General features: G+C 36.2%; 31 protein-coding genes. 11 read left to right on the top strand and 20 right to left on the bottom strand.

Annotated features, from left to right (window positions below):
• Positions 1–436 precede the first annotated feature (436 nt).
• A complete protein-coding gene (locus NF418_RS08510; protein ID WP_256779225.1) occupies positions 437–9,892 on the top strand; it encodes a MucBP domain-containing protein in 9,456 nt (3,151 codons plus the stop codon).
• 154 nt (positions 9,893–10,046) lie between these two features.
• Here the strand turns inward: NF418_RS08510 and xerS are convergent, their stop codons facing one another.
• The gene (gene xerS / locus NF418_RS08505; RefSeq protein WP_256779224.1) at positions 10,047–11,117 is read right to left on the bottom strand and encodes a tyrosine recombinase XerS; all 1,071 of its coding nucleotides are present in this window, start codon (positions 11,115–11,117) and stop codon (positions 10,047–10,049) included.
• 243 nt (positions 11,118–11,360) lie between these two features.
• Between xerS and NF418_RS08500 the strand changes: the two genes are divergently transcribed.
• Positions 11,361–11,795, top strand: coding sequence for a GNAT family N-acetyltransferase (locus tag NF418_RS08500; RefSeq protein WP_256779223.1), 435 nt, complete (start codon positions 11,361–11,363; stop codon positions 11,793–11,795).
• Between the two features lie 35 nt (positions 11,796–11,830).
• Here the strand turns inward: NF418_RS08500 and NF418_RS08495 are convergent, their stop codons facing one another.
• The 4 genes from NF418_RS08495 to NF418_RS08480 all read right to left on the bottom strand — a co-directional run bounded on the left by NF418_RS08495 (position 11,831) and on the right by NF418_RS08480 (position 15,424).
• Entirely contained in the window at positions 11,831–12,496 is a 666-nt protein-coding gene (locus tag NF418_RS08495) for a SatD family protein (protein ID WP_256779222.1), read from the bottom strand.
• Positions 12,497–12,689: 193 nt separating this feature from the next.
• Positions 12,690–14,264: a signal recognition particle protein gene (gene ffh, locus NF418_RS08490; protein ID WP_256779221.1), complete on the bottom strand. Its 1,575-nt coding sequence runs from the start codon at positions 14,262–14,264 to the stop codon at positions 12,690–12,692.
• 12 nt (positions 14,265–14,276) lie between these two features.
• Positions 14,277–14,609: a putative DNA-binding protein gene (locus NF418_RS08485; protein ID WP_014735854.1), complete on the bottom strand. Its 333-nt coding sequence runs from the start codon at positions 14,607–14,609 to the stop codon at positions 14,277–14,279.
• A gap of 116 nt (positions 14,610–14,725) precedes the next feature.
• Entirely contained in the window at positions 14,726–15,424 is a 699-nt protein-coding gene (locus tag NF418_RS08480; RefSeq protein WP_256779219.1) for a GntR family transcriptional regulator, read from the bottom strand.
• Positions 15,425–15,697: 273 nt separating this feature from the next.
• Here NF418_RS08480 and guaA point away from each other — a divergent pair, with 273 nt between their 5' ends.
• Positions 15,698–17,248, top strand: coding sequence for a glutamine-hydrolyzing GMP synthase (guaA, locus tag NF418_RS08475; RefSeq protein WP_256779217.1), 1,551 nt, complete (start codon positions 15,698–15,700; stop codon positions 17,246–17,248).
• A gap of 158 nt (positions 17,249–17,406) precedes the next feature.
• Positions 17,407–18,618 carry an MspI family type II restriction endonuclease gene (locus tag NF418_RS08470; protein ID WP_256779216.1) on the top strand — a complete coding sequence of 404 codons (1,212 nt, stop codon included), beginning with the start codon at positions 17,407–17,409 and terminating at the stop codon, positions 18,616–18,618.
• A gap of 29 nt (positions 18,619–18,647) precedes the next feature.
• Here NF418_RS08470 and NF418_RS08465 read toward each other — a convergent pair whose 3' ends face one another.
• Positions 18,648–19,763, bottom strand: coding sequence for a DNA cytosine methyltransferase (locus tag NF418_RS08465; protein WP_256779215.1), 1,116 nt, complete (start codon positions 19,761–19,763; stop codon positions 18,648–18,650).
• Positions 19,764–19,940: 177 nt separating this feature from the next.
• On the bottom strand, positions 19,941–21,113 hold the full coding sequence (locus tag NF418_RS08460) for a hypothetical protein (protein ID WP_256779214.1): 1,173 nt from the start codon (positions 21,111–21,113) through the stop codon (positions 19,941–19,943).
• A gap of 173 nt (positions 21,114–21,286) precedes the next feature.
• Here NF418_RS08460 and NF418_RS08455 point away from each other — a divergent pair, with 173 nt between their 5' ends.
• From NF418_RS08455 to NF418_RS08430, 6 genes are all read left to right on the top strand, one after another.
• A complete protein-coding gene (locus NF418_RS08455) occupies positions 21,287–21,598 on the top strand; it encodes a hypothetical protein (RefSeq protein WP_256779213.1) in 312 nt (103 codons plus the stop codon).
• Positions 21,591–21,932 carry a hypothetical protein gene (locus tag NF418_RS08450; protein ID WP_256779212.1) on the top strand — a complete coding sequence of 114 codons (342 nt, stop codon included), beginning with the start codon at positions 21,591–21,593 and terminating at the stop codon, positions 21,930–21,932. Before NF418_RS08455 ends, NF418_RS08450 begins: the two co-directional genes overlap by 8 nt.
• Before the next feature lie 250 nt (positions 21,933–22,182).
• Positions 22,183–23,283: a cell division protein FtsK gene (locus tag NF418_RS08445; protein WP_373325955.1), complete on the top strand. Its 1,101-nt coding sequence runs from the start codon at positions 22,183–22,185 to the stop codon at positions 23,281–23,283.
• 271 nt (positions 23,284–23,554) lie between these two features.
• Positions 23,555–24,922: a Rep family protein gene (locus NF418_RS08440; RefSeq protein ID WP_256779210.1), complete on the top strand. Its 1,368-nt coding sequence runs from the start codon at positions 23,555–23,557 to the stop codon at positions 24,920–24,922.
• Positions 24,923–24,986: 64 nt separating this feature from the next.
• Entirely contained in the window at positions 24,987–25,178 is a 192-nt protein-coding gene (locus NF418_RS08435) for a DUF3173 domain-containing protein (protein WP_208564783.1), read from the top strand.
• 12 nt (positions 25,179–25,190) lie between these two features.
• Positions 25,191–26,423, top strand: a complete 1,233-nt coding sequence (locus NF418_RS08430) for a tyrosine-type recombinase/integrase (protein ID WP_256779209.1) — start codon at positions 25,191–25,193, stop codon at positions 26,421–26,423.
• Positions 26,424–26,672: 249 nt separating this feature from the next.
• Here NF418_RS08430 and NF418_RS08425 read toward each other — a convergent pair whose 3' ends face one another.
• Both NF418_RS08425 and NF418_RS08420 read right to left on the bottom strand, forming a co-directional pair.
• Positions 26,673–27,224, bottom strand: coding sequence for a hypothetical protein (locus tag NF418_RS08425; RefSeq protein ID WP_256779208.1), 552 nt, complete (start codon positions 27,222–27,224; stop codon positions 26,673–26,675).
• A gap of 6 nt (positions 27,225–27,230) precedes the next feature.
• Positions 27,231–28,112 carry a hypothetical protein gene (locus tag NF418_RS08420; RefSeq protein ID WP_256779207.1) on the bottom strand — a complete coding sequence of 294 codons (882 nt, stop codon included), beginning with the start codon at positions 28,110–28,112 and terminating at the stop codon, positions 27,231–27,233.
• Positions 28,113–28,272: 160 nt separating this feature from the next.
• On the opposite strand from NF418_RS08420, the gene NF418_RS08415 reads away from it, so the two are divergent.
• Positions 28,273–28,443, top strand: coding sequence for a helix-turn-helix domain-containing protein (locus tag NF418_RS08415; protein ID WP_172023124.1), 171 nt, complete (start codon positions 28,273–28,275; stop codon positions 28,441–28,443).
• Between the two features lie 590 nt (positions 28,444–29,033).
• Here the strand turns inward: NF418_RS08415 and trmFO are convergent.
• From trmFO to optrA, 11 genes are all read right to left on the bottom strand, one after another.
• On the bottom strand, positions 29,034–30,368 hold the full coding sequence (trmFO, locus tag NF418_RS08410; protein WP_044764720.1) for a methylenetetrahydrofolate--tRNA-(uracil(54)-C(5))-methyltransferase (FADH(2)-oxidizing) TrmFO: 1,335 nt from the start codon (positions 30,366–30,368) through the stop codon (positions 29,034–29,036).
• 248 nt (positions 30,369–30,616) lie between these two features.
• Positions 30,617–30,820 (bottom strand): HAD hydrolase-like protein, encoded by a 204-nt coding sequence (locus tag NF418_RS08405; protein ID WP_256779206.1) that lies wholly within the window; start codon positions 30,818–30,820, stop codon positions 30,617–30,619.
• A gap of 228 nt (positions 30,821–31,048) precedes the next feature.
• Positions 31,049–31,255, bottom strand: a complete 207-nt coding sequence (locus tag NF418_RS08400; protein ID WP_256779205.1) for a CPCC family cysteine-rich protein — start codon at positions 31,253–31,255, stop codon at positions 31,049–31,051.
• A gap of 669 nt (positions 31,256–31,924) precedes the next feature.
• Complete coding sequence (locus tag NF418_RS08395) at positions 31,925–33,127, bottom strand: tyrosine-type recombinase/integrase (RefSeq protein WP_256779204.1); 1,203 nt, start codon at positions 33,125–33,127, stop codon at positions 31,925–31,927.
• Positions 33,128–33,149: 22 nt separating this feature from the next.
• The gene (locus NF418_RS08390; protein WP_001258320.1) at positions 33,150–33,377 is read right to left on the bottom strand and encodes a DUF3173 family protein; all 228 of its coding nucleotides are present in this window, start codon (positions 33,375–33,377) and stop codon (positions 33,150–33,152) included.
• Between the two features lie 278 nt (positions 33,378–33,655).
• Positions 33,656–33,880 (bottom strand): helix-turn-helix domain-containing protein, encoded by a 225-nt coding sequence (locus NF418_RS08385; RefSeq protein ID WP_014636930.1) that lies wholly within the window; start codon positions 33,878–33,880, stop codon positions 33,656–33,658.
• Positions 33,881–34,061: 181 nt separating this feature from the next.
• Complete coding sequence (locus NF418_RS08380; RefSeq protein ID WP_256779203.1) at positions 34,062–35,927, bottom strand: SAG1250 family conjugative relaxase; 1,866 nt, start codon at positions 35,925–35,927, stop codon at positions 34,062–34,064.
• Positions 35,914–36,279 carry a MobC family plasmid mobilization relaxosome protein gene (locus NF418_RS08375; protein ID WP_256779202.1) on the bottom strand — a complete coding sequence of 122 codons (366 nt, stop codon included), beginning with the start codon at positions 36,277–36,279 and terminating at the stop codon, positions 35,914–35,916. The genes NF418_RS08380 and NF418_RS08375 overlap by 14 nt, the downstream gene beginning before the upstream one ends.
• Positions 36,280–36,285: 6 nt before the next feature.
• The gene (locus NF418_RS08370; protein WP_256779201.1) at positions 36,286–36,648 is read right to left on the bottom strand and encodes an SAG1252 family conjugative relaxosome accessory protein; all 363 of its coding nucleotides are present in this window, start codon (positions 36,646–36,648) and stop codon (positions 36,286–36,288) included.
• A 321-nt stretch (positions 36,649–36,969) separates the two neighbouring features.
• Positions 36,970–38,565, bottom strand: coding sequence for a GmrSD restriction endonuclease domain-containing protein (locus tag NF418_RS08365; RefSeq protein ID WP_256779200.1), 1,596 nt, complete (start codon positions 38,563–38,565; stop codon positions 36,970–36,972).
• 461 nt (positions 38,566–39,026) lie between these two features.
• A complete protein-coding gene (gene optrA / locus NF418_RS08360) occupies positions 39,027–41,009 on the bottom strand; it encodes an ABC-F type ribosomal protection protein OptrA (protein ID WP_256779199.1) in 1,983 nt (660 codons plus the stop codon).
• Positions 41,010–41,311: the final 302 nt, after the last annotated feature.

Genomic DNA, 41,311 nt, shown 5'->3' with positions numbered 1-41,311 from the left:
CGGCGAGATTGGGGAATAGTCAATGGGACGATGGGCTGAGACATAATAAATCCTCCAGTTTGTTTTTTATAACAGTATACCGGAGGAAGGAGTGAGTGGATAGATACCTTGTTATTGGGCGGTTACTATATTTTCAAAAGATATTCAAAAATATATTGAAAATAATGCGAAATTCTTGAAAATATAGGGGGAGAATGCTATACTATTCTTGATATAATTAATATCATATAGTATCTAGAACGAATGCATTATCAATTAATTTGTCATCAAAATTATTTTTTAAAAAATTTGCAATATAAGAAAAAATTCTCCCCTATGAAGATTTTTCGAATTTGTTACAAATTAATTATGATTTTATTTTTAAAATTATACATTTTGATTTCACAGATAGTTGGAATGTTATTTGAACTAGATTTTTATTTTTGTGGAGGTATACATGCAAAAAACAAAGAAAAAGTCTTTCGATTGGTACGGTATGAGACAACATTTCTCAATCCGTAAATATCACTTTGGTGCAGCCAGCGTCTTGCTTGGTATGTCACTTGCTCTAGGTGCAGGGGCACAAGTAGCACAGGCCGAAGCAACAGTAGCTTCATCAGAAGCGACAACAGCAACAATCGCTTCATCTACAGATTCGTCTGCAAGTTCAGAAGCAGTTGTCACTGAAGCAACAGTAGCGTCAACGACTGAAACATTAGTTTCAGCTGCTGAAACTGCAACAAGCTCATCTACAGAAACAGTAGTGAGCACAGAACGTACTGCTACAATCAACTACATCGTTCAGTACGTATTGGAAGATGGTACAGTAGTAAAAGCAGATGTGAAGACAACAACTGTAACTACAACTGAAGCAACAGCTACATCAACTGTAGAAGTAGCTACAGAATTGCCATTAGGTTACGAATTGGCAACTGGCCAAGCAGCAAAAGTTTCTCAAGTAGTAACTGAAAATGGTGAAAACATTGTCACTGTTAAAGTTGTGAAGAAAGCTGAAGAAAAAGCAGCAACAACATCTGAGCCAACTACAACAGCGACTGAAGAAGCAACTACACCTGCAACTGCAACAGTTACTGAAACAGTAAAAACACCTGCTACTGTAGAAGAAGCAAAAGTAGTTCTTGAGCAAGTAACTTCAGAAGCAGAAGTATTGGCAAACGAAGCTGAGCGACTTGTAGCAGCATCGGATAGTGACAACACTGCATTGAAAGCAGCTGCTGCAGCGACTAAATTAACTGCAACAGAAGCGACTGCAGTCTTGAACGATTCAGCAGCAACACTTGAATCTGTTAATGCTCAGATCGATGCTGTCCGTACAAACGTTGAAGCACTTGTACTTGAATTGCGTAAGTTCTTGGGAACAGATGCTATTGAGATTGCTTTGACAACTGTTACTGATCTGAACGATGCAACTAACAGACCTGGTTACTGGACAGAGAATGAAGAAGTTCTCAACAAAGATGCGGCAACGATAACAGCCTCGACAAAAGCTCAAGAGCAACGTATTCCTGCTGGATACGCTGTTGACCCTACAGATGGTCGTATTACGTTCTTGATTTATAGTTTGTCATCCGAAGAAGGAGATGGAGATGACGGAGCTAAAGGTGTAGCTGGAACAAATGATGGTTCTTATAATCTTCGTTACGGGACGGATTACTATATTACCCTTTCAATGGATCGTACTGCCTCTGATGGCGTAATATACGCACGTTTGGTAAGTAAACAAAATGGATTTATTGAAGAAGTAGCAATTCCTGAAAATACTGCTCGTCATCGATTCCAGACTATTGCAAATGGACCGAAAAACCTAGGAACTTTCACTTTCCAGATGTCGTTAACTACGATGCCATTTACGGATTCGACTGGCCAACAAACAAGTGTTAGATATGTGAATATCAGATCTGGCCAAGGTGGTAACGGGATGGGTCAAGTTGCCTATTCACTTTTAACATCTGATACCTCTTCATACAATAGTTATACTGGCTTGGCTCCCTCAATATTACCAGCCCAGGTTACTGACTATCTTGTTAAAAAAACTGAACGACGTCCAGAAGAATTACTTGCAAGTTATACCCATCTAGCTTTGGTTTCTGGTGATTCCTTTACAATTTCTGATGCAGCAGAGTTTGCAAATTATGAATTGATTGAGGCACCAGTAATTAAAGATACGCCAGTTTCAACGAACTATACTGTTGGTACGCCCCTAATTCAATACTTCCCTGGACCTAAGACAGTAAGGGTTATTTATATTACAAAAGAAGATGGTACCGCTCGATTTGTAAACTTTATGATAAACCCTGATCATCCAGATTTTATTGAGAACTTTAAAAACTACGATTCAATGTCAGCTGTAGATTTTGTTACAAATGGTGGGGCAGAGGCATTAGATTTCTCAAGTCGTATTGCGATTATTGATAAATATCTTGCTGAAATTGATGCGGTCAAGGCCGATACTAGTTTATCAAGTGACCAACAAGCTAGTCGTTTGGCAGAACTTCGAGCAAATTATGCTACAGAGATCAACACAGATGATAATAAGTTCTTATTGACATTTGTATCTACTGAGGCAGAGCCGCTTAGTGCCAATGATGGACCAGATGCAGTTACTGGCTTGACAACATGGAATCATACCGTAAAAAATTACTATACAAACAGTAAGCGTGCTACAACAATCGCATATAAAATTAGTCCCAACTTGAATGATCCAATGGTTGACTGGTATCCAGCTGAACCAACTCCATTAGGTACATGGCTTTATAGTAAGACGGAGGTAGATGCTAAAGGAAATCCTATAGTATTTAAAATTCCAGGTATAGATGGAGAAGTTAGAGTTCAAACTAACATCATCGCTATGTTCAACATGTTGGTTGCGAATGAGAACAATCAGCATTACTACTACGCAGAAAAAGGTGGTGTTGATGTTTACTATATCACATCAGATGGCACTGCTCTCACTAACTTCACAGCAGCAGATGGTTCTACGGTTGCAGATAAGAACGTTGTTGTAGATCATGGGGATACAGATGATGCGTATGATACAAAACCTGTTCGCTATGAAAGTCTCAAAGCAGAAGATGGTACTGTTTACTACTATAAAGAAATCGATACAACAACAGCCAATCTTAAACCTGCTTCAAGCAATACTGATACAGAGAAGCGTTTGATTGAAAAGATTGACGCTGAAACAGGTGTTGTAGCACAAGATACACTAAAAGAGTTAACTTACGTTTACGAAAAAGCTGGTAGTGTTATTGTTAAATATGTTGATGAAAATGGGGACCCAATTTCAGGTGTAACTGATGCAGGTACAACAACTGAAAGTGAAGTTGACGATACGAAGAACGGCAAACCAGGTACAACTTATGACACAACAGATTTGAAACCTGAAACAATTACAAAAGCAGACGGTAAAATCTATAAACTCGTTCCAGCAGCGACACAAGGTAACGAAACTGGTAAAGTTGTTGCGGGTGAAACACAAGAAATTACTTATGTTTACAAGTTGGTTGAAGGTGATGTTATCGTACATTACGTCGATACAGAAGGCAACACAATTGCAGACGATGTAACAGACCAAGTTATCACTAAAACAGGTACAGCCTACGACACAACAGATACCAAGCCAAACAAAATCGTTAATGACGAAACAGGTAAAACTTACTATATCTTACCTGAAAATGAAGTTAAAGATGGTTCAGCACCAGAAGTAGGTAAAGTTGTCGAAGGGACAAGTCACGTCACTTATGTCTACCAAGAAGCTGGTAACGTTGTCGTGAACTACATCACTGAAGATGGTAAACCACTCTCAGGTACAACAAATACTGGTGCTACAACAGCAAGCACAGTTGATGATACTAAAGATGGTAAACCAGGTTCAACATACGATACAACTGACTTGAAACCAACTAAAATTACTACTGATGAAGGTAAAACTTATGAGTTGGTTCCAGCATCTACAGTTGGTGATGAAACTGGAACTGTAGAAGCAGGTAAAACAAAAGAAGTCACTTATGTCTACAAAGAAGTGAAAGGTAACGTTGTTGTTAACTATGTAAACACTGATGGCAAAGTTATTGCTTCACAAGTAGATGATACTAAGACAACTTCAACAGGTACAGACTACAACACAACTGACAACAAGCCAGAGAAAATCGTTGAAGATGCTACTGGTGATGTATACTACATCTTACCACAAGACGAAGTACAAGCAGGTTCAGCTCCTGAGACTGGTAAGGTTGTAGAAGGTACAACAGAAGTTACTTATGTTTACCAAAAAGCTGGTAACGTTGTTGTTAACTACATCACCGAAGATGGTACAGTTATCAAAGATCCTGTGAACGATGAAACAAATCAAAAACCAGGTACTGAGTACAACACAACTGATAACAAGCCAACAACTATCACAACTAAAGATGGTAAGACTTACGAGTTGATCCCAGCAGCAACAATCGGTACTGAAGAAGGTACAGTTGAAGCAGGTAAGACAACAGAAGTAACTTATGTCTACAAAGAAGTGAAAGGTTCAGTTGTTGTTAACTACGTAACGACTGACGGAACTGTTATCAAAGATCCTGAGACAGATACACCAGGAACTTCAACAGGTACTCCATACGACACAACTGATAACAAGCCAGAAACAATCACAACTAAAGATGGCAAGACATACAAACTTGTTCCTAAACTTACTCAAGGTTCTGAAACAGGCGATGTTGTTCCAGGTGTGACTCAAGTAACATATGTATACGAAGAAGTGAAAGGTGATGTTGTTGTTAACTACGTAAATACTGATGGTAAAGTAATTGCTACCCAAGTAGTAGATACAAAGACAACATCAACAGGAACAGACTACGATACAAAAGACAACAAACCAGAGAAAATCGTTGAAGATGCGACTGGTGATGTGTACTACTACAAAGAAGTTCAGGCTGGCTCAAACGAAACAGGTAAGGTTGTAGAAGGTACAACAGAAGTTACTTATGTTTACGAAAAAGCTGGTAATGTTGTTGTTAACTACACATTGGCAGATGGTACAGTCATCAAAGATCCAGTTAAGGATGAAACAAATCAAAAACCAGGTAGTCCATACGATACAAAAGATAACAAACCAGAAACGATTACTACTACAGATGGCAAAGTTTACAAACTTGTTCCAACTGCGACTAAAGGTAACGAAACTGGTGACGTTGAAGCAGGTAAGACTATCGAAGTAACGTACATCTACGAAGAAGTTAAATCTGACGTTGTTGTAGAATACTACAACACAGATGGTGAAGTTATTGCTAAGACTGTTGTGGATGAAGATGACAAGTCTGTTGGTACTGTCTACAACACAGATGAAGACCACAAACCAGAGAAAATTACTACTGAAGATGGTACAGTTTACTACTACAAAGAAGTGAAAGATTCTTCTGCACCAACAACTGGTAAAGTAGCAGAAACTACAACAACTGTTCAGTATGTTTACGAAAAAGCTGGTAACGTTGTTGTTAACTACATCACTGAAGATGGTACTGTAATCAAATCTCCAGTTAAGGACGAAGAGAACGCTGAACCAGGTAAGACATACTCAACTGAAGATAACAAACCAACAACTATCACAACTGAAGATGGTAAGACTTACGAGTTGATCCCAACAGCTACAATCGGTACAGAAGAAGGTACAGTTGAAGCAGGTAAGACAACAGAAGTAACTTACGTCTACAAAGAAGTGAAAGGTTCAGTTGTTGTTAACTACGTAACGACTGACGGAACTGTTATCAAAGATCCTGAGACAGATACACCAGAAACTTCAACAGGTACTCCATACGACACAACTGATAACAAGCCAGAAACAATCACAACTAAAGATGGCAAGACATACAAACTTGTTCCTAAACTTACTCAAGGTTCTGAAACAGGCGATGTTGTTCCAGGTGTGACTCAAGTAACTTATGTTTACGAAGAAGTTAAAGGCGATGTTGTTGTTAACTATGTAAATACTGATGGCAAAGTCATTGCTTCACAAGTAGTGGATACGAAGACAACTTCAACAGGTACAGCCTACGACACAACTGATAACAAACCAGCTAAGATCACAGCAGAAGATGGCACAGTATACTACTACAAAGAAGTAGACGCAACTTCGGCTGCTGAAACTGGTAAAGTTGTAGAAGGTACGACTGAAATCACTTACGTTTACGAGCAAGCTGGTTCTGTAACAGTTAACTATGTAACTACTGATGGTACACCTATCAAGACTCCTGTTAAGGATGAAGAAAACGCTGAGCCAGGTAAGACATACTCAACTGAGGACAACAAGCCAACAACCATCACAACTGAAGACGGTAAGACATACAAACTTGTTCCAAACAAGACCACAGGTGAAGAAACTGGAACAGTTACTTCAGGTGAAGATAAGCAAATCACTTACGTTTACGAAGAAGTGAAAGGTAATGTTGTTGTTAACTACGTCGACACTGAAGGTAATGTTATCAAAGCCCCTGTAACAGATACAGCATCTACATCAACAGGTACAGCTTACGATACAACAGATAACAAGCCAGAAACTATCACTACTGAAGATGGTACTGAGTACAAACTTGTTCCAGTATTGACTAAAGGCAATGAGAATGGTTCAGTTGTTGAGGGTACAACTCAAGTAACTTACGTTTACCAAAAAGTAACTCCAGCAGCTAAGACAGGTAACGTTGTGGTTGAGTACTACAATACTGCAGGTAAGAAAATCGCTTCTGATGTTGTAGATACACCAGAAACGACTACTGGAACTGTCTATGAAACATTTGATTTCAAACCAGCATCAATCACTAAAGATGGTGTAACTTACTTCTACAAAGAAGTGAAAGATACATCAGCTGCTGAGAAAGGTACTGTTGTTGAAGGTACTACAACTGTTCAATACGTTTACGAGCCAGCAGGTTCTGTAACAGTTAACTATGTAACAACTGACGGTACAGTAATCAAATCTCCAGTTAAGGATGAAGAGAATGCTAAACCAGGTAAGACATACTCAACTGAAGACAACAAGCCAACTACTATCACTACTGAAGATGGTAAGACATACAAACTTGTTCCAAGCTCAACTACTGGTGAAGAAAATGGATCAGTAACTTCAGGCGAAGACAAGAAAGTAACTTACGTATACGAAGAAGTGAAAGGTGACGTTGTTGTTAACTACATCGACACTGAAGGTAATGTAATCAAAGCCCCTGTAACAGATACAGCATCTACATCAACAGGCACAGCTTACGATACAACAGATAACAAGCCAGAAACTATCACTACTGAAGATGGTACTGAGTACAAACTTGTTCCAGTATTGACTAAAGGCAATGAGAATGGTTCAGTTGTTGAGGGTACAACTCAAGTAACTTACGTTTACCAAAAAGTAACCACTCCAGCTCCAAATCCAAACGGTAGCGTTGTTGTGAACTACGTAAACACTAACGGTGAAACAATTGCAACTTCAGTTAATGATACGACTGACGCTGCTCTTGATACTGCCTACGACACAACTGACTACAAACCAGCTGTTATCACACACAATGGTGTTACATACTTCTACAAAGAAGTGAAAGCTGGCGATAGCGAAACTGGTAAAGTTGTAGAAGGTACTACAGAAGTAACTTACGTCTACGAGCCAGCAGGTTCAGTAACAGTTAACTATGTAACTACAAATGGTACAGTAATCAAATCTCCAGTTAAGGATGAAGAGAACGCTGAACCAGGTAAGACATATACAACTGAAGATAACAAACCATCTACAATCACTACTGAAGATGGTAAGACTTACAAACTTGTTCCAAGCTTGACTACTGGTGAAGAAAATGGATCAGTAACTCCAGGCGAAGACAAGCAAGTGACTTACGTATATGAAGAAGTGAAGGGTAACGTAGTTGTTAACTACATCGACACTGAAGGCAATGTGATTGCTGCTCAAGTAGAAGACACAAGCTCAACTTCAACAGGTACATCTTACGATACAACAGATAACAAACCAACTACAATTACTACAGCTGACGGTTCTGTCTATGAACTTGTTCCAGTATTGACACAAGGTAATGAAAATGGCTCTGTTGTTGAAGGTACAACTCAAGTAACTTACGTATACCGTAAAGTATCTAGCGCAGTTAAATCTCCTGTAACTAACCACGTTGATGAGAATGGTAAGTCTATTTCACCACAAGAAGATGGTACGAAGCCAAATACCTCAATCTCAGGTTATGAGTTTACAGGTAAGACTACTGTTGACAAAGACGGCAATGTAACTCACGTTTACCGTAAAGTAACACCTAAAGGTACAGTTGTTGTGAACTACATCACTGAAGATGGTACAGTTATCTCTAAACCTGTTACAGATACACCATCATCAGATGTAGATACACCATACAACACAACAGATAACAAGCCAGGTACAATCACATTTAATGGTGAAGAATACGAACTTGTTCGTGTTGACGGTACTGAAAATGGTAAAGTTGTCGAAGGTGAAACTGTAGTAACTTACGTATACCGTAAAGTAACACCTGCTAAGAAAGTTGTAACCAAGCACGTTGACGAAAATGGTAACCCAATTGCACCACAAGAAGATGGTACAACACCTAACAAGTCAATCCCAGGTTACGAGTTCACAGGTAAGACAACTACAGATGAAAACGGCAATACAACCCACGTTTACCGTAAAGTATCTCCTAAGGGTACAGTAGTCGTGAACTATGTTACTGAAGATGGTACAGTTATCTCTACTCCAGTAACAGATACACCATCATCAGATGTAGATACACCATACAATACAACCGATAACAAGCCAGGTACAATCACATTTAATGGTGAAGAATACGAACTTGTTCGTGTTGACGGTACTGAAAATGGTAAAGTTGTCGAAGGTGAAACTGTAGTAACTTACGTATACCGTAAAGTAACACCTGCTAAGAAAGTTGTAACCAAGCACGTTGACGAAAATGGTAACCCAATTGCACCACAAGAAGATGGTACAACACCTAACAAGTCAATCCCAGGTTACGAGTTCACAGGTAAGATAACTACAGATGAAAACGGCAATACAACCCACGTATACCGTAAGAAAATTAACGTTGTCATCACTTACGTTGATACAAATGGTGTAGAACTCAAATCATCTGTAGTAGATACAGCAGGTGCTACAATCGGAACATCTTATGATACGAAACAAGGTGACAATGAGTATCCATTGTATATTGTTAAAGGTGATTCGGTTTACAAACGTGTACTTGCTGGTGACTTTACAATTGGTCAAACAACAGAAGATGGTCATTTGGTAAGTTCAGACTCTGCAGAGGGTGCCGTGGCTGCTGGTACAAAAGTTGTAACTTATGTATATGAACTTGTAACACCAGCTAAAACAGTTGTAACTAACCACGTTGATGAAGAAGGTAATGTCATCTCACCAAAAGAAGATGGTACTAAGCCAAATACATCAATCCCTGGTTATGAGTTTACAGGTAAGACTACTGTTGACGAAGATGGCAATGTAACTCACGTTTACCGTAAGGTTAAAGCTGTTGTAACCAACCACGTTGACGAAGATGGAAATATCATCAACCCACAAGAAGATGGTACAACCCCAGACAAGTCAATTCCAGGTTACGAATTTACAGGTAAGACAATTACAGATGAGAATGGTAATACTACTCATATCTATCGTAAGATCCCTGCGAATCCTACAACTCCAGAGCCAGGTCGTCCAGGAACTCCAGTTCCATCAGCTCCTGCTAAACCAGGACAACCAGCAACTCCAAAAGCAGGTAAAGCTCAATTGCCAAACACAGGTGAAACTTCATCTGCGACCGGTGTGCTAGGTGTAGCTATGCTTGTAGCAGCTCTTGCTATTGCAGGAAAGCGTCGTCGCAACGAAGATTAATCTTCAATGAAGAATAGGGAAATTCCTCATATGACGAAAAATCATTAGAAAAAACGTTCCAGAGTCAGAGATTGACTTTGGAACGTTTTTTAGCATTGACTTATACAGGTTGTTACTATTTCTTGTGATTTTACATAATTAATGTTACGTAAAGTTATAATTTATCCAGAGCATTTTTTTGCTCATCGTTGACGATATGGGTATAGAGGTCAGTAACCTGGGTATTGGCGTGACCCAGTTGATGACTGACCAGAACTTGCGACTTAGTGGCGTCGTAGAGACGAGTTGCCAAGGTATGACGGAGTTTGTGGGGGGTCACCCGTATCTTGAAGTCCGCAGAATACTTGGCCACCATTTTCTCAATAGAAGAAGCGTCGATGCGATTAGGCAGACCACGGTACTCAGACAGGAAAAAGGCCGTATCCGTTTTTTCAGCCTTGTAGCGTTGCTGGCGAATGCCCATGTAGGCTTCTAAGTAAGGCTTAGCAAATCCTGCCACATTGACTGAGTCCCGCTTGCCACCTTTACGCGTTACCTCAATCATCATCATCTTGAGGTTGACATCACGGAGGTCCAGATTGACCGCCTCAGACAGACGAACACCAGATGCCAAGAGAAGTGCCAAAATCGCCAAGTCCCGTTCCTTATTTTTTTGGAAGGAGGAGAGGGCACGTTTGGAGAGATTGACCTGGTATTCCTTGTCCACATAGTCCAAAAACTCCATAGTTTCATCGCCTAAAAAGAGCTTTTGCTTGATGTTCTCTGCCCGCGCTGCCAAGGTTTCCTTCTTCTTCTTAGTAGACACCTTTTTCATGACATTGCGGTAGAAGTAGGGCTCGCCCAGCTCATTTTCCACTTCTTCGGTTAAATACTTGAAGAGACTAGAAAGGGCCGAGAGGGTACGGTTAATGGTGGTCTGTGACACACCATTCTGCGTGGTATTGGCGTTCAGTAAGGGACGCTCCCGCAGATAAAGAATGAAGGCTTCCATATCTTTTTTGGTCAAATGTTCCAGAATATCCAACGGAATGTCAGCAATCCGTTCCACAGATACCAAATCCGAATCCTGTAACCATTCAAAAAAACGACGGTATTCTTTCAAGTATTCATATAAGGTTGTGAAACTGTAAGGCACAGACAATTTTGACTGATAATATTCTAGAACAAACCAAGGCATAATTTCTTTCAGCTGATCAATTTTTTCCAATAATAACTCGCGTCTCATCATTTTCTCCTGATTTTAGTTTACTAGTTTGAAAAGTACAAAATAATACCCCTTAGAAAATCCAGTTTTTCCAAGAATAAGGTACATTTTTTGAGAAAAATATTTTTCAGTTATGACTATAAGTAGTATAGCATAACCTTATATAAGTTTCAAGAAAATTATAGTTTTTCGGAAAGATGTCTGTAGGGAAATTTAGTTAATAAAAAATATGATATAATACAAACAAATACGAAAGGATGTTTTATGTTAGATTTTGTTCCTGTCAGTCCTGATAATTGGCGAGTTCCGTTATTTGTTTCTCCTGACCAAGCGGAGTTTGTCGCCGATAAGGTAACGACCTTGGCACGTGGCTTTGCTTATAGAATGTTTGATAGCCAGGCTTATTTGATTTACCAGCAAGATTGTCCTATTGGCTTGATTTTATATCATGATTTTCCTGAACGACAAGCCTATCTCATCTCTGAATTCTTTATTGATGCGAATTATCAGCGACAAGGTTTGGGTCGTCAGGCTATGACACAGTTACTGGAAAAATTCCGCTCAGAAAGAAAATTTTCAGCTGTCCAGCTCTGCATTTTATCCCAAAACACCCCAGCCAAAGCCTTGTATCAATCACTTGGCTTTGTTGAAACTGGCGAATATGATGAAGACGAGATTGTATTGCGATTAGAATTCTAAAGAAAGTTTACAAAAAATAAATTATGTAAACTATATTAACTTCTTTGACTGAGCTGCAGGATTAAATCCATAGCTGTTTTTCGATTTCGGAAATATAGTTTTATTCCACTCGATTTTAAGCGTTTTGTAAAGGCGCTTTGGCTCAGTTTCATTTTCTCAGCAATCGGTTTTTGCTTAAATTCTTCTTGATAAATTGTATTGCTGATTAAGAATTCAAACAAGTCTGTTTGTGAACTATTCCAAGTAGCTTTGATAAAATCACTTGAAGTAAGTAAAGGATTGATGACACGGTCGATTTGCTTGTATTCAGAAGAAAATGCAATTTTGCTGGTGCCATAGTCATGGTTGCCATGAATGAAGTCAATAGCCTTGCGTGCTTCCCAATAAGCTGGACCATCTGCTCCAATACTTAGCTTGGGATCTATAGCTGTTAGAATCTCACCCAAACCAATTCCAAATCTAATCTCCACCTCATCACGAAAGGCTAGTTGGATTTGGTCAATCATCAAAAAAATATACGGGTTAGGCTTGCATAGGGCTTGAAATTCATCTCCCTTTGTAAGGGTAAATGGTGATGCGAAGTCCTGAGCGAAGGAATGATTGATACTATTCAGCTGCTGTTTTAGACGTTCTATAGTATTCGAACGGTTGGAAACCTGTTTTGAATGGATAATATTTCCTATTAGTGCGATATAGTTCATGATGTGTCCTTTAATTAGTGCTTATTTCTATTATAAGAGATAGTAGCTAAAATGTCTAATAAAATAGATATTCTATCTTTTTTCCGTTAAAACGGAAATTTTAGCGGTCGAAAATCACTCATGTTTTCAATACTACTCCTATTTTCTATTGCTGCAACTTTATCACTTCGAACTAAAAAGTAAAAAGAAGAGATTATTTTCTCTTCTTTTTGGCTTTCTTGATTTTATTGGCTTGGCGCTTCATGGCTTGTTTCATGGCAAATTCACCAATTTTACCTTTCAAACCGCCTCCAAACATTTGGGACATGTCTGGCATACCAGCTCCTCCCATCAGTTGGCTCATATCAGGCATTCCTGCACCGCCCATCATATCTTCAAGAGCAGACATATCCATGCCGTTCATGTTTGGCATATTCTTCGGAAGATTATTTGGGTTGATTCCCATTTGTTTCATCATTTTGTTCATGTCGCCGGACATGACACCCTGCATCATGGTTTTCGCTTGGTTGAAATCCTTGATAAATTTATTGACTTCGACAAAGCTATTTCCAGAACCGTTAGCAATACGACGACGACGGCTCGGTGTCAACAAATCAGGATTTTCTCGTTCGGCTGGTGTCATAGAAGATACGATAGCTCGTTTTCGTGCAATTTCACGCTCGTCAACTTTCAAGTTGGCAAGGGCCGGATTACCAGCCATACCTGGAATCATCTTCAGCAGGTCTTCCATTGGTCCCATATTCTGAACTTGGTCCAGCTGAGCAATGAAATCGTTGAAATCAAAGGTATTCTCACGCATTTTTTCAGCGAGTTCTAGTGATTTCTTCTCGTCGTACTCTTTGCTTGCCTTCTCAATCAAGGTCAGCATGTCACCCATGCCCAGAATACGAGAGGACATACGGTCTGGATGGAAGGTTTCGATGTCGGTGATTTTTTCACCAGTACCGGTGAATTTGATTGGCTGACCAGTGATGTGGCGGACAGACAGGGCAGCACCACCACGAGTATCACCGTCAATCTTGGTCAAAATCACACCAGTGATAGCCAGTTGATCATTGAACTCACGCGCAACGTTGGCAGCTTCCTGACCAATCATAGCATCGACGACCAAGAGGATTTCGTTTGGCTGAGCAAACTCTTTGATTTCTCTCAATTCGGCCATAAGGGCTTGGTCAATCTGCAAACGACCGGCCGTATCAATCAAGACATAGTCATTATGATTAGCTTTGGCTTGTTCTAAACCTTGGCGTACAATCTCCAGTGCAGGGACTTGATTGCCCAACTCGAATACAGGTACATCAATTTGTTGACCAAGGGTCTTCAACTGGTCAATGGCAGCTGGACGATAAATATCGGCAGCAATCAAGAGTGGACGAGCATTTTCTTCCTGCTTGAGTTTATTGGCCAACTTACCTGTGAAGGTCGTTTTACCAGCCCCCTGCAAACCAGCCATCATAATGATAGTTGGAATTTTTGGTGATTTGATAATTTCTGAAGTTTCAGAACCCAAAACAGCCGTCAATTCTTCATCAACGATTTTGATGATTTGTTGAGCAGGGTTCAGGGTTTCAATGACTTCATGACCAATAGCACGTTCACGTACCTTCTTGATAAAGTCTTTTACAACTGGAAGAGCAACGTCAGCCTCTAGCAAGGCTAGGCGAATTTCCTTGGTTGCTTCCTGAATATCACTCTCTGAAATTTTTCCCTTACGACGCAGATTTTTAAAGACACTCTGCAAACGTTCTGTTAAGCTTTCAAATGCCATTTTCTTCTCCTCTTACTCTCTATTATCAATACTGGTTAGAATAGCGATTTTTTCCTTCAAATAAGCATCCTCAGGATACTTATTCAGCATCTCATCGAAAATCTGACTACGCACTACATAATCTGAATACATATGTAGCTTCATCTCATAGTCTTCCAGTAATTTTTCTGTTCGTTTAATGTTATCATAGACCGCCTGACGGCTAACTTGAAATTCCTCAGCAATCTCAGCCAAGCTATAATCGTCCGCATAATACAGCTCAATGTAGTTCATTTGCTTGTCTGTTAGTAAGGCAGCATAGAATTCAAATAAGGCGTTCATTCGGTTGGTTTTTTCAATTTCCATAAACTTTATTATATCAAAAATTCCGTCTTAAATAAATAGAAACATCTGCTTCACACTTAGCAAACAGATGTTTTTTACATAATTTATATTACGTTATACAATCAGTCGTAGATGTACTAATTATTCTCCAGATAAAACTCGAATCGTTCACCAACATACTGGCTATTGACATACTCAAAGGCTTGACCGTCTTCCAGATAAGAAACCTGTCTTAAAGCTAGAATAGCTTGATTTTTCGAAATTTCTAAATATTTGGCAACCTTCTCATTAGCCAGTCTGGCAAAAATGGTTTGTTTACTTGTTCCGATCCGATAGCCATTATCAATAAGGGTTTTGAAGAAATGATTGGTCACATCTTCCTTGGGAACGTTCTTAATCAAGCGTTCCGGAATGCTGGCTACCTCATATACCACAGGGACATTATCAGCATAGCGAACCCGCTCCATCCGAATAACGTATTCTCCCTTACCTAAAGCAAGCTGTTCAACTTCTTTCTCATTGGGTTTGGTACGAGTATAAGACAACAACTGACTGCTCGGCATTTTCCCTTGGAGTTGTACCAATTCAGTAAAAGAGGTTGTTCCACGCATCTTTTCTTGGACCCGAGTGCTTGCCACATAGGTTCCTGAACCCACCTTACGTTGAAGTACCCCTTCTTCGACCAGTAGGGTAATGCCCTGGCGCAAGGTCATCCGTGAAACGCCAAACTCGTCAGCCAAATCGCGCTCACTGGGTAAGCGTTGTCCAACTGCCCAAACTCCCTGGTCAATCTGTTCTTTTAGTTTATCATGAATGGTAATATATGCTGCTTTCATCTGATTAGCCTTTCTTACTCCTAGTTTATCAAAATATCCGAAATTTGACCAATCTAGACCGATTTTTATCTGCAAAAACTTTCTAGACAAACAATCATCTGAATTTACCTATAACAAAATCAGTAAAAACCAGAAAAAAACGAACGCTGTTTTTTCAAAAATCTACCATAGTTTGCAAAACATATATTTGACAAATATAGTTTGGAAAATGTTCGTTTTTATGATAAAATAAGTAACAGTATTTGAATTATTTTCAAAACGAAAGGGAAAAACATGACAAAACAAGATGTCCAAAAAATTATTGTATTGGATTATGGTAGCCAGTACAATCAGCTCATCTCACGCCGCATTCGTGAGTTTGGTGTCTTTTCTGAATTGAAAAATCACAAGATTACTGCTGAAGAAGTTCGTGCCATCAATCCGATTGGTATCGTTCTCTCTGGTGGTCCAAACTCTGTTTACGCTGAGAATGCCTTTGATATAGATCCAGAAATCTTTGAATTGGGTATCCCAGTTCTAGGGATTTGTTACGGTATGCAGTTGATTACGCACAAGTTAGGTGGTAAGGTTGTGCCTGCTGGCGAGGCTGGAAACCGTGAATATGGTCAATCAAATCTCCAATTGAAAGCTGAATCAGCCTTATTTGCAAACACACCTGAAGAGCAATTGGTTCTTATGAGCCATGGTGATGCCGTAACGGAAATTCCTGAAGGTTTCCACTTGGTTGGTCTATCTGCTGATTGTCCTTTTGCAGCTATTGAAAACACTGAACGCCGTATCTACGGTATCCAATTCCACCCAGAAGTTCGTCATTCGGTATATGGCAATGACATTTTGAAAAACTTTGCTTTTGGTATCTGTGGAGCCAAGGGCGACTGGACCATGGAAAACTTCATTGAAACTGAGATCGAAAAAATCCGCCAAACAGTTGGCGACAAGAAAGTCTTGCTTGGTTTGTCAGGCGGTGTAGATTCATCAGTTGTTGGTGTCCTTCTTCAACGTGCTATCGGAGATCAATTGACTTGTATCTTCGTTGACCACGGTCTTCTACGTAAGAATGAAGGTGATCAAGTTATGGAGATGTTGGGCGGCAAGTTCGGTCTAAATATCATTCGCGTTGATGCTGCTAAGCGTTTCCTAGACCTACTTGCTGGCGTATCTGACCCTGAGAAGAAACGCAAAATCATTGGTAATGAATTTGTTTACGTCTTCGACGATGAGGCGAGCAAGTTGACGGATGTTGAGTTCTTGGCGCAAGGTACTCTTTATACTGATATCATCGAGTCTGGTACCGATACGGCTGAGACCATCAAGTCCCACCACAACGTTGGAGGTCTTCCTGAAGATATGCAGTTCAAGTTGATTGAGCCGCTTAACACTCTCTTCAAGGATGAGGTGCGTGCCCTCGGTACTGCTCTTGGTATGCCTGAGGAAGTTGTATGGCGCCAACCATTCCCAGGACCAGGTCTTGCTATTCGTGTTATGGGTGAAATTACCGAAGAAAAACTTCAAACTGTTCGTGAATCTGATGCTATCTTGCGTGAGGAAATTGCCAAAGCAGGTCTTGACCGCGATGTTTGGCAATATTTCACAGTCAATACTGGCGTTCGCTCCGTAGGTGTCATGGGTGATGGTCGTACATACGACTACACTATCGCTATCCGTGCTATCACTTCTGTTGATGGAATGACTGCTGATTTCGCAAAACTACCATGGGAAGTCCTACAAAAAATCTCTGTCCGCATCGTAAACGAAGTTGACCACGTCAACCGCATCGTCTACGATATCACAAGTAAACCACCAGCAACAGTTGAGTGGGAATAATATATAAGAGTAACTTTGGCTAAGAATCCTTGATTTAACAGCATTTTGCCTATTATAAAAAGTGTTAAAATGAGATAAATACATTTGGATTGTCTCCAAAGTGTCTCCAAAGAAGCTCTAAAATGAGCTTCTTTTTTCTATTATGGAGTAAAAATATTATGAGTTTTAACGTTGATAATCAGCAAAAATCTTTATCTGGTTCTGCTTCAAATTTAACTTTGTCTGAATTGCTTCAAAAAATCCAAGAGATTCCCAAATTGAATGTATCTGTAAAAAAAGGTTATTCAGTTGGATATGAAAATTGTGAAAAACAATTTAAAATGGATTATGCAATTACTTTCAATGATTTTGATAATGAAACTTGGTTAGTTAAACCGACTAGCTCGATTAGAACTGATAGAATATATGGGAATGAATTTTTTGCTCAAAACATCAAACTAGTTGATAAGAATGTCACAAAAATCTTTGTTGTTGTACCAGATTCTATTACCGAGAAAGAGTTGAAAAATAAGAACGACTATTCAAATAAGATACATAGCGAAACTTATGTATCTTTCTTAGATGATGTACTAACTTTTTCTGAATTAAAAGACTTCGTACTAAATCATGCTTCCGAAAATCTATCTCAAGGAATTAGTGCTAATATTTTGGGAAACAATGCTGAGGATAGTATAGTTGACTTACTGACTGACAAAAACAATATCCTTCTCTGGAATAATCACGCAAAACATTGCCAAACAATTAAATCTTCTACTTATCATTGGTTTAGTCAAATCTTAAAAGTTTCTGGTATTCGTGAACAAGATACTATTTTAGATATTGTGGCAACTAATTTAATACCTAAATTAAGTAATCGTGGTTATCCGAAAACTGATGTATCTTTTACAATTACTACTGAACAAGAAGAAATAACTAAAAATATTAGTGTAAAAAATACTTCTGCGGATACCGTAACAGTCCATGAGGGAGCTGTAGACGATATTCTTATTGCCCTTAATCTCGCTTCTTCTTCGTCATTGGCTAATTCACTCAAAGAATTTCAAGCATATGGTAGTGCTAAAGGATTGAAAGAAAATAATGAAATTGCCTATAACACATTAGTTGATGAAATGCACAAATACAATAAAGAATTAGTTAACTTCTTTATGTTTGGGGTCAACAGCCCATTAGTTAACAATCCGATTCAAGTTGCTGATATAATTCTATATACTAAAAATTTTGAGGTTGTTTCAAGGGATTTGTATATTGATGAATATATAGAGAAATATTCATCTAAAGGACAGTTTGGAACCCCGTTTAAATGGACATACCCTAGTAAAAAACGAGGTCAAAAAGTACAAATCAAAGGTTTTACTAATAATAAAAAATAGCAGTTCATACATGATCTGCTATTTTTTGATTAAAGGTATACTTTCATTTTATCAGCGACAGCTTTAATTACTGGCACAGCTACTGAGTTACCAAACTGTCTATACATCTGAGTTCTTGAAACTGGTACTTTGAAATCATCTGGGAATCCCATTAGTCGTTTACATTCTAGTTCACTATAAAGTCTCAACCCAGTTTCTCCACCTTTTACAAACGTTCCTGTCAAACGCTGAATTTTGTGGTAGCTTGCAACAAGTGTATTTACCTGAATCACGCTAGTTTTATCAATAATTTGTGGTCTGCCATCATCTTTTTTGAAGAGATATGTTTTTTGTAAATGTTTCGAAATTTGGTATCCAGAAGGGTTATCTTCTAAAATAGAACCTACTGGAACTTTTTTATCAGTTCCCTTCGGAAACTTAAAATCATGTACTTCCAGGTCAGGTCTAAATCCAACAATGATAATTCTTTCTCTTCTCTGCGGTAAACCAAATCGTTGAGCATCGAGAATTTCATAAAAAACTGAATAACCTAACTCTTCTTGTAAAGCCTTCATAATCACTTTTAAAGTATTACCTTTATCATGAGTTACAAGCCCTTTTACATTCTCAAGTAAGAAAGCTTTTGGTTTTTTCTCTTTTAAGATACGAAGTACATCAAAGAACAAAGTTCCTTGGGTTTCATGAGTAAAACCTTCACGCTTACCAATATGGCTAAAGGGCTGACATGGAAAACCTGCTAAAAGAATGTCGTGCTCTGGAATATCTTTCTCATTGATTTGAGTAATATCCCCATATGGTTTTTCGCCATAATTCTCTTCATAAGTTTTAGATGCATATCTATCCCATTCGGAACTAAAAACACATTCTGTGTTCTTATCCTCAAATCCTTTACGGATTCCTCCAATACCTGCGAATAAGTCGATAAACTTAATTGTATCATTTGAAGTAGTTTTCTTTTTAGTGTTCATTTTTGTGTCTATTCCTATTTTAATTAGCTCGGAGCATTTTTGACTAAAACTCTTACAGTCATCAAACTCAAGTGAATAAATTGCATCAATCTCACTCTGAGTTAGATAAATATTTTTCATCTGTTTTTTATCAGAAACTGGTTTTCTTCCTGCTCCCTTGCGTGGGCCTCCCTGCATATTTTCTTCCTTACTTCATTATTCGTAATATAAAACCATTATATCATCTTTTTGATAAAAAAATGTGTTTTTTCAACGATTTATCCGTAAAAAAGGTCGATGATAGCTCAAAAAATGAACAACCATTTATTCTTTAGTTGTTTTTTGTTTTTCAATGTACTCTTCAATCAATATATTTTACATCTCATCTTCGTACGATTCTATCATTCTCAAATTATTGAGCTCCTCTTCAATTATTTCCTGATTTTTTTCATCTAGCATCTTATAAAATCTTTCTTCTGAAAAATATTGAGTAGCATTGACCGTAAACACATCACTTTCAAAATATAACTGTTCAATATTCCCATAAAAATCCCGTTGAGCATGCATTAACTTTTCAATATAGATTTCGCTAGCTTCTAACAAGTCCGATAAAACATCAATATCAGGTTTTTCTGATGCAGTTAGATAATAACCATAAGATTCTGGACTTCTGCTCATTCTAAAATACATTAAATCTGAATCAATTTTAAAGTCATCTATAATAATATCATATGCACGTTTTCCTAGAGAGTGATATGTTTCAACACCATCTAGTGGTTCAAGTATGTGACTTAAAACTTGACTAAATGCCTGTTCAAAATTTTGAAAATTAACTACTACTGTTTTTTTAAGATATCTTCCATTTTCATCTTTAGACTCATATGTAAATGGAGTCAATAAGAATTTACTAAATCTCGACATCATTTCATGCGAAGCATTCGATGAGCAAAAAGCAAATACTGATTCTGCAAAAACATCAATATTGTTATTTTTATAATCAGGAGCAAACATTGATCCAAATTCATAGTCTTCACTCACTGCTTTTTCCAAAGCAATATATCTTGCATATGGAACATAATCTATCAGTATCTCGCGAACAAGTAAAGAATACTCATCAACTCTCTCTAAATCCAAAAATAGGTTCAGAAAGAAATTAAACTTGTCCACTTCTGTGTAATCAAAATCAAAACCCCAAAGCAACTCCTGAAGTGAAACAAATTCAAGGTTGCTCTTTTTCATATTGATTTCATCATTCTTATTAGAAGAATATGAATTAAAATCAGGTTTTAATTTTAAGTTATCTTTCAGTGATTCGGCAACTATAACCGATAATTTATCAATTAAAATCTCTGATTTCCCTTCTCTAATTTCTTTAATAGTCTTGGGTTTATTACTATATAAATGAGTATTTCTAATAGCTCTTAATTCCTTATATCTAATATCCCCTGAAGCTCTTAAGATTGTTCGTTCTTCGTTTATAGCACGTATACGATTGTTAATCCTTAGTTGTGCACTCTTTAAATAGTATTGAATTAAATTATTGAACATATTATATCTCTTTCTAAAAAACGGATAATTTCAGTTAAAATTATATATTATTTTCCTGAATTTTTCAATAATAACACGATATAATTAAATCATAAAGGAATCAGAATCGATTTCTAGTTATCATCTCTTGCTAGCGGAGAACAAGCTAGCTAGATACTTTGGAGGTAATCATTATGATTACAAACTTGAAGCAAAAGCTTCGTGAATTACGTGCTAATCGGTTGATAAATTATGGAAACACAGCTTATCAACGTATTAGTAATGACTGGCATTTTGAAAATGTACCAACTGAATTGAGAAATCTTTGGTATGGACAAGATGTCGTTTCGTTCATAACTCTATCTATCGCATACGACTCAAATATTGACAGAATGTCAAATAATGAGTTGGTTCGTTGGATTGATAATGAATATTGCTTAATCGCTCGTTTGGAAAAAATTTTTTCAAACCTTGAAAGACAGGAAGAAGGTAGTGCTAATGGCTAAAACGAATTGGAACCGAACTCTTGAGGAGGTTCTCAAACAAAAAACGCAAACTAAAGTAATGGTTAGCGAGAAAACTGGTAATGAATATACAGCTGATGTTGTCCCTATTTTAAACGTTGTATCAATTGGTTCAATTGAAGAAATTGATGGGAAGTTCAAATATTCAATTGTAGATACAAACAACGACCTAGAATATACAATCAAAACATCAAATAAGGTTGATGTAAAGTTTGGTACAATTCTTCAATTCAAGAACGTACGTGGCGGTGCAACGACTAATGGTGTTGGTTGGTATGCTGCTGACTCAGTAGCTGTGGTTCAGCGTAATGCATAAGCGTAGATATCGTAGAATCAAACCTACATCTAATTGTAAACTTCAAGGCTATCAACTCTCTCTGGTAGCCTTTACGGTTACAATTATTATGACTGGATTGCTACTCTACATAAGCTATTCAATAGAACTATTGAAACCATATCTGACTAATCCGTTGCTATTCTTTGCTATTATAGACTTCATTAGCTTCTTATGTTTAGTGTATACTTGGTCACTTCGTGAAGAGGTATCAACTATTTCAATACCAACCATGTCTAGCGAAGCAAATAGGCTATCTAAAAGATTGAAGCGACTATTTAATGATAAACAGATAACTGATGTACTAAAATTATCTAATTCAACACGCTATGGCAACGAAATGCCAGAACTCCACGTATGGGTAAACAATGAGTTATCAGATGGATACATCGCTATTGAAAATATAGCTAACTGGGAACGTGCCGATCGTGAAAAATTCGAACAAAGAGTATCAGGGATACTTGCTGGAAAGCACCAACGTTTTGCCGTTGTAAATTCAGAACTAACAGCTGGCGATAGCTATATCCTTTTCTATTTCGAGGATACGCTGACTTCCCAAAGGTTGCATGTAAAAGACAATACAGAATCCTTAAAAGAGTTTGTCAGTGAAAATAAGCATGCTATTCGTCTGTCTAAAAACTTGGTTTGGATGGCTGATATAACTCCAATGTTGAGCATAATCGCACGTACTAGAGCAGGAAAATCAGTGCTTGCTGGTCGTTATATGGCTCGTCTAATGTTGTTACAAGGTTGGATTGTAGAATATAATTCTGCCAAATTTGATAGATATGTTAAAGAATTTAATGGCCAGTCCGACCCAATAAGAATAGTAGAGCGTGCTGAATACTGGTGTACGGTCATGGATAATAGACTAATTCAAATCAATGAAGCTGGTAAAGAAAAATATCTTGAAATGGAAGATATGAAAGATATCGGCTTATTCTTCGATGAATTAGGTAACCTTAATGCCTCACTGGAATCACTCGATAAAGTTGATAAAAGCCTTAAAATTACTTCTCGTTGGACTACTGCTATTAACCGCCTATCTGCTACTGGTGGTTCTGCTGGAATTCATATTATAGCTATTTCACAATTTGCGACAAAAGAAGGTTTTTTGCCTTCATTAGCCCGTGTCAACTGCTCTGACGCTGTTATTATGCTAGGTGGTGCTGCTGATTCAGCCGACGAGCGTAAATATCTTATGTCTGGTTTTGCGGATATGCCAAAGCGGAGCTACGGAAAGGGGCAAGGTGTCGCTCGTATTCTTGCTTCTGGAAAAAAATGGGAAGTACCACACTTTTACGAAACTCCGTGGTTCGATAATAGCCTATAAACAATCCATTTTTGTTCTAACTAGAGAAATCTGTTGGATCAACAAATGGATTCATGACGAAGCCGACGTGTCACAAGGTCGGTCATCTTGAAAAGATGAAACAAAACTAATTCTAACTATATCTAACGCCTGCAGAGCACTGGGCTTGTCAAGTGCTCTGCATTTAAAAAAACTTGATAGAACAAGGATTTGAAGCAAATTATCAAATTTCAAATCCTTGATTTATCAGGAGAATAATTAATAGAATATTTAAAAAGGAGAAATTCTTATTATGAGTAAAAAAGAAGCTAATCTTACAGCAATTATGCTTGTTCAACAACTTGAAGAAGAATATTGGTTATCTGATGACTACAAATCAGTAGTTCAACAAGCAAAGGCTGGCAACTGTCGCCCACTACTAGAAATGATTATTCAAAAATTAGAAGAACAAGATATCATTGTTAAAGAAGCATATATAATCAAACATGACAAAGATAAAGTAACTATTTGGAATCCTGTCAAGAAGAAAAATGAAATTAGCGATAAAGAAGAACACGTGCATACTCTTCTAAAATTTGAAAAAGGGGCATCATTACAGAAAATCGCTCTTGCTATTGGTGTTGAGCCACAATATCTTGAAAAACTCAAATCAGGGCGATATGGCTACGATAACTGTTTAGCTTACCTTTGTCACTGTAAGGATGAAAGTAAGCATCAGTATCAGCCAGAGGAGGTTGTAACTGTACTAGGGGAAGATTATGTTAGCATCTATCATCGTAATATGGAAACTTGGATGAAAGGACGTGCAACTAAAAAAGCCAAGGAAACTGAGCTTAGTGTAGATTGGTTAATTGAGAAAATTCTAGCGGGAGAAATCAGTAAAAGTAATATTCTTCTCACAGATGAGTATTATGCTGTTTATGGACAACACAAGAGGAGAATAAATGAAGCACTGGATACAGTCGGAGAACGCAAAAGCTATCAAGCTATTGTAGATTTGAAATCGGGAAACTATAAAAAATCCGCACTTTTTATTATGGCTGATAGTGGTGTTGGAAAAACTAAATTTTGTATGGAGTTGATTCAACATTTACAAAATATCGCTGAAGAAGATTATACTTATAATCTATCTTATTGTCTTACTGCTTCAAGGAACGCATTTGATGAATATCAAGGGCAAGATATTCTATTTTTAGATGATATAAGGGGGGATAGTCTTTCTGTGTCAGATTGGCTCAAACTAACCGATCCTTTCATGATTTCACCTATTTCAGCACGATATCATAATAAAATGGGTTCTGCTAGGTTAATTATTATCACAAGTACTTTGCTTCCAAGTGTCTTTTTTTCCCAGGCTGTTGGAAATAAGAATGAAGATAATGGTCAGTTTATTCGGCGATTTGATTATCAAGTATATATTCCAGAACCAGATAAATTTCTTCTTTCAACTCCTATAAAAAATGAACAACTTGAAGGGCAAAATGCATTTCCTGTTTTTCATTCGTATTCATTTTCTACTGCTACAGAGGTATTAGATAAAGATACAGCAATGGAACAGATTATCAATACAATTTTAGAGAATATGAATCTAAAAAATAAAAAGGTTATCAATGCAAGCGACCAAACTAACAAAGATAACCCAAGCACCCAACAAAAATAGTCAACAACTACTTCTGTTGTTGCTATTGTCTCATATTTAAACAGAAATCTCAAGAGGATAGCAAATGAACATTAAAACAATTGATTATGTATATTTAGTTGAACTCGGCTTCCCAAAAGCTACTGCCCAACAAATTATTAGACAAACTAAAAATAATTTGGTACAACAAGGTTATACACTTTATAGTAATAGACGACTGGGGACTGTTCCAGTTGGTGCTGTTGAAGAAATTCTTGGCTTTAAGTTACACGAATGAAAGAGGTAACTTATGGCAAAGACAAATTTTCAAGATGTCTATATGGACGAGAAAGGACAATACTATTATGAAGTGAGTTTAGGAACTGATAATATTACAGGTAAACGTATCAAAAAGAAAGCTCGTAAAAATGCAAATGGTAAGAAATTTACTACTGCTAAAGAAGCATACACAGAAGCTATTAGGGTCAAAAACGACTACTTACAATCTAATGGCTATTCAAATTATGATATGACCTATGAGCAATTTATGAATACTACCTACTTACCATTTTATCAATCTGAAGTAAGCGAGCACACATATTCCACACGTCAACCTGCAATCAACCTAGTCATAAAAAGGTTTGGTAGAAAGAAATTAAAGGATATTTCAATTCGAGATGTACAAAATTTTAGAACTTGGCTTCTCTCGAAAAATGGCGGAAACTATTCACAAGCATACGCTAGTTTAACATTCGGCATGTTTCGTAAAACTCTAGAATTTGCTGTAAGTATGCAGTTTCTTGATACTAATGTTTCAATGAAAGTCAAAGCAATTCCAAAAGGTCGGACTCATTCACAATATTGGACAAAACGAGATTTTGAAGAAGTTATCAGTCATATCTATATTGATGATTTCTATGAACATCTATGCTTCGTTTTATTATGGCTCTATTTTTGTACAGGATTGCGTGTAAACGAAGGTACAGCTTTATGGTGGAATAACATTGACTTTGAGAAAAAACAGCTCACAGTCAATCATATGTTGATTATGAAGAGTAAAACAAACTGGATTCGCCAAAATCATACTAAGACGGATTCAGGTTTACGGACAATCTCGTTAGATGATGATACAATCTCTATTCTCAAAGAATGGAAAAATAGGCAAGCTAGTTTAGGAAGAGTAAATTTTGTTTTAAGTTATGACGGAAATCCCATGCTTAAATCAACCATATCAAGGATTATAAAGAGATATGCAAGATTAGCAAAAGTTCCAGAAATACAAGCCAAGGAACTTAGGCATTCTCACGCTTCCTACCTTATCAACGAATTGAACGCTTCTGTTCTAATAGTCTCTAAACGTTTGGGACATTCTTCACCGGAAATCACTCTAAAGCACTACGCTCATTTATGGTCAGGCGTTGACAAGGAACTTGCTGATGAAATGGTTGGTTTAATTTCAATCAAACACGCAGACAAAACAATGGTACAATTTAATGGCAATCAATCATTATTGAAAAAGTCGCCAAAATTGTCGCCAAAATAATAAAGATTAGCTAAAAACACTGTTATATCAACGATTACAAGCACTTCTATAATCGTTGAGTGGGAGTAAATTAGTCCAGTGGACTAATTTACCCGACGCCTAAAAATAAAAGAGCGTCGCAAGCCTGGGGATAGGCTCTATCAGCCAGTCCATCAAGACTAATTTACCCGACGCTTGAAACAAGATTAGAAATTATATATACAATAAAAGGAAGCCAATATTTAGTTTGGCTTCCTTTTATTGTATTCATTATTGTTCAGGATCTGATTTGTGTTTATCAAGTTCTTTTTTTACTTCTGACATTGTTGTTTTTGCTACTTTTGTAGCTACTGTTGCTGTTGCTTTACCAATCACCATACCTTTGTCGGCAACCTTCTTTAAATCTTCCTTATTAATGTTTAAATCAGAATTTTTAAATAGCATAATACAGCAAACAATGTTTACAATAGCACAAAGGTAATAGAGCATGCCTCCAAATCCTAAGCTTGTATTTCCTACTAATTCTTTTGTGAGTGTATTATGAATAAAAAGTGCAAAGAGATTAAGAACTACTATAAGAACAAGTCTAATTTTATTATTTGGGAATACATTAACTGGAATCAAAGACAACACTAAAGTAAGGACAAATGCACCATACCAGAATAAGAATAAGAGAAAAACAGATGGAGCTCCAATATACTCTGCAACATGTTCGCTAACTGGAGCGATCGAACTCCCCTGATCAGTTACAACTGGCAAAAAGAATGTAATTAAACCAAGAAGACTTGCACCTAGAATAATATTTTGAAATTTCATTTTCATCGCGATTTACTCCTCTGTAACATTTTTTGTGTCTAGGGTGTCCAATCCTAGATTGACTGTTTTATCTAAAGAAGATGTTATTAAAAAATCGTCATTAATATATCTAAATCCCTTATAGGTTTTGTCATAAATTTCACCAAAAATTGGGGCATCAAGATCGGAGGTGATTTCATTTGAAGCAATTGTATAAGGACCAACATAATCCTCTTGTATCAATTCATAACTTAAAAACGTAATTTCTTCACTAGCTACATTATTCCCTGAAGAATCTGTCTCCACTTTAGCTTCCAATGGGTATGTTGAATACAGTTTTAAAGCATCTTCATAATTCAATTCCTTGGCTGCTTCTAAAACTTGATTTTTCTCCTGGATATCATTTTCTAACCACTGGATTTCTTGTTCAGCTGCATATCTTTCAACTTCAAACTCTGAGTCCTTTAAAGACTTCTGATATTCTATTTCGCCTTTGTTAGCTTCAATTGAAGCATTGGCATTATCAATTATTTCTTTTTTTTGTTCATCAAAATATTTCTCGTCATATTCTTTCGCAAATTTGATTATCTCACTATCTTTTTTATCTTTAATATATGCTAAATTTAAATCATATTCTAAATTTAAATCATATATATGATAAGTATCAACTTTGCTGTTTTTAATGACGTAGATTTTTTGTATTCGGTCATCTTTTGAGATTTCTCCATCATCATTTGTGTCTTCTACTTGGAACCAAATACGCTCTTTATTCTCATTAGCTAACTGCATGAAACCGACTGTTTTTGCTTGATCAATGCCGATTCCAACTTTGGATTGGTTAGATGAACAAGCAGTCAGAGTTGCACCAGCAAGTAATGCTCCGCAAGTGAGAATGAGAAGATTTCTTTTTTTCATTTTTATTCTCCTAAATGTTATTATTAGAAATAATTCTTTCCAAGTTTTATTTTAGCATATTGTGGACATAAACACAATATGAAATAATACACATTCTATTTATAATTGTAATTGAAAGGAGTTGATTACAATTATAAGTTTTAAGCCATTATGGCAAACAATGAAAGACAAAGATGTTTCACAGTATCGACTCCTAAAATCGGGTATAGATAATAAAACACTTGATAGCCTTAAAAAGAATAAAAATATCACTCTTTTAACTCTTGAAAAACTCTGTAATATTTTAGATTGTAAACCTAACGATATTATAGAATTTGTCCCAGATACATAAAAACGATTCCTACTAATAAAAGTAAGAATCGTTTTTAATTTGCCATTTTTTACTCCTTATCTTTGTAAAATTCTAGATTTTCTTTTTGCATCAAATGAACAAACTAGTCTAAAAAGGGGAAATCTTTGTTTGATTCCCCCCTAAATCCCCCGAAAAAAGAATTAGCCAGAAAAATTTTCTAGCTAATTCTTTTTATATACTATTGATTCGTTTCAAATCCATAAGAAAACAACCAAGAAATCTCTCGGTTGTCAACATTATTTATTTAATGTTACTGTTTCACCACTATCTCTTGCTAAATCAGGTATTGTTACAGAATCTCCTGAAACTGAATATTCCAGCTCAGTTCTAATGCTATCACTGATAATTTGTTTGTCTGTATCTTTTTCAGCATAGAGATATTTTACTTTTCATGATACCTAAAAATGCATCGTTGGTCTAATGAAATCTACATTCGATTATTAACCATGATTTATGCGGTTTATATTCGAATTTGATTTATATATGATATTGAAGATACCAAAAAATTATAGGGAACTGAAGGATAACACAAAAGACACCCGAAGGTGTCTGATGATATTCTAAATATCTTAGTAAGCCAAAAACTCTTCCAAGTCCTTGAGGGAACGCTCTGCTATTGCCTCATAACGTTCCTTCTTGTCACGGATCCGCGGTCCGTCCAGCTCCTTAATGATGCCAAAGTTGACATTCATAGGCTGGAAGTGCTTGCTTTCCGTGTGGGTGATGTAGAATGGCAGAGCTCCGATAGCTGTGGTCTGTGGGAAGATGACTGGCTCTTCGCCACGGAAACGGCGAACAGCGTTGATACCAGCCACTAAGCCGGAGGCGGCAGACTCGACATAGCCTTCTACTCCTGTCATTTGACCTGCAAAGAACAGATTTGGATTTTTCTTGGTCGCAAAGGTCTGTTCCAATAAGTTTGGCGAATCCATGTAGGAATTACGGTGCATAACACCATAACGGACAAACTCAGCATTTTCAAGCCCTGGAATCATCTGGAAGACCCGCTTCTGCTCGCCCCACTTAAGGTGAGTCTGGAAGCCAACAATATTGTAAAGGCTACCTGCTGCGTTATCCTGACGGAGCTGGACAACTGCGTAGGGTGTCTTGTATTCGCCATCACGTGGTCCCTTGTAATCTTCTGGATATTCCAGACCAACTGGCTTCATTGGGCCATAGAGCATGGTTTTGATACCACGTTTGGCCATGACTTCAATGGGCATACAGCCTTCAAAGTATTTTTCTTTTTCAAAGGAGTTAAGCGGTGCTTCCTCGGCTGAAATCAAAGCCTCATAGAAAGCGGTAAACTGTTCCTTGTTCATCGGAGCATTGAGATAGGCAGCCTCTCCCTTGTCGTAACGGGACTTAAGATAAACCAAGTCCATGTTAATGGTCGAGCTGTCGACAATCGGTGCTGCCGCATCGTAGAAGTAAAAACCGTCACCACCATTAAGCGCGTGAATCTTCTCCGCCAAGGCGTCAGATGTCAATGGTCCCGTCGCAATGACTGTAATAGCATCCTCAGGAATATCCGTAATCTCCCCGCGAATGACCTCAATCAGTGGATGATTGTGAATCTCATCTGTGACTGCTTGAGAGAAATTCTCGCGGTCCATAGCCATGGCACCGCCAGCAGGCACACGGTGGGCCTCTCCGGCACGCATGATAATGGAATCTAAACGACGCATTTCTTCCTTGAGAAGACCGACAGCGTTAGTCAAACTATCGCCACGGAAAGAGTTGGAACAAACCAACTCAGCAAACTTGTCCGTCTTGTGCTGAGGAGTCGGCTTGACACCACGCATCTCGTAGAGTTTGACAGGAATGCCACGCTTGGCAATCTGATAAGCAGCCTCCGAACCAGCCAAGCCAGCTCCGATAACGTTAATGTGGGTTTGAGACATGAAACTAATACCTCTAGCCAGACTATCTGACTACTGTTTGGGAATACCCCTAAACAGAACCTTTCTAAATTTTATACCTATCTAGTATACCAGAAAATGGCTAGAAAAGAAAAAACTACTCTCATGCGAATGAAAGCAGTTTATTATTTTGCGTAAATATTTTTATGTAAATAAAATATATTTTAGAAAGTGACTAAATCAGCAATATTATTTATAACATCGAATTCCCAACCCATATTTCGAAAATCTTAAATGTCAGCTTGTGAATATGGTAAAGAGTTTAACAATACTGAATCCATACCAAATTCCTGAGCAATGGCTATATCAGTCGTTGAATCATTACCAATAATGACTGTTTCATTAATGTCTAACTTATTTTCCTTAGTAACAAGTTTCAGAAATGCAGGATCTGGCTTTTTTATCGGGTGGTCTAAGAGTAAATAAACTTGCACCTTTCTCATTTAATCGCTGTAAACTAGACTGGGTATTTTCAAAAACATGCAATTTCTCACGTGTAAGAACACGAAAAACTATTGCTACTAATTGACTAATGGTATCGATATCTTTAGTCTCTATCCTCTAAACCCGATTCCATTTCTTCTTAATACGTTTGCTACTCATAATGACTTCCTTTCTATTTTTCTGCAACAAAATAAGCACTCGACTATTCGAATGCAAAATTAAATAATTGGCCTACCTTCTCTAAATGCTTTTTTGGCTTCAGCTAACGTCATTTTATTTGGACCACCGTCAATATTAACAGGTCCAGTATTTTGCCATTTACAGGTGTCACAAATATCATAGTCCATAACATCATGACCGCAAACAGGGCATTGTAGCCATACATATCGATCAACTATCCAAGTCTTTTGCAATTTCTCTGACATAGTAAGCTCTCCCTTCATCAGGTTTCATCATTGTCATGATTGTTGATTTTCCATTATTACCTAGAACGTAGAAATTATTTACTACATCATACCTAACACGACGAGAATCTGTGTCATACCTAAGAATATTATCTTGTATAGGATTTGATCAAAGTTCTTGTTCTAATTTCAGATAATCTGATTTGGAAATGTTCCCAAACTCATGACTGTGTTTCTCAAAATGACCATTAAAAGATTTCTCAGATGGAAACTTCGCCTTAATCAATCTAGCTCTGTCTTTTAACTGTTCATATTGTTCACCACCATTACACTTAATATTGATATAGTTATAAAATGTTTTTTCTGTATTATCGCCCAACAGAGACTTGGATTTTTCATAAGCTGAACATAATATCACTCTAAAAGTAATTACCCAACGTGTAGGGTACAAAAATTACGGAAAAACAACAATGGAGATATACCTCCAAGTGACAAAAATATTAAGTCGCAAGTTGTGACTGTTCTAGATAATCTTTATCAATAGTTTGCCCCTTTTCAAACAAAAAGAAAAACCGCTACTCCGAAGAATTGCGGTTTAATCATGTTTTTAAGCTACTTGAGTAGTTGCTTTATTATTTAAGAGTAACAATTGCACAACCTGTTAAATGTGCAGTATCAAGGGGTTTGAGTTCATAAATTTGAAGTTTGGCAGGAATTTTGGCATAAAATTGAATCCAATCCTGCACTTTTTATATTTTGTGTGATTTCTTCAGAAACTGTTTTATCTAAAGCATTAAACCAATGACTATATGTGTTCAAAGTTGTTGATTTATCAGCATGTCCCATTCGTCTTGCCACATATAAAATATCTTTTTTCAAAACATTTATTAGATAAGAAGCATGACTATGTCTAAGACCTTTCCCTGTTATAACAGGCACTCCTACTTGCTGAGCTTTCCGTTTGATAATGCGACAAATGGTTGATTTACAAAAAGGATCTCCAAATCTTGAAATGATAAAATCTGTATCTTGATTTGCAAACTGATTTTTTCGCCAAACTTGAAGTACTTCAATAGTAATATCATCCAATTCAATAAGTCGTTCACCTGCTGGAGTTTTTGTTTGGTCTTTACGATACCAATTCCCATTTTCATCTTTCTCTAAGGTTGTATGTACCTTTAGAAATTTTTTATCAAAATCAATATCCTCCCAACATAAAGATAAACCTTCGCTCACTCGTACACCTGTCATATAATATAACCAGATGGCAGTAAATCGTTGCAATTCTTCATAATCATGTAAGTCAAATGATTTGATAAATGTCTGAAACTCCGTATAGGTCCAAAATGGAGTTTCTGGATGCTTACCTCTAGGATTATCTAATGCTTTACAAGGCATATTTGAAATATAGCCAAGTCTTTCTGCATAACCCATACAAGCTTTAAACCTTGACCATAAATTTTTCGCATAGTTTTCAGAATAGTTCTCTATGATATGCAATCTAAAAGCTTCGCAATCTCTAGGAGTTATTGCTTTTAATGGCTTTAAACCAAAATATTGAATAAAAAGTTTATGATGAGGAAGAGCCGTCTTATATGTCACAGACTGAACTTTTTGCTTATATGCTCTTAAATAAATTGTGTTCATATAGTTTTCAAAAGTCATATTGTAATTTTCTAAACTGACTTTGTTGGCAAATTCATATTTTATACGAACTAATTCGTCATATGCTTCTTTCATTGTTTCAAAGGTTTTACCATATTGATTTTTTCTAGCTTTCTTTTGTACCCTTTTGCCAGTTACTGGATCGATTCCAAGATCAATCTGATAAAATATCTTTCCCTTATTATCACAATAAACACCTTTGTATTTTTTACTACTTTTTGTTGCCATTTGGATTCTCACTTTCTAAATGTTATTTAGATAGTGGAATCCCTATTAATTGTTCCACAATTTCTGCTGGTGCGATACCTAGTCTTCGATTGTCAAAGGGCGATTTACTTAATTGTACCGCATTATGGTCAACTTTGCGAGCTTCTTCAAACTTTTTTACAGCAATTCTTTTAGCTTCTCGAATAATGTCTCTAGAGGTATGTTCAGGAAATCCTAAGTTCATTAAATCTTTATATGTAGCAGTTCTCATACACTTTCCTCCTTCAAATCACTAAATTTTTTAAAACGCTAGATGAGATTTGAATGGTTAGTTCAATCATGGGAATTTCACCCGCTGTCCTTTTACGTTGGCAGCCTGAACGGTCAGAAGTATCATTATCATTATTTATGTCATGGCAGATAGGTTACCATCCTATTTTTGAATAAATGATTTTCGCTCATATCATGGCGCATTATATTCTATTGCTCAACAAATAAATAAAGTCCCATCTAGAATTATTCAATTGTCAATGAACAAATCAGGAGGGACTATTTTATATTATGTTTTATTCGCTGAGGAAAGTCTGTAAGCCCCAACAAATAATCTGTACTAACGTTATATAGATTTGAAAGTTTTATTATTACATCTGCCGATAAAATACGTTCTCCTCTCTCAATTTTTGCATAAGCAGAGTGGGTAAACGAAAGCTTTTCGGCAACGTATTTTTGAGTGAAATCATTGTCTTCTCTCAAATCCCTTAAACGTCGGTACATCAATCTTTCTCCTAAGGAAAAGTATAGAGGATAACTAGGAGAAATTTGATATATTGTCCTAATTGGACAATATAAATAAAACTCCCAAACCGTTTATTTCTTTACAAATTAGACGGTTTGAGAGTAGCTTCATTATACATTATATCAAAAATATACAAGAATATGTTGGAAATTTGAACATTTATTCAATTTGAATGGAAAAATCGTCTGTCTTGTATTTATCCATATTTAAAACTCTTACATATTCATCCAACTTTCTAACCGCATTTTCGTATTCTTCGATTTTATTGTCTAGCTGATTCTGTATAATTTCAATCTCAGATTCAATATGTCCAATTGTTACATTCTGCGATAAATTCATCTTGGAACATTCATACTTAGCTAATTGCTTGGTATCTTGATTATCACTTTGTAGGTTAACAACTACTTCTGCCATCTTGTTTAAGGTGGCGTTTTTTTCTTGAAGATTTGTCAATTCAATATCTAGCTGTGCGATGTCTCCAACCAATTCATCTTTTAATTCTAGAAAGGATTTATTTTGAATGTTTAATGTCATCAATAAATTGATTTCTTCAATTTTTTGTTGAAGGCTAGACAGACTTGTTCGTCTCTTATAAGGTAAAGACCTATTGTCAAACGTTAGTTGGCGAATCAAGTCCCTTCCTTTCATATATCGATTCTTTTCTGAGTCCTCTTTATGATAAATGAAATAAGAAGATGTTTCTCGAATAAACACCTGATACTGTTTCATATTTTCTTGTTCTAAGATATTAAGTTGATGATTTGGAATGAAGATTAGTCCTTCTTGTCCAATCCCCATCCAAACCTTAATGAAAAGTCCATCCGAAACCACCTTTTCAACCTGTTCTTCAGCAATCTCAACTTCAAACTCATGTACAGCATCTCTCTTAGTTTTATACGTTTCATATGCTTCGGTTATTTCTTCTACAGTCAATACGTCTGAATACTGTTGCATCTCAAATTTTTCAAATACCGTTTTTACGTCACTATTTTGAAGTACTTCAACCACATCATGTTCCTTGAAGTAGGTCTCAAAATACGTAGTGTCATAAAGATTTTTCTTTCTTAATGACTTATTTGGTATGGAAATGCAGCTTTTTCCATCAGTAAGAACAAAATCTATCGTTTTTATCTTGCTCTTCAATTCTAATCCCAGTAACCCAGCTTTCTCAACGAAATCATCATATGACTTGGATCTTGGCAACAAAAATTCTAAAATCAGTTCAATCTTTCTCTTAGCAAAGTAATGTTGAAAATATTCTTTTGAATAGGGTTCTCTCTTATTCAGCTTATCTCCTCGGATGACTTGCTTCATATTTCTATCTGTCATAAAAAATCGGCTATGTTTCCTTGAGAAATCTATTTTGACATTTAGTTGCTCAGCTTTTTGCATAAAATCATTGAAATCAATTGAATGTTCCATGAGAAAAAATAACCGCTGCTTCAATTCGTATTTGTGATTAGAACGTCGATAGACCTCATAATCTCTATGAGAATAACGTTTAGGTGGAATGATTTTAGCACCCGCTACTTTAGAAATTCTATCCGAAATCATTTGTAAATTTCTTTCAAGAGCGTAGTCCCACTTCAACTTTTTTTGAGATTGGCTATTGATTGAGTTGATAATAATGTGATTATGACAATGGTCCTGATCAACATGAGTGGCAACAATGAATTTATATTGACCACCTATCAACTCTTTTATCGTTTCATAGCCAATACGATTGATTTCCTCTGGGCTTAATTTATCTTCAGGTGAGAAAGACTGAATAATATGATGAGCATGTATTTTCTGTTGCTTTTTCTCTTGTCTATCAAACCGTGAATCGTATAGTTGGTCATTTGAAAGGAAATTATTTTGATACATCTTTACCAGTTCCACATAGTCAGGAAAATCAAGATAATTACTCATCCCAAAATCTGAAATCAACGATAAATTCCTGGTTTTCTTAGGATCAAGAATATACTTTATCAGTTGACGTCGATATTTTTTCCCATGAACAGCATAATGCTTAGTAATGACCATAAAATTCTCTCAATCGTTGACACTTTATGTCAAAATCTTGTTGTAACTGTTTTTCTAATTCTAATATACCAAGCTGCAATTCTTTTACTTGTTGAAGATTTAATAGATGGCTTTGATTTACCGCACGTGCAATCTGGTTTATATTGTTTCCAATCCTACGAATTTCAAAAATCAGGTCTTGGAATCCTCTGGTATCGATTGTGATAAAATTCATACCAGGATCGAGTAAGGTCTTTCTGGCATAATGAGAAAAGTTTGGACACTGGCTATGAGCAAGATTTTTGTTTAGGATAATTAATTCTTGATCACTCAAATACACCTTTTTCAAATTGGTTCGATAACGATTTTCCATAATAACTTACCCCATGTACTTGTCTTTGAATGAATAGCTTAATGGAATAGTTACCTCAATTTCCTTCATCAAGTCTTTGATACAAGTCAGGATGATTTCAAGATGTTCCATAGTAACTGATTGAGACAACTTTGCCAGAACAAGTATTTCATGTACATCCCGGTAAATCTGTTCTACTTTTTGGTGCTGTAAATATTTTATCCATTCTTCAAGCTGCTGAGATGATTGGTGGTCTATTTTCAATAATTTACCTCTAGCAAAAGGGGAAAATTGTTCATATCCCTCCTGTTCCATAAAATTTTGTATCTGTTGATACTCTTCTATTGAGAAATTGACTTCCTTACGTATCTCTCTAACTAGATTTCCCATCCTGTATCCTCCTCATTCTTTACTATCGGTATATCCCCGCCCTCGTATTGGACACGGTACTGAATAATATCTTCCTTTCAGGTCTTTGCGAGCTCAGATATTGTGTCCACAATATCCCAAAAATCTTATCGCCAGCCGACCAAAACCTTTGAGTTTTGATAGCCGATGATAAGATAACTTGGTGGCTTCGCCCCCAAACCCCCAGTGAAAAATCATGGATTGATTTTTTTAGGAATGATATTAGGATAATAGAGGTGATTTGGAAAAGGTATCACAAAACAAAAAGTAGGATATTTCTAACCTACTTTTCATTTCCTTATATTATTCAGAAAGAGCTGTCTCATATATGGACATCTTATGTTTAAATGAGTCTCTTCCACCTTCCAATTGATTGATAATATGGTTTTTTATAAATTTTTCACTAACATATCCCTGTGATTCAATCCAAGCATGAGCCCCATCTGATTCCATAATTACCACTTGATCGGTCATGGAATTTGTTACAATTGTCGCATTATGGGTTGCTAAAATAATTTGTCGTTGAGCTTTCACGTCTCTAAACTGTTGAACTAAATGTCTGTATATATAGCGGTTATCCAAATTATCTTCAGGTTGATCAATAATTAATGGTCTGAAATCCTTTGAATAATCACTATATGCTAGTAAAAAATCTAACATCGCTACAACTTTTTGACCCAAACTTAATACACTAACTTCTTTATAAAGAATGTCAAGATGTTGTGATGTTTCTTTTGAGTTAATGTTAAACTCCAAAAAAAGTCTTTCATTGGCTACGTGTTCTTTTAGCACTCTCTTTAACTCATCTAGTAAACTACTATTTGCGATTAAAGAATAAATACTACATAACATCTGACAATTCTCTTGAATTGTTTTGCCCCCTAAATGCCAAGGAGTAATATGATCTGCTTCCATTTCTTCTATTTTAAATTTTTCTTTACAGATTGGACAAATTCCTTTTTGCTCTGTATAAGCTTTTCTTTTTTGTCTATTATCAAATGTTCTTATATTCAAGTGTCTTTCTTTTCCAGTGAGTAGGTATAAATATATTCCTTTATTGTTTGTTACATCATCATCTTTAAATAATTCTATAATTTTTTCTTCTAATTCTTCTGGATCTAGGTTCGTATTTTTATATTCATTATAAAGTTCACCCCAAGGCAATCCTTTCATTTCCCTTCTATATTCTGGGAACACAGATTTTATCCATTCAATTATATTTGTAAAATAGACCCAAAGATCTTGAGCATTTTTTTCATGTTGATTTTTGCCCATATAATCTTCTATTTTATTTTCACTAATCCATTTAATAACCGTTTCTAAATAATCTTGTCTTATTGGTGTACCATTCATATAGTCAGATCCTATTTGATATGCAGGACAACCAGTTTTAGAAAAATATCTTTTGGCATCTGTTACCCAAGAACCATGATAAACAGCATTTCTTAATTCTTGATCTGTCAGTTCTTCCCCTGCAATATTAATCGTTTTAAACCATTCTAATTTTTCACTATCTGTTCCTTCACAAATATAAACTGTTAATTCATAGTCTAATATTTTTTCTTTTTCATCTTCTTCTAAATTATGAAAATATAAATCTTTAAAAGAAAATTCACTATTTATGTATTTGCAGATTGATAAGGTACGTTGTTGCCCGTCAAGAACTTCATAACGATTATTTTTATCTGTATTATCAACCCAGTAAATAATACCTAATGGAAAATGTTGTCGGACCGAATCAATAACTGCACGTTGTTTTTCAGTGGTATAAATAAATTCTCTTTGATAAGGTGGCCGAATATCAAGTTTTCCCTTCCATCCCTCAACTCCTTCATTTCCCAAATCAACGTATCCAACTATAAGATCACGTATTGGAACGTTTTTTCTCTTTATCTCCATTGATTACACCTCTTTTTTTAATAACCAAGCATTTCTTTCTTACTAATTGGTTGCTTATTCCGAATAAATATTCTTTTATATGTTGATCTCACTGGATAACCAACGTCAAAAAACGTTCCTTTTCCAAACTCATCATATCTGATAGTTGGCCCTAAAGTTCCTGTATTTGATTTTTTTACAACACCATCTACCCATAACTATTAGAAAAATGCAATAAAAAAATTCTATTTATTAAAATCTATTTTTATAAAAGATTCACAGTCAGATAATCAAGCTATAACAAAATCAGTATTCGGGAAATAATGTAGTAAAGTATAGATAACAAAAAACCGCTATGCGACAACTTCTCAATAGGTCTTCGCATAGCGATTTTATTTAATAAAAATTCATTATTTTTTTACATTTTCAACAACTAGAATGTATCATTAACACTTTTACATCCTTATTGCATAACTCAAAAATTACATAACTTCCAATTCTCCCATCAACTGTTCCCATTCATTAAAATAAATACCCTGACACCTTTTAACTTCATCAATTGATTTTTGTAATTCCGTCAGTACTATATAATCAGAAGAATTGTTTGGTTGAGAAATGATTTTATTCAATCTTTCTAATTCTTCATCATATTGATTTATTAACACTTCAAGCTTTTCAATTCGTTTCTCCTTCTTAACCTTCTCCTTCTCAATAGAGTTACGATCGCCTTTTACTGTGTTATTTTTCTCTACTTTCTTCTCAACATTAATGTAATTAAATGGCTTTTCGGAATTCAACCTTTTTTTCTCGTACTCACCATAAGTGGATTCTACAAACTCTACACCATCCTTATCAAAAACAAGCAATCTGTCAGCAATCTTATTAGTAAAATATCTATCATGTGACACAAAAATAATTGTGCCTTTATAACTGCATAAGATATTCTCTAAGTTCTCTTTGCCAATAATATCCATGTGGTTTGTCGGCTCATCTAAGATTAATACATTAGTACGTTTATATAATAATTTACATAATGTCAATCTAACCTTTTCTCCACCTGACAAAGAGGACACCGGTCTAAAAACATCATCTCCACTAAACTGAAATGAGCCAAGAGCAGTTCTGACCTCTGTGTCATTTAGCTCAGGGTATTCGCTTTGAAAAATTTCGAATAGTGTATCATCTCCACTGATTTGAGCAAGCTGTTGGTCAAAATAGCTAATTTCAACATTGTATCCGAATTTAAAATCTCCGGACAATGCTGACGCACCATCCATAAGTGTTTTAAGCAACGTGGATTTACCAATACCATTACTCCCAACAATTCCAAGCTTCTGTCCCCTTTCAAGGTTGAAATTAACCTTTGCAAGAGGAGTATCATAGCCTATCACAAGTTCTGAAACACTTAACACTTGTCTTGAACTACTGATTCTCGGTTGAAATTTAGACATATAAGTTTTTGACATATAAGTTTTTGTATCGTATTGGTCTGGTGCATTTAATATTTGCATACGCTGTAATAATTTAATTTTAGATTGCACCATTTTAGCTTTCGTAGGTTTATAACGAAAGCGTTCAATCAAGCGTGTAATCCTTTCAATTTCTATCTGTTGCAAGTCGTAATCTTTTTGCTGTTTGATATGATTTTCTCGTTTTTGCTCCTCAAAGGCTGAATAATTACCTTTATAACATTTGGTCTCTCCCCATTCGATTTCATAAACCTTATCCACAATTCGATTAAGAAACATTCTATCATGGGAAACAATAACCAATGTAGATTTATAACTTCTCAAATAACTCTCCAACCATTGTATTGTTTCTATATCAAGGTGGTTAGTAGGTTCATCAAGTAATAGAATATCTGGCTTTGTTAAAAGTATTTTAATAAAAGCTATCTTAGTTCGCTGACCACCTGAAAATTCAGAAATGGGTTTTTTATAATCTGCTTCAGTAAAACCCATACTACGAATCATCGTTTCATATTCTTTTTGATAGGTTAGACCTCCAAGAGCCATATACCTTTCAAAGATATCAGAGTATTCATTGATGATTTTATCATCACATTGATTCTCCATTTTATCTATCAGCTGTTTCATCTTTTTTTCCATATCAATAAGCGTCTTAAATACCGTACGGACTTCATCCACCATTGATATACTTTCATCTTCAAAAGGCATCTGTCTTAAATAGCTAATATAAGGGTTACCGGTCTTTATTACTTGAAATTCACTTTCACCAGTTCCTTCTTCTAATTCAATTTCGCCTATAATAGCTTTTAGCAAGGTTGTTTTTCCACATCCATTTCTACCAACAATAGCAATCTTTTCATTATCATTGATTTCAATACCGATGTTTTCCAACACCATATTACCATCATAGTAAACGGCACCATTAATTATTTTGTATTGCATTTTCATATCCTCCTTTGCGTAAGTACTAGCAATTGCAAAGGTGGCTTCGGACAATAATTATTCTACTCCATGTAAAGCTTGTCACAGCCACCTATACATGGAGTTCTTTAAATGTTACTAAAGTTGTAGATTTCATTTGCCCCTCCACAATTTAACTTATATTTTAATATTATATCATCTGTTTTGTAAAAATTCATCAACAGCTTTTAAACAAAAAAGCAGAAACTCTTTGAACAGCTCCCTGTCAAGTGGACAATGAAATAATAAAAGATTAGGCGACGGCCTTGTTCCTCATTTCAAGAGGGGCAAGGCCGTTGTTGCGTTCTTGAAAACGTTGGTGATTGTAAAAATGGATG

The sequence above is a fragment of the Streptococcus suis genome (genome assembly GCF_024509555.1).
GTDB lineage: Bacteria > Bacillota > Bacilli > Lactobacillales > Streptococcaceae > Streptococcus > Streptococcus suis_AD.
This window is presented reverse-complemented; position numbering and strand designations above follow the sequence as displayed.

Coding starts and splice junctions, on each gene's coding strand:
- NF418_RS08400 (WP_256779205.1), bottom strand. CDS start 31,255: ATGTCAGAGAAATTGCAAAAGACTTGGATAGTTGATCGATATGTATGG.
- NF418_RS08370 (WP_256779201.1), bottom strand. CDS start 36,648: ATGGGAAATCTAGTTAGAGAGATACGTAAGGAAGTCAATTTCTCAATA.
- NF418_RS08425 (WP_256779208.1), bottom strand. CDS start 27,224: ATGAAAATGAAATTTCAAAATATTATTCTAGGTGCAAGTCTTCTTGGT.
- NF418_RS08495 (WP_256779222.1), bottom strand. CDS start 12,496: ATGAACTATATCGCACTAATAGGAAATATTATCCATTCAAAACAGGTT.
- NF418_RS08455 (WP_256779213.1), top strand. CDS start 21,287: ATGATTACAAACTTGAAGCAAAAGCTTCGTGAATTACGTGCTAATCGG.
- NF418_RS08430 (WP_256779209.1), top strand. CDS start 25,191: ATGGCAAAGACAAATTTTCAAGATGTCTATATGGACGAGAAAGGACAA.
- NF418_RS08450 (WP_256779212.1), top strand. CDS start 21,591: ATGGCTAAAACGAATTGGAACCGAACTCTTGAGGAGGTTCTCAAACAA.
- NF418_RS08380 (WP_256779203.1), bottom strand. CDS start 35,927: ATGGTCATTACTAAGCATTATGCTGTTCATGGGAAAAAATATCGACGT.
- NF418_RS08445 (WP_373325955.1), top strand. CDS start 22,183: ATGTCTAGCGAAGCAAATAGGCTATCTAAAAGATTGAAGCGACTATTT.
- ffh (WP_256779221.1), bottom strand. CDS start 14,264: ATGGCATTTGAAAGCTTAACAGAACGTTTGCAGAGTGTCTTTAAAAAT.
- NF418_RS08385 (WP_014636930.1), bottom strand. CDS start 33,880: ATGTACCGACGTTTAAGGGATTTGAGAGAAGACAATGATTTCACTCAA.
- NF418_RS08440 (WP_256779210.1), top strand. CDS start 23,555: ATGAGTAAAAAAGAAGCTAATCTTACAGCAATTATGCTTGTTCAACAA.
- NF418_RS08465 (WP_256779215.1), bottom strand. CDS start 19,763: ATGCAGGGAGGCCCACGCAAGGGAGCAGGAAGAAAACCAGTTTCTGAT.
- NF418_RS08510 (WP_256779225.1), top strand. CDS start 437: ATGCAAAAAACAAAGAAAAAGTCTTTCGATTGGTACGGTATGAGACAA.
- guaA (WP_256779217.1), top strand. CDS start 15,698: ATGACAAAACAAGATGTCCAAAAAATTATTGTATTGGATTATGGTAGC.
- NF418_RS08480 (WP_256779219.1), bottom strand. CDS start 15,424: ATGAAAGCAGCATATATTACCATTCATGATAAACTAAAAGAACAGATT.
- NF418_RS08460 (WP_256779214.1), bottom strand. CDS start 21,113: ATGTTCAATAATTTAATTCAATACTATTTAAAGAGTGCACAACTAAGG.
- NF418_RS08375 (WP_256779202.1), bottom strand. CDS start 36,279: ATGGAAAATCGTTATCGAACCAATTTGAAAAAGGTGTATTTGAGTGAT.
- NF418_RS08390 (WP_001258320.1), bottom strand. CDS start 33,377: ATGAGAACTGCTACATATAAAGATTTAATGAACTTAGGATTTCCTGAA.
- NF418_RS08365 (WP_256779200.1), bottom strand. CDS start 38,565: ATGGAGATAAAGAGAAAAAACGTTCCAATACGTGATCTTATAGTTGGA.
- NF418_RS08395 (WP_256779204.1), bottom strand. CDS start 33,127: ATGGCAACAAAAAGTAGTAAAAAATACAAAGGTGTTTATTGTGATAAT.
- NF418_RS08485 (WP_014735854.1), bottom strand. CDS start 14,609: ATGGAAATTGAAAAAACCAACCGAATGAACGCCTTATTTGAATTCTAT.
- NF418_RS08435 (WP_208564783.1), top strand. CDS start 24,987: ATGAACATTAAAACAATTGATTATGTATATTTAGTTGAACTCGGCTTC.
- trmFO (WP_044764720.1), bottom strand. CDS start 30,368: ATGTCTCAAACCCACATTAACGTTATCGGAGCTGGCTTGGCTGGTTCG.
- NF418_RS08420 (WP_256779207.1), bottom strand. CDS start 28,112: ATGAAAAAAAGAAATCTTCTCATTCTCACTTGCGGAGCATTACTTGCT.
- xerS (WP_256779224.1), bottom strand. CDS start 11,117: ATGAGACGCGAGTTATTATTGGAAAAAATTGATCAGCTGAAAGAAATT.
- NF418_RS08500 (WP_256779223.1), top strand. CDS start 11,361: ATGTTAGATTTTGTTCCTGTCAGTCCTGATAATTGGCGAGTTCCGTTA.
- NF418_RS08415 (WP_172023124.1), top strand. CDS start 28,273: ATGAAAGACAAAGATGTTTCACAGTATCGACTCCTAAAATCGGGTATA.
- NF418_RS08470 (WP_256779216.1), top strand. CDS start 17,407: ATGAGTTTTAACGTTGATAATCAGCAAAAATCTTTATCTGGTTCTGCT.